The sequence below is a fragment of the Providencia sp. PROV252 genome, from assembly GCF_033676005.1.
In the GTDB taxonomy this organism is placed as follows: Bacteria; Pseudomonadota; Gammaproteobacteria; order Enterobacterales; family Enterobacteriaceae; genus Providencia; species Providencia vermicola.
Map to the genome: position 1 here is coordinate 3,109,763 of NZ_CP096294.1, position 57,671 is coordinate 3,167,433.

Sequence of the window (57,671 nt, forward strand, 5' to 3'; positions counted from 1 at the left end):
TCACAGTTGTGGCAAGAAGGGCTGGAAAAATTTAGCGGCCCTTGGCTGGCTGGAAATGAATTTACAGCGGTAGATGCTTTTTATGCCCCTGTTGCATTTCGTATCCACAGTTACCAGTTGCCAGTTAATGCAGCGGCACAACAATGGGTTGCCCGTATGCTGAGTTTGCCTGCGATGCAAGAATGGCGACAAGCTGGCATTCAAGAGCCCCATATCGACCATTAAAAAAATAGCGCAGAGTCTTTTTTCTCTGCGCTATTTTCAACCGATTATTGTTCGGTAAAAAATCACCTGCACGAGCATCAAAATTAATTATTAAACAATGTGTTTAACAAACAAACGAGTTACGTGCATTTTTACGACAAACGCAATTTAAAGTGTTTCATCCCACGGATCTGCTGTCATCACATCACCTTGTGGTGTATGCAATGTCACCTGGTCATTTTTAAACCACTCCGCTAATGAAAACCCCCCTTTCGGCGTTTCCACATGAATATCGATGGGGCAATAAGGTGTATTCGCTTTGATGGCAAATTCAGCAAAATCTTCTTTTTGATGGCGCGTTGGGCAGCGCAGTACTACATCGAGGTCGCAATCGGACAGCATGCTTTGAATATCCGTTGCCAACGTATAGGCACAGCTCCCCGCTACGCCCCATTTCCACGGCCATTTGGTTTGTGAAATTAGCCATAAAACCTGTACAGGTGGCAATGCAATAAACATCGACCGTTGTAATTCAACGGAATCAGCCACCAATGATTCCACATTCATAATGTGAGTGATTGCTGATTTTTTGATTTGTGTCGTAGCACGTTGATGCGGCTTAATACCCCGTATTGCGACTGTCACATAACCGTCTTCTGCCTTATCACGGTACACCGTCAGTGGCAATTTGCTATTCCACTGTGCGCCAACCCATTCAGGGAGTGATTCTATCTCGACATCTTCATTACTGCCGACCCAAACAAAATCATGAGGATTGATTATTTGCATTTTTTTACCTTTATGATTGTTACGACTGCTCTTTGTCTATTATGCCTTTTTTGCTATATAAAAACAGAAGTTACCTCGACTTTGCTTTAGCAATAACATTTATTTCCAATCTGATAAAATACATATTCTCCCTTGTAATCCCATGATGCTTATTATTTAATTACCTTAATAATTAATAAGTTAAATATCGGTTTATGAGCGTCGTATTATGAGAACATTTCCAGCTATTCACGATGGGATAACCTTTACCAGTTGCATACTTTTCAGTGCGGCAACCGCTTTTGCAATTTTAGATGCACAAGCGGCTATGTGGGCGGCCTTCTCAACCTTATATTCCTTTAATTTATTCAATGCTGCGAAAGAATATAAAAATTATACTTATACCGCGTTTTGTTTATTGATGATCTTAGTGGCAATTTTTATTGGCGATACCCTGCGTCTTGGTACTGCTTTTTATCTTTACCTGGCAGTCTTTTCGTTCATTTATTATCAATTGTACGGCACCGATCCCGCCATGGATTTAACCATGAAATTTATGATTATCATGTCAACCATTGGGACAATTTTACCCGATATTTCTAAAAGCTTAGCGCTGGGATTTATTATTGGCAGTACAGTAACACTGATTACCTATTATGTTCTTAGCCACAAAATGACGCGCCCCAGTGTGGTCACCAGCGCCTTAGTTGAACGCAATTTATTTACCTTGCGTAAAAATATTATCCCACGGTCAATGACCTATGCACTGGGATTATTACTTGCACTTGCGATCCCACGGTTTATCGACCTCGGGCACTTTTATTGGACACTACTGACTTTTGTGTTTGTTTTGCACCCCAAATCACAAAGCATTATTAAGATTACCTTGCAGAGAGTCTTAGGCAGCCTGATTTCTGTTTTACTACTCTATTTTTTATTTAATACTCCACTCATGCCGTATATCGGGTTAATTGCGATGGTCGTTTTTGCTTTTTTAATGCCAATGAGTTTCCATCACGGGTATACCTTTATGACTTTTGTTGTAACGAGTTTGATACTCTCCGTGCTTGAACAAGTGGTGTATTGGCGCCATCCAACCTATGAATTACTGTTCGACCGCGTATTAGAAACCGCATTGGGTGGTGCAATTGCCATTGTGACGAGTATTATTTTGAAATTGTTCCGTGAGGGAAGCTCAACTGGGCAAACCGTGGAAAAAGGTTAATTTTCCACGGCGACCGCATTTACCAAGGCAGAGGGGCTTTCTCATTATTTGCGTGTTCTCCGTAATATAATGACGGTAAGAAACGCGATAAATAAGTAAATTCGTTATAACAATGGCGCATTAATTCAAGCCCGATATTGTCAGGTAATTCATTGATAGGGTCAGCTAATGAAGCGCCCAGTAAAAAACGGCTCCGCAAAACGCAGCCAAACTCGGTGTCTCGCGTAATGTGCATCATTTTGCCATCGACTGGGTAACCTTGAGCATCCATCAATACATTGTTCCCAAAACCAATTGAAGCACAAACTGCCCCCGAGATTGATTGGTTTTCAATCGCTTGTTTCAGTGCATTTGAGTCAAAAAAGTCACTGGCTTCGCGAAATTTCAATTTAGCGGCAACAGGGGGGATCTCCCCTAATGATTCAACCGCATGAATTGATGCACCAATATAACTTTCCCCTTTTTTCCACTTGTCATCCCATCCATGGTGGGCAACATGGTCATGGGGATGCCACCAGCGGATGTGCTGCGTTGTTTCAAAAAAAGTAAACCACCACTCCACCATTCGGCCTTTACAACCGTGTAAGTCCGTTCGAACTGCAACAGTAAGTAACCCATTTTCATCCCTTTCAATTCCCATCTCTAACCGTAATGGTGCAGGTAACAGTATGTCATTTACATTTTCGACGGCCCAAGCGGTATTCATTTTCATCTTTCACCTCAATTAGGAAACTTTATTTGTTTCCTAATTATATTTGAGCTAAAATACGCCTAAGTCAAGCACAAAAAATAGAGCGCCATTTATGCAAAAAGATGAACCGAGCAAATCGACACGCGGTAGACCCAGTGTTCCTGAAGCTGAATTAAAAGAAAAAATTATTCAGGCCACAGCGCAATCTCTCCTTGAGGAAGGTTACTTATCCACCACCATTGATACGGTGGCAAAACGAGCAGGTGTGGCGAAAAAGACTATCTACCGCTTTGTTGATAACCGCGAAACGTTAATTGAGATGGTGATTTTGAGTTGGACAGACAGCTTTGTTCCCCTGTTTGAGCAAGAAGCACAATCAACCGATAACTTTTTTGCCTTGCTTACCCAAAACCTCAATGCAATTGCACAAAAAGTATTGTCTTATGAAGCCGTTGGGCTCTTTCGTTTATTGCAAACCGATTTCAAACAAAAACACATTTTGCTCGATAAATACCAAAAAAGTGGCATCGAACGCAGCCGCCAACTGTTGACGCAGTGGTTAGTTCGCCATAAAGAAAAGCAGCTTATCAAACAAGCGGATTTTGTGGTGCTCAGCGATTTAATCTTATCCATGGCCATCGCCGAACCATTGAGGCAGATTTCCTTAGGGCTCTCCCCTGCGGGGTTAACACCCACAATTGAAGCAAGAACAGAACAAGTCGTTGCCCTTTGTAAACACGTATTGCACCCATAAAAACTGGCGAATGATATCAAGAAAATGCATTAAGTACATTCCGCAGAAGATAAATCTGCCCTATACTTTAATGAGATGATATTTACAAAATCAATCAAACAACAGTGTGTCACACACTAGGGGTTCCGTATGAAAATATCGATCATTGGTGCGACCGGTTTTGTGGGAAAAGCATTAGTTGCAGAAGCGCTGCGACGCCATCACCAAGTGACTGCCATTTCTCGCCATAGCAACACCCTGCCGCAACATGCTCATTTGATAACAGAATCTGGGGATATTACCGATGTGGCTTGGCTAACGTCTCGCCTTAAAGGCCAAGATGTGGTGATCAGTGCATTTAACGGTGGCTGGCAAAATCCGAACTTGTACCAAGACACGGTTACAGGGAACAACGCCATTTTGCAGGCGGTACAAAAAGCCGCGGTAAAACGCTTTATTGTGGTAGGCGGTGCAGGCAGTTTAAAAATCGCGCCTAATTTGGATTTAATCGACTCCCCTGATTTCCCAGCTGAAATTAAACCTGGCGCACAAGCCATGCGTGAGTTTAAAAGCCAATTGCAAACCATCGATACCCTTGACTGGACTTATGTGTCCCCCGCAGCCATGTTAGAACCTGGTGAACGTACAGAAACGTTCCGTTTGGGTGGTACTGAATTGTTGATGAACGGTAATGTGCCTGCGAAAATTTCGGTCGAAGACTTTGCCGTTGCTGTCCTTGATGAAGTCAATAATGCCCAATTTGTTCGCCAACAGTTTACAGCGGCTTATTAATCACAGATAAAAAAGCCGGTAAATAATTTACCGGCAAAATAGATAACAGATTTGGTGCTTATACTCTAAATCATTCGAGTTGCATGTAGGCGGCTATCTGAGTGTAGCCAACCCCCATGCAGCACGAAGGATAACGAGCATACAACTTTATTTCACTTTATTCACAACTACTGGTAACAACTTACTGCCCTTTGTGCTTGGCGGCATACACATCACTATTGACCCAATTATGGTCTTTTTCCCATGTGAATAACCACTTACGTGTTGGCCCTGCCATCACATTTAAATAGTAGTTATCGTAGCCTGCCATGGTTGCCATTGGGTGATATCCTTTTGGCACCATAACCACATCTTTGTTATACACCGCCATACACTCGTCTAACTCACGGTCGTCAGTGTAAACACGCTGCATACAGAAACCTTGTGATGGGTTCAATCGGTGATAATAGGTTTCTTCTAAATAAGTTTCATTGGGTTCATTATCGGTATCATGTTTATGGCTTGGGTACGAGCTGGTACACCCTTCATCCGTAAATACTTCCACGACTAATAAACTATCTGCCGCTTTATCGTCTGGTAAAATATTGTGGACATAACGTTTGTTATAACCATGGCCACGTTGCTCAGCACCAATATCATCGGGCCCAATTAAACGGGTTGGATAAGTCCCTTTGCCTTTCGCACTACAAACAGCAAGCTCCAATGCTGTTTCGGCTTTAACTTCTGCAAATTCTTGCGCTGTTACATACACTGCATAGGGTTTTTTACGCTCAAATGGATCCATGCGGTCGCCGATATTTTCAAACGCTTGATTTGGCGTTTTGATCGTCGCCTTACCTGCCACTAAGACTAAACACATTTCATTTTCAGAGGCAGGCAAGAAAATGGATTCACCTTGTTTCAGTTCATACACATCAAAGTGTACATATCCCCAGTTGGCAATCTGCGGCGTGATATGCTGAGTACGCTTATGTGCATCTGGAGCATGGTATTTCGACAATAATTTTGACATAACTTTCCTCTAGCTTTTTCAAGTTGCCTGCTAATACTCGCAACCTGTTTAATGAAATTTTTAACGTTCAGCTTTTCAACCCCCATACGTGAAGTCGTTCAGTCTGTGGCACAAGTATATGAACTGTGTGGTCGAGTGCAGACACCAACACCACGGACTGAATATAAAGCTGAGTTAGATTAAACCAGCCTCTTTAGCCAACTTAGATAAATTATTGTACCCAAGTGTTGCATATGTCAGTGGGTGTGCAATTGCTGGGTCTTGCTCCGCTTCTACCACTAACCAACCATTTTCATATTGGCTATTTTTCAATACTTTGAAAACTTCTGGGTAGTTAACACAGCCATCGCCAGGTACTGTAAAGACCCCTGCCAGTACCGCATCTAAGAAGCTTGTTTTACGGTTTTTCACATCGTTAAGTACGTCAGCACGAACGTCTTTACAATGTACATGGTTAATACGTTTAGCCCAACGTTTCGCCACTTCAACAGGGTCTGCCCCTGCAAACGTTAAGTGACCCGTATCAAGCAATAAACCGACTTCATCACCCGTATATTTCATTAGGTTATCCACATCTTCGGCTGATTCAATCACGGTACCCATATGGTGATGATAGGCAATTTTAACGCCTTGGGATAACGTATATTTCGCAAATTCCGTCAGTTTCTTACCGTATTCTTCCCATTTGTCCGCAGGGAACAGTGGGCGCATATGCACAGGCTTATTTTGATCCCCATGAATACAATGGGTAACCTCAGCGAATACCATCACTTTCGCACCAAGATCGCGTAGTAGCGCTAAATGGCCTTGGACGGCTTCAATTTCTTCTTCTACACTGCGGGTTAATAGCTCACCCGAATACCAGCCTGAAACTAATTGTAAATCGTGTTGTTTTAAAATTGGCCCTAAAACGTCGGCTTTACGGGGAAATTTATTTCCCAGTTCAAAGCCTGCAAACCCTGCCTGACGGCCTTCTGTCAAACAAGTTTCCAGTGACGTTTCCGCCCCCAGAGTGGGTAAATCATCATTGGTCCATGTTAAAGGGTTGATACCAAGTTGGATTGCCATGATGAAGCTCCTGTGTAGGTAAGAGGGATATTATTTACGCTGACGCCATAGGGCTATCAGGTTTAAATAGTTTGTTTTAATTTTCTGCACTAGCTCGTCATCATTTAGCTCGCCTTTCATCCATTCTAAGGAGGGTTTACCAAACAATGTGCGACCTACTGCGAATCCTTTAACAATTGGTTTTCCTGCTGCGGCATTAAAACCTGCTTGTAGCTCATCTTGCGGTGCATCTAACCCTAATAACACCACGCCGCGGCAATACGGGTCACGCTCTTGAATTAAAGCATCCACCGCATCCCAATTTTCCGCTTTCAGCGGTGGCAGCTTCCACCAATCAGGCTTAATACCTAGGTTATAGAAGCGTTTGATGGCGCGTAAATACAGCTCGTCAGTGCGTTCCATATCTGCAGGTAAAATCACTTCAAGCAATAATTCATGGCCAGATTGGCAACATGCGCTATACACTTCTTGCACCGTTTTTTCTTGTTCTAAACGCAGAGGGTGGTTATCTTCTGGGTGGAAGAACACCAAACATTTCACGATATGCTCTTTCGGCCAGCTAATCAGTTGTGAGCCAATATTGCCATGCTCTAAACATAATGGCCTTGATGCTGGTAATTCGATTGGGCGACCAATCCACCAGCCACGACCTGTCACATCATTGAGTACATCTTGCCCAAAGGTACTGTCACACAGTAAACCAGCTTTACCTTGTAAATTCGCTTCTTGCGACACTTCAAGGCTGGCGCGGAAAATCAGTTTTTTCAGATGAGGGATGCAGGAAATATCTGCTCCAGCAACACGTGCCATATCCACAAACTGAATACGATGGTCAAATGCCATCACACAAAGTTCATTCCACTGTGTGCTGCGTGTGGTGACTCGGTGTAGATGATTTAATATTGGATCAAGATCTGGGCGCGGCACTGCGGCAGCTCGCTGAAGATAGTTATCCAACTCAACCTTTGTTGGCATTGCTGGCGCACAGCCGTGGCGTGAAACCACCAGCGCACCACAAGCATTCGCATAGGCACAGGCTTTTTCCCAACCATCACCATTTAGGTAGCCCCGCAGCAAGCCTGACATAAACGCATCTCCCGCACCTAACACATTAAGTACGTCAACTCGAACACCGTGAACCGTAATGCCTTCGTCCAAAGTCTCTGGGATAGCGCCACTGAATACCGAACAACCTAATGAACCGCGTTTACACACTAATTCAGCATCCGTTAGTCTACGGATATTTTTCAGTGCTTGAATGGTGTCGGTTGTTCCCCCTGCAATGTGAAACTCTTCTTCTGTTCCCACAATTAGGTCAAACATCGATAACACATCTTGCAGTTGCTGCGTCACACTTTCTGAGGCAATAAAGCGGGTTTCGCCATCACCCAAAGAGGTTAACCCCCACAACACTGGCCGATAATCGATATCAATCGCAGTCTTCACATTATTGTGCTTCGCATATTCCAACGCTTTCAAAACTGCTGCGCGAGTTTTTGGGTTCGATAAATGCGTACCTGTGATCGCTAAACAACGGGAAGAGGCGATATATTCCTCAGTAAAATCATCTGGCGTAATAGCCATATCCGCACAATTATCACGATAGAAAATCAGCGGAAACGTATCTTGGTCTTTGATCCCTAAGATCACTAATGCCGTTAGTCTGTCTTTATCCGTGATCAAATGGCTCGTATCGCACCCTACGCGTTGCAGTTCCTCACGTAGAAAGCGCCCCATATGTTCATCCCCCACACGGGCTAACATCGATGATTTCAAACCTTGTATTGCTGTACCAAATGCAACGTTACCTGATGAGCCGCCTAAATATTTGGCAAATGTACTCATGTCTTCTAAACGAGAACCTATCTGTTGTCCGTACAGGTCAACGGCAATACGGCCCATACAGATAACATCTAACTTCTTCTGCTTATCCATTAATCACCCCTTAACTACAACAGAATTAATTGATTTCTTTTACTTTGACCCAGCGCTGCTCTTCATAAGAACGCGCGATGGCATCTAAAATACGCGACACTTTCCAACCTTCTTCAAAGTCTGGCCACAGGGCTTTGCCTGTCGCTACACCATCAATTAAATCGCGCACTTCAACTGTTTTTTGATCGTTAAACCCGATTCCATGACCTGCCCCTCCGCAAAATGGCGCATAGTCTGGGTGCTCAGGCCCAACTAAAATTGTTTTGAACCCTTGACGGTTCGATGGCTCATCGTGGCGATATAGTTTTAATTCTGCCATTCGCTCTTGGGTAAATGACAACGTACCTTTGGTGCCCGTCACCACATAGGTCAGCCCCATTTTGCGGCCAGATGCGATGCGGGAAGTCTCGATCACCCCCATGGCACCGCCTGCAAAACGCACCATTGCATGTGCTTGGTCTTCATTTTCTACCGCAACCATCACTGAAGAACCTGCCTTTTCAGGGCGTTCTTTAATGACAATTTCCATATCGCCACACACCGTTTCAATATCGCCCACTAAATATTGCGCCATGTTGATAATGTGAGCGCTAAGATCCCCCAGCGCACCCAGTCCCGCCTTTTCTTTAAAGCAGTGCCAATGAATCGGCGCCGTTGGATCCGCCATATAATCTTCGTTATGGGTGCCGTAGAAATGGATCACTTCCCCGATTTCACCATTTTCGATGATCTCTTTTGCCAATTGCGCCGTTGGGTTCTTCATATAGTTAAACCCCACCAAGGTTTTTACTCCTGCTTTTTCAGCTGCGGCAACCATCTCTTTTGCATCGTGGGAATTAAGGGCTAGTGGCTTTTCGCAATAAACATGTTTGCCATGTTTAATGGCTTCCATCGCCATCTCTTTGTGTAAAAAGTTAGGGGAACAAATATCCACCACATCAATATTTGGATCCGCTACGAGTTTGCGCCAATCATCCGTTGAACGATTAAAGCCCATTTCCTGTGCACGGGTTTGTGCAAGCTCTGGTGTGACTTCCGCAATCATTTCGCGAACTAACGTTCCTTTTAGAGGGAAGACCGTTGATGCTTGTGCATAAGCAATCGCATGAGCGCGCCCAATGTAGCCTGTTCCAATCATACCAATACGGATTTCTTTCATTTGTTCTCTCCCTCGCACATTCTGTATGGCGCAATGGCTGTCCCAATGCTTTATTGAGTACTTCTGATTTGATAATACTGTTATACGGAATATTTATTTCATTTTCAATAAAATTAGAAATATTAATTTCATTATGTGATCTGGCATAGATTTTTCTGTAATTAGCTAATTTATAAAGAATTAAAAGTTCATAGTTTCTATTTAACCAAATAAGCAGAGAGGGAAAGTCAAATAAAAAGACACTAAATGAAATGAAAAATGAAATAAAAGGGGATGTGATTGGTATTGTATGAATTTAAATTACACTTATAGATTAATTGAATCTATAGCTTCATTTAACTCCTGAGTATCATTATTTCTCTTTTACTGTAATGTTCATGGAGGGTAACAATGTTTAAAATTAAAATTCATGAAGATGCATTATTGCAGGAATTAAAAGCTCTGCCAGCCTCATTACAAGGGAAAATGGTTCGCCAGATAAACAAACTATCTGAATTCGGTACCTTACTGAAAGAACCTGATGCTAAAGCTATCACAAATGGTTTTTTTGAACTTAGAGCAAAAGCAGGCAATATCGGTCGGGCGATTTACGTTTACCGCTATGGAAAAAAATCTACATTTTAAAGATTTTTGCTAAAAGTACGGCTAAATTACCATCAGCTATTTTAACTTCAGCAGCAAAGCGACTAGAGGAGATGCTAAACGATGAGTAAAAAATCAATTGCTTGGGAAGATGCTCTGCTGGGCTAACGAGTTCTCAAGTTGCAGCACAATTAGGCATTTCCCCTTCAGCCGTATCGAGAACCGAAAGGCATGCGGAAAAAGCAACAATCGAAACACTCGCTCGCTATGCCGCCGCATGCGGTATAAAAAAACCTAAAATTATGCTGTAAACTCGGAATATTACACCCACCATGTAAGTCAGTATCACCATGGTGGGCGCATTTATGTGCTAAAACATTAACGATGAAGGATACTCAAAAATTCCTCTTTGCTTGAGGTGAGTGATAGCGCATTCGCAATAAATTCATCACTAAAGATCAACGCAATTTCTCTGAGCACATCAATATGCTCCCTTGATTTTGCGATAACACCAATGGCGATGAACATCACATTTGTTCGGTCCCAAATTACCCCATCGGGAAATTGGAAAATCTCTACACCACTGTGCAAAATAATGTCATTCGCCGATTTGGGTAGATGCGGTAAGGTAATACCATTACCTAAAAAGGTCGAAATTTGCTGCTCTCGCTCTGTTAAAAAGTGGACGCAGTCCCTATCGACATAGCCTTTTCGTTTAAATTCAGCGCCAACCATTTGCAATACTTCGGCTTTATTTCTTGCTTGGCAACCTAAATGTAAGCTTTGTGTGGTTAGTTGTTCAATCATATTCCACCCTATTGTAAATTCATTATGTGCATTCACTAGATGAATGCACTGTAATTACATTGATGACAATTCTTCTTCCAGCTGTTCCAGAGATTTGTTTGATGTTTCAGGCAATAATTTCACCACAAACACAATAGCAAGATAGTTTATCACCGCGAAAATCAAGAATACTGGGCCTAATCCTAGCTCTGCCTGCAATACAGGGAACAGATAACTGACAACCGCGTTCATGATCCACATAAAGAAAACAGAGATCCCCATGGATAGCCCACGAATTTTCAGCGGGAAGAGCTCTGCCAATACCACCCAAGTTAGGAAGCCCATAGTCCCTTGCATTACTCCGACAAACACCGCACCCAACAACCAAATTAAGGTCGCTTTCACATCTCCAGTTAAGAAGTAATCCGTTGCAGCGATTAATAAGTGCAATGAGGCCATCAAGGCAAACCCCCCCACAATCAGGGTTTTACGTTTGAAACGATCAACTAAGAAAAGTACTCCGATAACCATACCACCGACAGAGAATACTCCGTTAAGTACGTTGAAAACTAACGATGTTTGCTCAGAAAAACCTGCTGTTTTTAGGATTTCGGTCCCGTAGTACATAATCACGTTCACACCCGTGGTTTGCTGCAATGCTGCCCACACCATACCGATGAGAACTAACTTTAAAATCCACGGTGTATTGAGGATAAGGGCTAAATTTCGCTTGTTAGCATCTGGATTTTTCTTCGCTTCTGCCGCTTCAACGTCTAACAGCGTCACGATGTCTTCGTACTCTTGTATTGCACGTTTTTCAGGGCGAATTTGCTTTAGAATTTTCAATGCTTCTTCACGGCGATTTTTGCTCATTAACCAACGTGGGCTTTCAGGTGCTTTCCACATACCAAATAATAAGCACAATGCAGGAACAGCTTGAACAAGCAACATATAGCGCCAAACGTCGGGTAAATGCCCCCAAATAGAGCCAATAATGGCATTAATCGCAAATGCTGCTAGTTGACCAATAACAATAGCAACTTCGTTGAGCCCTGTGAGTTTTCCCCGCATTTCTGTCGGGGCCACTTCCGAAATAAAGGTTGGTGCTGTAACAGAGGCACCACCAACAGCAAAACCAAGAATAAACCTTGCCACTAATAAAACTTCGATATTTGGTGCAGCCGCGGATAAAAATGCCCCAAATAAGAATAAAAAGGAAAGGTAAAGTAGGTAAGTTCGTCGCCCCACATAGTCAGCGACACGCCCACCACAAACACTACCGAGCGCTGCGCCCACTAACAGAACGCTCATCACTAAGCCTTCAGTCGTTGGCGTGAGCCCCATATTTTCTTTCAGTGATGAAAATGCACCGTTGATAACACCGGTGTCATACCCGAAAAGTAATCCACCAAAAGTGGCAACCAGTGTAATTTGGTGCAACCTTTTTCGCTGTTGTTCATTGAGATTCATTATTAATGACATATTATTACCTTATTATTTGAATCATTATGTCAGTCAAAAAATACCTTTTCAGTATTTAAGTAAATGCTTTAATTTTAGGTTTAAATAATGAAAATATTTTTTAACACGCTGAATTGAATCACTATTTAATTAACTTCATTATGTTTTCAAACTAGCTCCACAGAGGGAATTAAAATCAATAAATACAACAAGTTAATTAAATAGAGCAAAAATAAGATTGTAAAAATCCCTCAATCTATATCGGAATATAAAAAGTCTGAAGAGTTTTTTATTAAGTATAAAATCCATTGTTTTTATATTTGATTGATGCGTGGACATCATTAAATACATTTAGGATTTTACTGCGGACGAAATTATTTTTCGCCCGCAAATTTGTAATCGAATTTAAAACATGTTCAAAGAAACAAATTACAACTTAACTTCTTTACCTGATTTTAATGACTCAAGTGCTTTATCCGCTAAGTACAGCGCTAACTCACCATCTGTTCCTGTCGTTTCTGATTGCGCGCGACCAGCTAAAATGTCCACGAAATGTTCCCATTCCGCCTTATAAGCTTCATGGTAACGTTGCAAAAAGAAATATTCAGGTTTCGCAGATAATGCCCCTGCTTCACTTAACAATGAAACACTGTTTTCCTTAATGTTCCCTGCGGTTAATAAGCCTTTTTCACCATGTAATTCGATGCGCTGGTCATAGCCATAACCTGAACGGCGGCTATTGGAAATGGTTGCCATCGCTCCTGATGGGAATTTCAATATAATAAATGCGGTATCGATATCACCAGCTTGGCCAATGGCAGGGTCAACGACATTGCTACCCTGAGCAAAAACTGAGCATGGTTCTTCGCCTATCATAAAACGCGCCATATCAAAGTCATGGATAGTCATGTCTCTGAACATGCCGCCAGATACTTTGACATATTCTGCTGGTGGAGGTGACGGGTCACGAGAAGTAATAATTAAAGATTCCGCTTTACCAATTGCGCCTTGTTGGAATAAATTTTTCAGGTGGCGAAACTGTGGGTCGTAACGGCGGTTAAAACCGATAAATAAGGGTACATTATGTTCTTTAACGCTTTTGATACACTGTTTAACACGTTCTAGGTCAAGGTGAACTGGCTTTTCACAGAAAATGACTTTTTTATGTTTAGCAGCAAGTTCGATTAAATCAGCGTGGGTATCTGTCGCAGAAGCAATCAAAACACCGTGAACATTCGGGTCTTGCATCGCTTCTTCTGTCGTTTGCACTTTTGCTTGGTATTTCTCAGCCAAGGCAACCGCGTTGGGTTGATAAGGGTCGATAACAGAATAAAGTGCGGTTTCTTTATGGCCGGCAATATTAACAGCATGAACCTGTCCGATACGTCCTGCGCCGAATAGTGCTATATTGAACATTCAAATGCTCCTTGATACTTTAAATCCACTATTTGGATAGTATGAAATATACCAAACAAAACGTTCATTTCAATTTATAATTTTTTGGAAATTATGTTTTTGGGCTCTAGGTAACAAATGTTACATTAAAGTGGATTTTTAGTGTTATTTAGATCACAAAATAATAATGCAAGCTATCAGCATCTGACAATAAAGTCTGCGCGCTATATCCCTTTTTTATTTCATTGTCTCCTTCATCAACTTACCAAAGTGATATTTTAAAACATTCATTCCATTTTATTTATTTTTAAATTATTAAAACCATAAAAAAACCCAGCAAAAGCTGGGCTAAAATGAAAGTAAGCTAACGCGCACGTTAACCTCAGAGAATATAGAATAAAAAGCAATCCTTGCTAAATTTCCAATAACGACCCTACCTGACGATGTTAACGCTATAGGCATGACACACAGAAGCGCTCCTCGGCGGTTAACAACCGCCGATTCCATTCAATGAGTCACTAGACATTCATTAATAAAGACGAACGTTGTTCTCAACCATCTGTTTAATATTTTCTGCCGCTGCAACGATTTCTGGTTTCTCAGAGACTTGAGCCGTACCTGTACGCCACCATGCCTCATAGCCATTTGTCATTGTTTTTGGCAATACCTTAATATCAATCAATACACAACCTGAATGTTCTTTAGCACCCTTAAGTGCTTCCAAGAGCTGTGTTTCATCATGTACTCGATAACTTTTACATCCATAACTTTCTGCGTTTTTCGCAAAGTCCACTTTCACTAATGGCCCATCCATTAAGCCTGTTTGTGGGTTTCGATAGCGATTTTCTGTGCCAAAACTGCCCATACCTTGGCTCATCTGTAAGTTATTAATGCAACCAAACCCTGCGTTATCAAACAATAAAATCGTGATTTTAATGTTCTCTTGAATGGCGGTTTGTAACTCACTATGCAACATTAGGTAAGAACCATCGCCAACCATCGCATACACAGGTTGCTTCGGTGCGGCAATTTTAGCACCGACTGCTGCCGCAATTTCATATCCCATGCAGGAATAGCCGTATTCTAAATGGTAGGTATCGCGTTGTTTTGGTAACCAAATACGCTGTAAGTCACCAGGTAATGAGCCCGCTGCTCCCACAATAATGGCGTTATCTTCCAGATGTTGCTGCATCAGCCCCAGTACGCGGGTTTGCGCCAATTCGGTACCTAGAACTTTACAATATTCTTCAAGTTTATCATCGAGATGACCGGCAATTTCAGGAACAAAATCTAACGGCTGGTACTGAATACTAAACAAGCGGTCGAGTTCCGCTTTCCACTGTGATTTCGCTTGTTTAATTTCATCACCCCATTGCCCTTGGTAGCCCGTCACTTTCATTTTAGCATCAAGTGCTTGCAGTCCTTCTCTTGCATCTGCCACCACTTTTAATGCATCCAATTTACTTGCATCAAACTCAGCGACATTAATGTTCAAGAATTCAACTTGGGGATGACTAAATAAAGATTTAGAAGCTGTTGTAAAATCGGTAAATCGGGTGCCGACACCAATAATAAGATCAGCTTCTTTCGCTAATAAATTCGCCGCTAATCCCCCTGTCGTGCCGATCCCCCCCATGTTAAGTGGATGACTCGCAACAATAGCACTTTTCCCTGCTTGGGTTTCACCAAATGGAATGTGGTAATCTTCTGCAAACTGGATAAATGCATCATGTGCTTCAGAATAACGCACCCCTCCACCGCAGACTAACAGTGGCTTTTTCTTACTTTGAATCAGGGCAACCGCCTCTTCAATACTCACCGTTGTTGCAGGGCGCCGCTCGATACGATGAACTCGTTTTTCAAAGAAGTAATCAGGGTAATCCCACGCTTCACCTTGCACATCTTGTGGTAAGCAAATGGTTACCGCCCCTGTATCCGCAGGGTCAGTTAATACCCTCATGGCATTAACCATAGCAGCCATCAATTGTTCTGGCCGTGAAATTCTATCCCAGTAGCGGGAAACAGGACGAAAGCAATCGTTGGTGCTGATAGTTCCATCACCGTATTGTTCAACTTGCTGTAAAACAGGGTCTGGCTGACGCGTTGCAAACGTGTCACCAGGTAATAACAACAATGGGATACGGTTTGCCGTGGCGGTCGCAGCAGCGGTGATCATATTCGCTGCACCAGGCCCCACTGAAGAGGTAACCGCAAAAATCTGCTTACGTTTTTTTTGCTTAGCAAAACCTGTCGCAATATGCGCCATGCCTTGCTCGTTACACCCTTGATAAACACGCAGGTGACCAGGCGCCTCTTCAAGCGCCTGACCTAAACCTACAACGTTACCATGGCCAAAAATCGTAAATACTCCCTGAATAAACGGATACTGCTCACCATCGACATCAACATATTGTTGGTTAAGAAACTTTACCAATGCTTGAGCTGTGGTCATTTTCTGCTTATTCATCTGGGTCTCCATTTATTCCATGGTTGGCATTGTGAAACTACTTTCGTGATGCTCTAAACGCACACTGGCTGGCCAACGGCTTGTCACCGTTTTCATGCGAGTATAGAAGCGTACACCATCATTTCCATGCACATTTAAGGGGCCAAAAATTGAACGTTTCCATCCACCAAAGCTGTGGAATGCCATTGGAACAGGAATGGGAATATTGATACCAACCATACCCGCTTGAACATTCTCTTGGAATTCACGCGCCGTTTCGCCATCACGGGTAAAAATCGCGGTTCCATTACCATATTCGTGTTGATTAATCAGTTTCAACCCCGTTTCAAAATCTGGTACACGGACAACGGCAAGCACGGGTCCAAAAATCTCTTCTTTATAAATGTCCATTTCAGGAGTGACATTATCAAATAATGTTGGCCCAACGAAATAGCCATTTTCAAACCCCGTCACTTTAAAATCTCGACCGTCAACTAACAGAGTCGCGCCTTGTTTTTCACCACTGGTAATATAGTCACAAATTTTGGCTTTATGTTGCGCAGAGATAACTGGCCCCATATCATTTTCTTTACCTTCTGTGATACCAGGGCCAACTGTCATTTTAGCGATTTGCCCTTTCAGGTTCGCAATCAACGCATCTGCGGTTTCATCACCAACTGCTAACACCACAGATAGAGCCATACAACGCTCACCCGCGGCGCCAAAACCTGCACCCATAATGGCATTTGCAGCCTGACCCATGTCGGCATCAGGCATTAAGATACAATGGTTCTTCGCACCGCCTAATGCTTGGCAACGCTTGCCATGAGCAGATGCTGTTGTGTAAATATATTCTGCAATTGGTGTTGAACCGACAAAACTGACCGCTTGGACTTCTGGCGCGGTTAATAAGACATCAACAGACTCTTTATCCCCTTGTACAACGTTAAACACGCCATCTGGTAATCCCGCTTCTTTCAGCAGTTTTGCTAGTTCCAATGCTAAGGATGGATCTTTTTCAGAAGGTTTTAAAACAAAGGTATTTCCCGTTGCAATCGCTACTGGAAACATCCACATTGGCACCATTGCAGGGAAGTTAAACGGCGTAATCCCAGCACACACGCCTAAAGGTTGCATTAATGAATGGCTGTCTACGCCCGTTGCCACATTGGCTGAGTGCTCACCTTTTTGTAAATGCGGAATCCCACAAGCAAATTCAACAACTTCCAATCCACGGGTCAACTCCCCCACTGCATCGGAAAAAACTTTACCGTGTTCTTTTGAAATTAGGCGAGCCAAATCATCCATGTTGTCTTCGAGTAATGCTTTAAATTTAAAAAGGATGCGAGAACGTTTTAACGGTGATAATTTTGCCCATTTAGGGAATGCGTTATGTGCAACTTCTATGGCTTTTTTCGTTTCATCAGCGCTGCTAAGCCCCACTTGTGCAATTTGCGTTCCTGTTGCAGGGTTAAATACTGGCGCAAATCGCCCACTTTGACTGGATACGATTTCACCACCAATAAAATTATGAATCTGTTCCATGCTGCCTCTCTTTAGCTGATAGAGTTACCTTGTGTTATTTAATGTATATGAAATATTCATTTCATTTTCAACCAAATTTGAAATAACATTCAATTTATGTGATCCAGCCAAAGTTTTTATGAAATTTTCTATTCACTTTAAAGACACTCGTTTCAAAAACTGTATTTAGCCATTAACTCCCCCAAGAACAATCAAACTTATCGGGTTAAATGCGGCGGTTCTAGTGTATTCAATAAAAGAAGAACATGAGATAACCCATTCAATTTGTTGAATGAAAACTACATAGTTTAAGATAGACGATGAGAAAAGGCTTGGTCGTATGAACTGATTGTTTCAAAAAGATTCGACTAACGGCACAAAACAACTACAATTAGAGCCAAATCATGGAGGTTATATGTCAAGTGCAGCAAATTTAAATGAGTTTCAAGAGCAAGTTCGTGCACGTTATGACGAACTCAGTAAACGCTTACAACAGGTAGCGAGGTATGTGCTCGATAATACTAACAGCGTTGCCTTCGATACCGTTGCCGTTATTGCTAAAGAAGCCGATGTTCCCCCATCAACACTGATCCGCTTCGCCAATGCTTTCGATTTCAGTGGCTTCAATGAAATGAAACAACTATTTCGAATGAATTTGGTTGAGGAAACCGCTAGCTATACAGATAGAGCAAGACTCTTTCGTGAAATGGATAGTGAGCAGGAGCTAAGCGATGATCCAGCTCAAATTTTAAAAGAATTTGCGCATTCAAACGCACAAGCATTGCAGCAAATGGCAGCAAGAACGCCTGCTGAAGATATGGAAAAAGCTGTATCATTATTGGCAGGAGCACAAAATGTCTACATTATTGGCTTACGCCGTTCCTTTAGCGTTGCAACTTATCTCAGTTACGCACTGAGTCATTTAGAATGCCGCCCAATTTTAATTGATGGGCTGGGTGGAATGTTTAAAGAGCAAATCAGCCGAATTAGCGAAAATGATGTTGTTATATCGATCAGTTTCACACCTTATGCCTCAGAAACTGTGATGGTAAGTGAAAAAGCGGCTCAAACAGGGGCAAAACAAATTGTTATCACAGATAGTCAAATCAGCCCATTGGCCAGTTTTAGTGATGTCTGCTTTGTGATTAAAGAAGCCCAAGTTGATGCTTTTCGTTCACAGTCTGCTACATTATGTTTAGCCCAATCACTTACTGTAGCCTTAGCCTATCGCCAAGGCAGCAAGCTCATATAAGCATAATTGCTCTTAACTCACTCCTCCATGGGTTAAGAGCCTTCTATTTAGCTGCTCTATATTAGCCATTCTTCCTCTCCCACACTTTTGTTCGACTCGACAATTTAAATGTGATTTTTCGACATTATTTTCTGTAAATTGTGAGTTACATCAGAAAATACAAATTCCAACAAAACATTAAAATGAAATTATTATTTCACCCTGTTATGTTGAGATTATGTGAATTTCCGATAGGCAGCAAAAATAGGGGTAAAACATGGTAAACACACACTTTCTGTATTTACTAGGTCACCTTCGTTTACTTGAAGAGCAACATTCCGTCACGTCCCTAGAGCGTACTGGCGTTGGTTTAATCGGAACGTACAACCAAAATTTACCGTATATTCAAGCAGTCAAATTGAGCGCACATCATTGTGAGCTCAAAGCAATTTGTGATATTGAACCATCGTTACCATCAATGAGCTATTATATGTGCCAAAAGCGCAAAATCGAGGAACTGATAAATAATGATGATGTGAACTCCATCATCATGACATCAGTGTGCAGTGATGAATTACTCAAATTCACGATAGAACGCACTATCGATGCAGGAAAAGATCTCTTGCTGAATAATATCCCCAACTATAAAGAGCCTGAGCTAACTGAGTTATTTAAACAAGCAAAACGTAACGGCGTTTGCATTTATTACAACCCAGTGCTTTCTTTTGAAGATACATTTAATCAACTCAAAACGTCTTTAGCTGTCAAAAATAAATCCGAAACAGGGTTATTACGACTTTCTTCCCATCGAATGATCGAGCCTGAAAATAGACTCCCTTTCAATACATTACGCAGTGCATTGACGCAAAAAGTTGAATTACTTTTATCGTTATTACCTGACTTATCCCTAACCGAAACTTCAGTTCAATACTCACACCCTTTCGCAAAAATGGAAAATGGTGATGTTCTCATTATTAACCTTCGCCATAAAGGCGGGCTGCTCGTTTCAATTGAGCTATTTTTTAATACTGGAAATATTACCGATAAAATTTCACTTAAACAGTGTAATCACAGCTATGAAGCTGAGAGTAAATTTATTATTAATAAAGAAAATCAAAGCATTAACGAGAAAACATCTATCGTTAAGCAACTTGACCAATTTATCCTAAAATTACATAACGACGAAAAATTATTGCAAAAGAATCACTGGTTACAAGCGAACAAACTTACTGACGAAATAATAAACCATCTAACTAATAATGGTTTTATTTAGTGTAACTCCATTTTTGAATACCTGATGAAGTAAAAAGCAATTCGCTTTCGTATTTCATAACATATTGAATTTATATAATGTATATTCAAAATGACAATTCACAAAAGACATCTTATAGAAGCTAGTCTGATGACTGACATTACAAATTAACTAATGCAATGTACTGCGCACTCCACTATTCGTGTTAACAACGCCATATAAAAAAGTGGTTGGCTCTAAATTAAATAAATAAGCAAATTGAAATAATGAATCAACATCAATACAGCTATCACCGTTCTCAAAACGACTCATTTCATCCTCCGAAACGCCAATTAAAGTCGCTGTTTGTTTTATTGTCATTTTATGACTCTCTCGTTGCATTCTAATTTTTAAGCCTAACATTTTAGCGATATTATCTTTACTCATAAATCCCCCAAATAGATTTAATAACATTACAATTAATCGAGGCGTAAATTACCATTCCCATTAAGTGTATAAATTGATTCATAATAATAAAACCTCAGTTAAACACATCAAAATAAGACTATTTCTTTATAAATAAAACCAAAAAATAGAAACATCCATTTGAAAACAAACGTTTTTTTAAGATTACATCGTTACACTTTAAAGTTGAATTAGATCACAAATTAATTCCCCAAAAAACAAAATGGATTTTCTTTTTAAGAATAATCCAATAATGTTATTCTAGTTTTGTAATTTACTTTTTAATTAAGTTAAAATTCTAGCTTATTTTCCCAATCTTATAAAATCAATCTGAGCTATTTATTGTTATTTCCTTAGAATTAACGTGACAATTTGTTTTCAACCGTATCAATAAGTTTCCATCACCAAGGATTAGTCAATAAAAACAAACTCAAAACTAATTTTCAACCTTCAAATCATAAAAAATTCAGATATCTATAAAAATATTCAAATAACTTATCCCCCCCATAAAATAAAGACAAGATTATCTGCTGCATACAATTCTTTTTTTAATAATCATTAAAATACCATCTAATATTGACGTATCATAAGTGATAATCTTCTACCTTATTTGACACCTTATTTTTATATATTAATTTAATACTAAAATTAAGTTTATAAAAATTGAGTTTTATCTTTTTATTAGGCAATAATTTAAGTTAACACCGAATAGGCGTATTGCGTTGATTTTTATTTAAATCATACAATTGCAAAACTTACTTAACTTCACATCTTTTTAATTAAATTGTCAGTAGACATGCTATCCTTATTTAGAGGACTCATGAATACTCACCTAACATTGGCTCCTGCTATTGATAGTTTTGCATTCTGTTGATCTTAAGTAAAAAGCGAATTGAAAGGATTATCATGCTACAAGAAAGCGTTATCAGAGAAATCATTCTTTGGATTGAACAAAATTTAGAATCTCGCCTATCCCTTGATACAGTTGCCGATAGGTCTGGATATACTAAATGGCACTTTCAGCGTCTATTTAAAAACCAGACGGGCTTAGCATTAGGCTCTTATATTCGTGCTAGGCGTCTATCTTGTTCCGCTGTTGCGTTGCGATTAACCAATGATAGCATTATGGATATTTCTCTTCGTTATCGCTTTGATTCTCAGCAAACATTTTGCAGGGCCTTCAAAAAGCAGTTTAACCTGACACCATCTGAATACCGAAAACGTGAAGGCTGGAAAGTTGACGGATTCTGCCTCCCAATTCGAGATAGCAAAGAATTACAAGTGCAAGTTAGATTAACCCAATTAACTGCAACCAATTTATTGGGTGTCCAACACCGTTATACACAAGATATCAATGAATGGAACCTTAAGACTGAAGAGCTCAGACGTCATTATTGGAAATTATTCCTTGATAATAACCAATATGTTACCCAACATTTATATGCTATTCATGGTGTTGATTTAAATGCTACCGAAGAAGGCCGTTTCTTATATACCACGGCTTTAGATGAAAAAGATGTAGATATCGTTCCTGCACAAGCAAAAAACTTACAAGTCCCCGCAGGAAATTATTTAGAAATCAAATTCGATGGCAGTCTGCAAGGGATTGATTATAACGATATCATTTACACAGCATATGGCAAAGTACTCGCAGAAATGGACATTATGCGTGGGGATGGCTCCGATGTTGAGCTCTACATATTGAAGTCTAAGCCAACTTATCATGATTTTATTAATGACCCACATAACTATATTCAAGAACTCAATTATTATATACCCGTCATAATTTAAAAAATTTCTTAGTAACCCGCTAATAAATAGCGGGTTATTCTCATATTATAAATTAAAATGTCACGTTTACTTTAGCCCAAAACGTTCTACCAGGTTCATTCACTGGCATATTAGATGAATAACCAAATCCGCTATTACCCGCTAAATTTAAGTGCTCACTGTAGGTTTTATCAAACAGATTATCGACCCCTGCGCTTAATTTCACATTTTCATTCACTTTATATGCAGTATTTAGTGAGAAAATGGTAAAGCCCGCGCTTTTGCTAAAGTCTTTTCCCACCACATTGCCGTCATTGATAGCCACACGGTTTTGGCGACTCACAACACGAACTAAGCCCGTTGTTGTCCAGTCCCCTTTTTCCCATGACAAACCAAAGCGACTTTCAAGAGGTGGCATCTGAGGAAGCGCTTTACCGTCTGTTCTGTTTTCTCCCCATGCATAAGCAAGGCTAGCATCAGCTTTCCACTCGTCACTAAGTTTTTGTGCTACGCCTAGCTCTCCCCCCATAATCATAGCATTCACATTTTCAACTTGACTCATCCGTGGATTGCTAGCGCTATAACGGAAAAGAATGAAATCATCAACACGGCCAATATAGGCAGAAACCCACGCATTGGTATTTTCATGGCTATACTTTGCCCCAATATCAAGTTGAGTTGTTTTTTCTGTTTTTAGGCGGTCAAAAACATTGTGGGTACCATCCGGCCCCATTTTCGGTGAAAATAATTCCCAATAATCTGGAAAACGTTCGGTGTAACCGACACCGGCATACAGCATAACAGGGGTATTTTCGAGGGAATGCTCATAACGAGCAAAACCTGCTGGCATAACGGTGTTACGACCTGATGAACCGATTTCTTTATTATTTTCAACAAGTACACGATCCAAACGTGCCCCGCTGACAACCTTTCCTTGTGTGGTAGCTTGCCATGTTAACTCACTAAATAGGCCGTAATCTTGGAATTGTGCATCTTTCATCCAACCACTTGTACTTTTGCTGCGGTGCTTATTGGTTTGCATATCTGCCCCCGCTCGCAGCTCATAGTCCGTCCAGAGCCATATTCCCATCACACGGCCGCCCATCGTTTCACGGTCAACACGCATTTTCATTGGCATATTCATCATACCGTGACCGCCATGCCCCATCCCCATATGTCCGCCCATTCCGCCACCTGATGGTGAGCGTAGAGAATAGTTATCCATAATATGGTCAGCATAATTGTAATAAGCATTGGCTTCTATTTTGTCGAGAACATCACCGATATTGCTCTTTTCAAAACGAAGTCCATAACTTTCACGTTTAAATTGAGAGCCATCCATGCCACGCCCTGCATAACGTGCTTCACCATCACCTTTCCCAGCAGTAAGTTCTAATAACGTGTATTCATCTGGCGTCCAGCCAATTGCAATATCCGCATTCCATTTGTCCCATTTCGACGGGACTTTATCGCCATTGCCATCTTTATAGTCATTAGAACGGGATTTATTGCCAATAACACGTAAGTAACCTGTTTCGTTGCCCACGCTAACATCCGCATTCGCATCCCAACGGTTATTTGACGCGGTTAGCGCGCTTGCATTTCCTTTAATTCCACCTTCGGTGAATAACGGTTTTTCACGTTCAAAACGAATTGTCCCTGCTGAATTACCGGGTCCCCAGAGCACCGTTTGAGGCCCTTTAATCATATTAAGCACATCAAAGTTTTCAGGGGATATATAAGATGTTGGCGCATCCATCCGTGATGGGCAAGCCCCTAGCATTTCGCTGTCATTGGTTAAAATACGCAAGCGCGAACCAAACATACCACGAAAAACAGGATCGCCATTGGTTCCACCATTACGAATTTGGGAAAAACCAGGGATAGTTTTGAGGTAATCAGAGCCATCACTAGCAGGAACAGGCTGCCTTGGTGTTTTTGGCGACGTCGTGATCGTTAATGGTGAATCAACGGGAGCAGTGACAATCATGACTGAGCTTTCAGTGATTGGGCTTTGGTTAATCTCATTTTTTGCCATAACCGAGGCGGAACAAATCGCGCTGATAACCAATGTTGCCGCAGGTGCAAATTTAAATTGCAGTGTATTCATTTTTAACCTGTTTCTTATATCAATAAAAATACCACCACCTTTGCTTTAATCACAAAATCAATGCTTCCCTACAGGGATGTTTCTTGAAAATATAATCAAATTCAAGAAATTCAAGACGTACGCAATCGACCTTGCTGAATAAGGCAAAAATAGAATTAGTTTGTTGAAATATTCATGCTAAAGAAAATCAGATTATTGGTGGTGCTCTGGCTAAACGCAAAGTCCAAGGTCTAAATAACCAAAGCTGGACACTACGTTCAAATGGTAGGAACAGTGTTAGCGTTGCGAGCTGCCGAATAACGGCTGCAATCAATAAGATAAGAAACGGAAAATGAACCAACAACTGACAGTAACCGCAGGCAATATCTTCCATCGGTGACTGCCCAATCCCCGTCATTAACAGGTGATTCATTGCACTGCTATGTTCACAACCTTCAGGCATCAACATCCCTTGATGCAAATGCATCGAATGCTCTGCCATTACAGTGTTCTCTGTAACGTTATTCGTCGCTATACAATGATTCATCTGTTCCATCGATTTAGAGATCAATGGCGCAATGAACAACATAGCAACGGCTAATAACGCCAGATAGGCAGCAAGTTGTCTGATTGAGGGGCGCAGGTGCAACGTTTTTCCGTCATCTGGGTAGATATTTATAGCGCGCAATTGTATCTTATTTAGATTCTCATTGTTATTGATATTTGTGTAATATGTTAATTCAATATGAGTTTTATGAGTATTTTTAGTGATATGCGGTCAATATTCTTCAAGAATAAAATCAATCAGTTGTCTGATTAACAAACTCACTCAAGCTCCTTGAAATACCTTATCAAACTAAAAAACAAAAAATGCGGCACTCCAATAAAGTGCCGCACATGTTTTCTCTTCAGATCAAACGCAAAATAGATCAGTGTATTTATGCCAATAAATTTGCTGGGTTATCAATACAAAGACGGTTAATCATTGATTTATCAATACCTTTTTTCGCAAGTAAGGATAAGAAAACATTAGGAACAAACCCCCAACCATTTCCACCATTTTTAGCCCACATCTGCTTAAGGAACACATCATGGCTTAACACAATTTGCTGACCATAGCCCATCTCAATCAACTTACAAACCGCATCTGCAGTTTCTGTCACTGTAGGAGCAACCCCTTCTTTTGGAAATGAAATATCAAGGCCTATCATGTCAAATTCAAGCCAAACTCCTCGGTCTAACATCCGACGCTGGTAATCAAAGTCTTTCCCTGATGGGTCTGAGTGCGCCAATGAAATTTTAGCTGGGTTAACGCCCATTTCCTTAATTAAGATATCAAGGACTTCATCACCACGACGCTGCCAGCCTGGCATGTGGATATTCATAGAAACGTGGTCATTTGCCAACTGTGCAACAGAGGCCGCGCGTAAACTGTTCTTTTCACCTTCAGTAAAAAAAGGTGAAACACCGATTTCACCAATCATACCAGCACAGATATCGGTTCCATCAATACCAATATTCAGCTCATCATCAATCATTTTAGCCATGGCATCGATATCGTTGACGAGGCGAGAGCCTTCAAACTTTTCGATATATAAACCAGAAGAAGCGACAACATTAATGCCCGTTTCAATCGCCACTTCACGTAATTGGTGTACATCGCGACCAATCGCCTTTGAGCCTGTTGCATCGACTAATGTTCTGCCACCTAATTCTTTGAAGTTATTCACTTCATAGATAACATCTTCAATGGGTTTTTTATCCATGTTATCGCAACAGCAATACGGGTCATGTTTAAGGCCCCATTGGATGTCTGCACTCACTTTTTTATCAACCAGAACGTGCGAGAAATCATAGAATGGTTCATCGACAACCGTTGATAAATCGTTAAACAAATGTTCATGTGGTAGTGTCAGTCCCATATCTTCTTTTTTAACAGGCCCAATCACTGTTTGGATATACCCTTTCATCTTTATACTCCTGCGGCTTTTGTCGCTTTTGCTTCTCTAAACTCAGGAATGGTGGTGATAATCGCTCCCACTAAAGCAAATACAGTGCCGATGATAGTGACTAAATAAACGGTATTACCGAGAGATGGTAATAGAAGGTCAATTAATACAGAACCAAGTAACTGGCCAGCCGTTGAAGCCACACCTAACATCAACAAACCTAAACCGCGAACTAAAATAGCCATTAATGCAATCGACATAAGCCCTAATGGACCACCTAAATACATCCACCAAACGCCAGGTAAATCAAGGGTCAAATGGCCTAATGCCATACGGATCACTAACGCAATCGTTAAAACAGTAAAGCCAACAATAAAGTTCCACGTGATAGAAACCATCATAGAGCCAGTGGCTTCGGCTACTTTTGAGTTACCTGCAGGCTGCCAACCTGCTAATAAACCCGCTAAGAAAGGCAGAATAGCTAAATAAATTGCTGAGCTGGAATGCCACTGTGGCGACACCACAAATAAAGTAGCAACGACAGCAAAAACGGCGCCTAATACACGAAAAGTAGTAAACGGTTTTTTCTCATCAATACCAATGCCAAAACGGTCGCATAATAATCCTGAAAGTAATAATGCTGAAATCAGTGCTGTTTGGAAGGTAGCAATCCCTAATGCGCTGGCTGATGCCCCTTCAGAAAATACCACCATTGCGCCACATAACCCTGCAAACCAATTCCACAGTGGGATTTTTTTGTTCTTAATTAAACTCGGAATTGCTGCAAATTGTTGTCGAGTTTGTTTTTTCGCAATAATGATAAAAAACATCACAACCAAACCACTGGCAAAGGAAATAACCGCACTCGCATTACCATCTTTTAAAACATCACCGAGCTGCCCATTCACTGCAGATTGCATTGGCGATAACATACCGGCCAATACCGTTGCTATCATTAAAAACGGAGTAGAATAACTTTTAACACTCATAAAATATTCCTTTTGGATTTTGACTATGAGTCATTATTTTTTGTAATCGGCTTACAAAGTGCTGAACACAATTCAGCACTTATTTTCTTTATTGTTTGGTTTTTTACTTTTAAAGAATTAATTAACGTGCGATTTGCTTTAGAATATTTACCCACATATCTGAATAATGTTCCCAAGCCATAAACTCACGACTTCCCCAATGCGGTGAACAGTCACTCATAAAACAACCTGTTTTTCCGTTTTCATATTGGCCAAAGACCAATAATGGATCATCACCAATATTTAAAACAACTTCTGTATTTTCTCTTGGCTTAACTTTGTTATAGCCTAAGAACATCGGCCAATTACCAAATCCTTTAATTGCTTCATGCTGCATATTTTGGGGTGTTGCGAAAATACCTTCTGGCGTTTCCACACGGTCATCGCCATCTAACATTTCGACTGGTAATACATCGGCTAATAACGTATTTTTATAATTCGCTTTGGCTTCAATACCCATAAAAGATAAATAACCACCGATCATTAATAAGCCGCCACCTTGGCTAACGTATTGCTTAATTAGGCCTAATGCATTTGGTAATACTTTCATATTATAGAAAGTATCATTTTGTAATAGGAACGTATTAGCACCGATATCACTGATTACAACAACATCATATTTTTCTAATTCTTCGACAGTTTTCGGAAATGCCATTTGCACTGTGTGGGCTGGCATATAATCAATTTCTACACCTTTATTTTTTAAGCACTCTAGTAAAAATGTAGCACCTTCTTCATATTTACTTGATGTAAAGCTGTCATAACCTTTTGTGTGGATCATATGGATATGCCATGATTCACCAATAAATAAAATTTTCATTTTTTTCCTCGTTTCAGAATATTAATTTATTCAGGGGATTGAGTCACAACCTGCGAGTAGGTTGTTTGATTAATACGATGCATAACATTAATATCTTCAGGCATTTCTGAAGCGTTGCTTGTTTCAACAGCCAGGGATGAAAACGCTGATGCATAACGTAAGGCATAAGAAAATTGTTTTCCTTTTGCTAATGAAGCGGCTAGAGCCCCATTAAATGCATCACCTGCACCCGCCGTATTTTTAACAACGGCAGTGTAAGCCGGAGAATAAATGAACTTATTACCATCAAATGCAATAGAGCCTTTACTTCCGAGTGTAATGACAACCTTTTTTACGCCTTTGTTATAGATAATTTCAGCTGCTTTTTTGGCAGTTTCAATGTCCACAACATTGATGTCAGAAAGCAAGCTTGCTTCTGTTTCATTCGGTGTCAAAATATCGACCTTTCCAATTAGCTCATTTACGATGTTATTGTAAGGCGCAGGGTTTAAAATAATCGGAATTTTATATTCATTGCCAATTTCGATTATTTCCCTTAATGCTTCAATATTCGTTTCTAATTGAAGAAGAATAATATTTGAATTTACAATTTTATCTTTCTGAATTTTAACTTCATCCGCAGAGATATCCATATTTGAACCTGGATAGATAGAAATAATATTTTCCCCACTATTTTCAGAAACAAATATAGATGCCGTTCCTGTTTGGTATTTTTCTGTTTGGTATATTGTTGATGTTTTTATTTTTGATGAAGAAATAAAATTTATTGCATACTCACTAAATTGGTCTGTTCCTATTTTAGTAATAAAATGCACAGGAGAATCAGAATAACTTGCAGCTAATGCTTGATTACACCCCTTTCCACCTGGTGAAAAAATAAATTTATTCGATAATAATGATTCACCCGCTTCAGGAAGTCGAGGTAAATAACTAATCATATCAACGTTAAATGAACCTAATACACATACTTTACCTAACACGGCATCATCCTTATCTGTTCTTTCATTAAAACTTTCATTGCACTCAAGAAATTGAATAATTTCTTTTTTAGCAACTTTGTCTAGGGTTTCAAATTCAATATATGCGCCACCATGGCAACGGCTAATAATTCCTTTTTTTGCTAAAGAATTTAAATCCGCCCTAATGGTTTCTTTCGTGACATTAAGTTCTTTCGATAAAACAGAAACTTTTGCTGCGCCTGTATTTTTTAAAATACTAATTATTTTCTTATGTCGTTCTGCTTTCATGCCATTTTTACCTCATGGCATTTACTCTAATTTATACCTTGTTGCGTTAATGTGACTATACTCATACCTTCCTATTCAAAAGCAAAAAAAAGCAAAAAGCATAAAAATAAAAACAAAAAAAACCAAAAAAGAACAACCAAAGTAAAATACCCTATTATTATCAATATAATATTAGAATTGATTAATTAATTTAATTGAATTTCAACTAATCACTTTAAAGATAAGAAAATATTAACTCTCATTTTATTCGTTATTTAATTTTCAAATAAATAGTTTGTTTATTATTTTAAAGTTAAATTATCAATCTGTTATGCGATACTGGTTTAATTTTATTGTAATAAATATATTTATTCATCGCTATAATCTATCAATAAAGAAGAAGTGTCTATTTGTGATGATATTCACAATTCAATAAATTAAAAAAAATCTAAAATAGGAACACGCTTAATTTGATAAATAGGGCAAAGGTAAGCTAAGTGGAATTGGGATGATCTGATAGAAACGTTCCCCCTTAAAGCAAAAAGTTGTTCGCTGAAGGCGCTAACGTGACCTGAATGAATTTGAAACTATAAAAACAAAACGGGGGCTTACGCCCCCGTTTAGATCATATTGAGCAAAATCGATACTACTTATCAGCTGACGAGCCTTTCTTTTCATGCACCATCATCAGTGCTTGCTCCACGCTGCGCTCAATAATCACTCGGCGCTGGTCATTCTCGGGCAACAGTTTTAGCATCATTTGCCATGCTGAAATTGCCTCTGCATAACGTTCTTGTTCAAATGCATTGAAGGCAAAAATACTTAACGCTTTTACATTCGTGCGGTCTTCTGCAATCAGCTTTTTCAGTAACTCTGCACCTTGACGGTTATCTTCAGGATCAGAAGAACGCGTTAACACTTCTGCATAACCTATCACTACATTTTCATCTTTCGGCGAAAGACGATACGCGCGGCCATAAGCATCAGTTGCCATAGTTGCATTACCAAGCACCATACCAATGCGCCCTAGCATCACCCATGCTTCTAAATTTTGCGGATCTTCTTGTAAGCGAGTACGCAAGCCTAATGCTAAATGCTCCATTTCTGCATTATTCAGCGGTGGCTCAGAAGGGTCTAAGGCTCTATCCAGCAAAGCAGGTGCTTGTTGATAAGCATTGTTCCAATCAGTCACCTTTTCATAACTACCCACTTGGTAATATGCCCCCGCCGCAACACCTAGTGCAATCAATACGCCTGGTAAATAGACCCAATTACTTGCCCGTGAAGCTTCAGGAACTTCATCTTCTTCACCGTTTTCCACCTGCTTGATACGCACACGTTTTTTCGAGCGGGCAAAAATAATCCAGCCACCAATGATGATAGCGACAAATGGCAGCCCCCATAACATCATTGTTAATGGCGTTAAGGGTGGGTTATAAGTAACAAAGTAACCATAACGCGCCACCATATAATCGACGATTTCATCACGGTTTTTGCCTTCTTTCATCAACTCATACACTTTTTGGCGTAAATCCAGCGCAATCATCGAGTTAGAGTCGGCAATACTGTTATTTTGGCACTTAGGACAACGCAGCTCTTCTGTTAATTTACGAAATTGCTGCTCTTGTTGTTCGTTATCAAACGTAAATACTTCCGTAGAGGCATACGTGATTGTTGCACTGAGTGCAAGCATCAATAGACCGAGTAAATACCTCATTGGTTCGCCTCCTGGTTATAGCGCTCCCAAAGGGGTTTAAATTCTTTTTCCCAAATACGTTCATCCATTGCCCCTGCGTGGCGGTAACGAATAATCCCATTGCCATCAATAAGGAAGGTTTCTGGTGCACCATAAACCCCGAGATCGAGCGCTAACATACCTTCACCATCAAATAGGCTTAATGCGTAAGGGTTACCCAGCTGACGCAACCATACAATTGCTTTATCGCGTTTGTCTTTATAATTTAAGCCAACCACACGAACACCTTGCGCTGATAACGAGTTGAGGTACTGGTGCTCCGCACGGCAAGTGACGCACCATGTTGCCCAAACATTCAATAAGATAGGCTGACCTTGCGTTAACACCTCTGACTCGTAATGCTTTCCAGGGTTTTCTAACGATTCCAAGCGAAAAACAGGTACGGGCTTACCAATTAATGCAGACTCTAATAAACGTGGGTCATCGCCTTCTGCATTACGCATTAACTGCCACAGCAACACCGCGGCTATCCCTGCGAAGATAATAAAAGGGATTAAAAAGACTTTGCGGTTCATGCCGTTTCCCCTTGTAATTTACGACGACGATAACGTGGGTCAAACAGGCAGAATAATGCGCCAATTGCCATTAACACACCACCAGACCAGATCCAGCGAACAAATGGCTTATAATACAAACGCATAGTCCACGTATTTTTATCGACTTCCTCACCAAGGGCGGCGTATAAATCGCGGGTAATACCACCATCAATCGCGGCTTCCGTCATGACAGCACGGCTCACGCTATAAAAGCGTTTTTCAGGCATTAAGATACTCACCACTTTGTCGTTTTTGGTGACAGAAATACTGCCGATAACCCCTTGATAGTTCGGGCCATCTGCTTCACGTACACCATTAAAGGTGAAGGTGTAACCGTGAATAGCAATGTTATCCCCTGGTTTCATTTTCACATCACGCTCAATGCTGTAGTTTTGGCTAAAGGCAATCCCTACAATCGTTACCGCTAAGCCTAAATGAGCACATACCATACCCCAGTAGCTTGGCGTCAGTTTGATTTTTTTGCTGATGCGCACTTTCATTTCAGCGAACGCTAAAATGGCAATCCATATCGCCATCATCAAACCAACAACGGTCAATGCCTCAACGCGGTCTTCCATTAGCATTGGTAATGCGAATGACAGAATGAGCGTCATCACTGTCGCAATAATCAGCATTTTTTTAATCGCTGCAGGACGGTCTCGTCCCCAACGAACCAATGGTCCAATCCCTAATAACAAAGCAAATGGCACCATCAATGCAATAAACATGGTATTAAAGAACGGCTCACCGATAGAAATGGTGCCTAACCCAATTTGTTTATGAACTAACGGCAGTAATGTGCCAAGCAGCACGACGAGCATCGCCGCAGTTAAAATCACGTTATTACCCAATAACATGGATTCACGCGACCACAGCGCATTGTTAACGCGTGAACGTACTTTATGGCCTCGCAGTGCAAACACGAGCAGCGAACCGCCGATCACCAGCACCATAAATGCTAGGATGAAAAGCCCACGGGATGGGTCAGAGGCGAACGCATGCACAGAAACTAACACGCCCGAACGCACCAAGAATGTGCCGAGTAAACATAATGAGAAGGCAAATATCGATAAGAGCAATGACCACGCTTTAAATGTCGCTCGTTGTTCCGTCACCGATAAAGAGTGAATCAATGCCGTTCCCACTAGCCATGGCATAAAGGAGGCATTTTCTACTGGATCCCAGAACCACCAGCCGCCCCAGCCAAGTTCATAATAGGCCCATGCGGAACCTAACATGATCCCAAGCGTTAAGAAAAACCATGCAGCCATCGTCCAAGGACGGGCAAAACGGGTAAAGGAGCTGTCTAATCGCCCACTGAGCAAGGCCGCAATCGCAAAGGCAAATGCCACTGAGAAACCCACATAGCCCATATACAATAAAGGTGGGTGGAAAATAAGACCGGGGTCTTGTAACAATGGGTTCAGGTCGCGCCCTTCAATTGGGAACGACGGTAATGTGCGTGAAAATGGGTTTGAGGTAAAAATGATAAACAGTAAAAAGCCAACACTCACCATCCCCATCACCGCAAGCACACGAGCTACGATGTCTAATGGCATGCGATAGCTAAACAGCGCGACCGCAAATGTCCAGCCACTCATCAACAAGACCCATAACAACAATGAACCTTCGTGAGCGCCCCACGTTGCGGCAACGCGATACCAAATCGGTAGTTGAGTATTCGAGTTGTTCGCCACATAAGTGACAGAAAAATCATTTACGACAAACGCATTGACGAGAACAAGAAATGCCCCCGTCACACAAAGAAACAGTAACCACGCCAACGGACGCGATGAGGCCATTAAACGCGTATCGTTACGCGCCACTCCCCACAGTGGGTAGATAGACAGCAAAACGGCAAGGCCGAGTGCCAAGCACAGTAAAATGCTACCAATTTCTGGGATCATGACGCATTTTCCTTATAGGCTGCGGCTGGTCTCCGATGGTTTTCTTGCATTGCTTTTTCCACTTCTGGCGGCGTGTAATTTTCATCATGTTTGGCTAACACTTCTTTCGCTAGAACATGATTATTTTCTTGTAATTCACCTTGTACGACCACACCTTGCCCTTCTTTAAATAAGTCTGGCAAAATTCCGTCATAACTGACATCAATTTCTGCTTCTGCATCATAAACGGTGAAGGTGATTTTTAATGATTTTGGATCAGCATCACGCACAACGCTGCCTGGCATGACCATACCACCCACACGTAAACGCTGCCCAACTTCAGGCATCTGCTGAGTTTCACGTTTACCGTAAATGATTTCACCGGGTGTATAAAAGAGATCAATACTTGAGCGCAGTGCGTAGAGGATCAGCGCTAGCGTTAAGCCAACACCAATAAGTATGGAACAAATTAACCAAAGTCGGTTACGACGACGAATATTCACATCTCCTCCCTACGCGCTCTTGCGGTTTTTTGTCTTTGTTCGCGAGCTTGCTGTTGAATAATGGCATTAATGATCATTTTTCGTTGGATAACGGTATGCACACAGAGTAGCAATATAGGGATTAAGGTCAGCGCCACCGCCAACCAGACATAAAACCCATAGCCTCCCATCGCAAAGAAATCGCTCCAAGATGCAAATGCGCTGGTCATTTAAGGCGCCCTCCTTTTTTCACAATATCGAGCACCCAAGGGCGGTTACGTTCGAGGATCAATAACTGATTACGTAAGCGAATGAGTGTTAAAGAGATAAATAAGAATAGATACCCAAGGATAGCTAGGCGCAGTGGTGTGCGCATCGCTGGGTTGATACTTTCTTGCATGCGTGTCGACGGCTGATGCAGTGTTTGCCACCATTCAACAGAGTAATGAATGATAGGTAAGTTAATCACGCCAATTAATACTAAAATCGCCGCAGCTTTGCCCGCTGTACGGCGGTCATCAAAGGCATGCCATAACGCAATAACGCCCACATACAGAAAAAATAGAATTAATTCAGAGGTTAAACGTGCATCCCACACCCACCAAGCGCCCCACATCGGCTTACCCCATGTCGCGCCAGTGACTAATGCAATAAAAGTAAAGACCGCGCCAACGGGTGCCATTGCGGCAATCGCCAGCTCCGACACTTTCATCTGCCACACTAGCCCAATAAAGGCAGTGATCGCCATCGTGGCATAAATCCCCATTGACCACATCGCAGCAGGTACGTGAATATACATAATACGGTAACTATCGCTTTGCACTTTATCGGTTGGTGCAAAACCAAAACCCCAGACCCAACCTACCGCTAAACAAATCACACTTAATATAATAAACCACGGTACTAGACGCCCACATAACCGGTAAAGGTTAACGGGGATGGCAAGTTGATGAAGCTTTTTCCACATAGTTTAATTACCCTGATTTATTATATTGTTAGTAAATGCTGAGTGACAGCATCATACAATACACATTAAAAAAGCAAAGATATTGATTTAACACAAATATAACTTAGGCTGATTATACTCTTATGCATAATCAGCCTATTTCGTGATCATCACTTATAATTCATTGAGATAACCAATCATAAAACGATAACTCCAGATTAAAAGCCTGGTTCAACTTCACGCATATCAGGAAGCTTATGTGCAATCCCTTTATGGCAGTCTATACAGGTTTTACCCTCCGTAACGGCTTGGTCATGCATTTTGGCAGCCACCCCTTTTTGGGCAGTGAAGTCCATATACTCAAAGTTGTGGCAGTTACGGCACTCCTGCGAGTCATTGTTTTTCATTCGCCGCCACTCACTTTGCGCCATCGCTAAACGGTGATCTTCAAATTTTTGCGGCGTATCGATAATGCCAAAAATTTTCCCGTATAATTCTTTACTGGCTTGGATTTTACGCACCATTTTAGGACCAAATTCGTGAGGTACGTGACAATCTGGACAGGTTGCACGAACACCACTACGGTTAGTATAGTGAATCGTATCCATATATTCTTCATAGACATTTTCACGCATTTCGTGACAGCTAATACAAAACTCTTCTGTATTCGCCATCTCCATACCTGTGTTAAAGCCACCCCAGAAGATCACGCCACTGACAAAACCAATCAGCAATAACGTGCCTAATGCTAAGCGGCTAGGTCTACGCCACCATTGCCATATACGTCCAATCAGCCCAAACAAGCCTTTTTTCTTCGGCTTTTCACCTGTTGTTGGTTTTTCGTTATTATTTGCCATAATTCCCCCTTATTTCCCAAAACCTTTGGATGGGGTAAATGTGTTATCAATGATTGCCGGAGTATCCGATTGTGGTACATGGCACTGTAAACAGAAATAACGGTTTGGTGCGACTTCCCCCAATACTTTCCCAGTTGCATCCATAAAGTGTGTTGGGCTAACACGTGGAGCACCTGTGGTACGGTAGTTTTCAACGCCGTGGCATTGTAAACAACGGTTCGTGTTGGTGGTAATTTGGTAACCCTCAACGCTATGTGGGATCATCGGCGGCTGGTTCACATAGTTTAGTGCCATTCTTTCTTGCTCTTTAGGAATATGAATACTTCCCTCAGTCGTACCAGACACTTCTGGCGATTGCGTCAAATCGACACCATTAGCAGCCCAAACTAGACCACTGACAACAAAGACCATACCTGCGATTGCGCGGCTTAGCGTCTTTTTCAGGACTGAATTTTTCATGATTTAGCTCCCGAGCTCCATCGTAGTGTTATTTTAAAAACATCCTCAGAACAGACATCGATACAACGACCGCAAGTAATACAGTCTTTATCAGAAATCAGTGCTGGGGCTTGTTTATCGAGGACCGGCGCACGCAACACTTGCGGCTCCGGGCAAACGTGGAAACAATCCATACAGCGGCTACAGTCTTTTTTATTCACCGCCGTGACGACCAGTGCGCCCTTACAACCTGCGACACCATACAGTGCGCCTAATGGGCAAAGGTGACCGCACCAGCCATGTTCCACTACCAATAAATCGAATAAAAACAGCGCAACTAAAACCAATGCACCACTTCCAAAACCGAAAATTAAACTACGCCCCATTAATGAAACTGGATTTAGCCATTCCCACAGTAAAGTACCTGTCACCGCTGACCCCACTAAAATCACCACCAGCAACACATAACGAATGTAGCGTGGAATGGTGGCGGATTGGTTCAAGTCAAACTTACGGCGCAGCCATGCTGCAGCATCAGTTATCGGATTAACAGGGCAAACCCAACTGCAAAAAATACGTTTACCTAATAGCGCATATACACCGAATACAATAGCGGCACCGATCAGCGCAGAGATCCCTGGTAAGTAACCACTTGCTAAGCTCTCTAATGTAATCAGTGGGTCGGTCAATGGAACTGTGCCTAACAATAAGCTACTGCTATAGTTTCCGTGTAAGATCCACACACCAAGCCATGGACCACTCAAAAACATCGCTAGCACCAATAATTGGCTGACACGCCTTAACACCAACCATTTGTGGCTTTGCCACCACCCTTTTTTTGCCTGAGCTTCACGTCCGGCGTCGCGTTTACGATTTGCCATTGTTTCCCTCCAGCCAACCAAAACGGTAATGATGGCCTAATTCACCTTTCGCCAAGTCTCTTGGCAACACTTTGATAGCCGCTTCTTCCAGCACACAAGCTTGCTCGCACTTACCGCAACCCGTGCAGTAATTGCTGTTTACCGTTGGTAAGAAACGCGCGTGTTTACCTGTTCGATGATTCTGCTCAAGCTCCAATGTGATCGCTTCGTCAATAAGCGGACAAACGCGGTAACACACATCACAACGCAACCCTTGGAAGTTCAGACAGTTTTCTTGGTCAAGTAACACAGCCAAGCCCATACGCGCATCATTGATAGACTCAATGTCTTTATCCAGCGCACCACTTGGGCACACTTTTGCACATGGAATGTCTTCACACATTTCACACGGGTTTTCACGGGCGATAAAATACGGTGTTCCCGCTGCCAGACCCGATGCCAATGTCGCTAATTTCAACATGTCATAAGGGCAGGCTTGAACGCATTGACCGCAGCGCACACAGGCACTCGCAAATGCAGCTTCATTTAGCGCACCCGGCGGGCGAAGTCTCACACCGCTCGCTCGGGAGGTTTGTTGCTGAAGCCCCAGTACCACACCAACAGCCACTAACCCACCCGCAGCACGCCCTACATCACGCAAAAAGCGACGGCGACTGTTCTGAGACTTAACCTTGTTAGGATGCGTTTTCTGGGGCATTAGCAATTACACCTTTTCCAGTTTAACGGCACATTTTTTGTAGTCCGTTTCTTTCGAAAGTGGGTCAGTCGCATCCAGTGTTAAATTGTTCACTAATTGCGCTGCATCAAAGAATGCCATGTACACCAAACCTTTTGGAGGTCTATTACGGCCGCGAGTTTCAACAATCGTTGTCACATCACCACGGCGAGAAACCACTTTGACTTTGTCGCCACGACGTAATCCACGATCTTTCGCATCAAGTGGGTGCATAAACACTAATGATTCAGGGAAAGCGCGGTGAAGCTCAGGCACACGACGCGTCATACTGCCAGTATGCCAATGTTCAAGAACACGCCCTGTTGATAACCACAAATCGTATTCTTTATCTGGCGCTTCTGCAGCGGGTTCAAACGGCAGTGCAAAAATAACCGCTTTGCCATCAGGTTTACCGTAGAATTGATAACCTTCACCCGCTTTAACGTAAGGGTCATTTCCTTCGCTATAACGCCACTGGGTTTCTTTGCCATCCACTACTGGCCAACGAATACCGCGAGCTTTGTGGTAAGCATCAAAGTCTGCTAAGTCATGACCATGTCCACGACCAAAACCTGCATATTCTTCAAATAAGCCTTTTTGTAAATAAAAGCCTAACTCACGGGATTCATCGTTTAATTGGTCTTCTGCTAACTCTGTCACTGGGAATTTAGTGACAGCTTCGTTGGCAAATAACACGTCATACAAGGTTTTACCGCGTAGTTCTGGTTTTTTCGCCAGTAACTCTTCAGGCCACACTTCATCCGTTTTAAAGCGTTTAGAAAATAACACCATCTGCATTAAATCAGATTTTGCTTCACCTGGCGCTTGAACTTGTTGACGCCAAAACTGGGTACGACGCTCTGCGTTGCCGTAAGCCCCTTCTTTCTCTACCCACATCGCGGTAGGTAAGATTAAGTCAGCGGACAATGCACTGACAGTTGGGTATGGGTCAGATACCACGATAAAGTTACGCGGATCGCGCCATCCCGGCATACGCTCTTGATTGATATTTGGGCCCGCTTGCATGTTGTTATTACACATGACCCAGTAGAAATTTAGCTTCCCGTCTTTTAAGGCGCGGTCTTGTGCAACGGCGTGTAAACCAACTTTTTCTGGGATGGTGCCCGCAGGTAATCCCCAAACACCTTCCACTTTTTCACGGTGTTTTTCGTTAGTGACCACCATGTCCGCAGGTAAGCGGTGTGAGAACGTCCCCACTTCACGCGCGGTACCACAGGCTGATGGCTGGCCTGTTAAGGAGAAAGGACCACAGCCTGGTTGAGAAATTTTGCCCGTTAATAAATGCAGATTGTACGCAAGATTATTTGCCCAAACTCCGCGGGTGTGCTGGTTAAAGCCCATAGTCCAGTAAGAAACTACTTTGGTTTTCGGGTCTGCATACAGCTTCGCTAACTCTTCTAACTGGTCTTTTGGTACCCCAGTCATTTCCGCAGTTTTATCTAAGGTATATTCCGCAACAAAGGCTTTATATTCGTCCCATGTCATTGGTTCAGAGGCATCAGAACCTGCATTTTTCGCGCTTTTTTCTAATGGGTGAGTTGGGCGTAAGCCATAACCGATATCTGTTGCACCGCGGCGTAGGTTAACGTGTTTATCCAGGAAGTCCTGATTAACTGCATTATTTTGAATAATATAATTCGCAATATAGTTCAGGATCACCAAATCAGACTGCGGCGTAAATACAATGCCGTTATCGGCAAGTTCAAAGCTACGGTGTTTAAACGTAGACAACACTGCAACACGTACATCTGGGTTAGATAAACGGCGGTTAGTAATGCGAGACCACAAAATAGGGTGCATTTCAGCCATGTTTGAACCCCACAGAACAAAAGCATCTGCGTGCTCAATATCATCATAACAACCCATCGGTTCATCCATACCAAAAGTACGCATAAAACCCACTACTGCTGACGCCATACAGTGACGCGCGTTCGGATCTAAGTTGTTAGAACGAAAACCACCTTTAAACAGTTTAGAAGCTGCATAACCTTCCCAAACAGTCCATTGGCCTGAACCGAACATGCCGATCCCTTCTGGCCCTTTTTCTTTTAAAGTGGTTTTGACTTTTTCTTCCATGACATCAAACGCTTGTTCCCACGTGATCGGTGTGAACTCACCATTTTTGTCATATTCGCCATCTTTCATGCGCAACATTGGCTGCGTTAAACGGTCTTTTCCGTACATGATTTTCGGTAAAAAATAGCCTTTGATGCAGTTCAGGCCACGGTTTACAGGGGCTTCAGGATCACCTTGGCTCGCAACAATACGGCCATTTTGAGTGCCAACAAGAACGCCACAACCTGTACCACAAAAACGGCAAGGGGCTTTGTCCCATTTAATACTTTCTTGTTGACCGACAACCGCTTTGGCAATACTGGGAGTGCCAATACCTGCCGCCGCAGCAGCGGCCGCTATCGCATTGGCTTTCATAAAGCTACGACGACTGAGTTTCATAATCTTCCTCACCTTGCTCATCCTGCTGGTGATACACCAGCGAAACATCTAGCACGCCTTCGATATCGCGTACTAAATCAATAGTATCTAACAACGTTTTACTGCCTTGCCCTTCAACAACGACAATCAGTTTTCCATTTTCAGGGGCGCTAATCGCCACTTCACAGTTCGGAAACTGATTTATTTTTTCGGTCACAGCAGACATTCGTTCGCTTTTTATTTGTACAATCAAACTGCACACTTGATATTTACTGTGCATGTTCATGCTCCACGGTAATGGCTGATACAGGGCAGCCTGCAACACAGGCACCACAGCCTGTACAGCCTTGTGTTTCTATTTTTGGCTGGTAAATACCTGCCAGTGACGGACGAAAAGAGATAACTTCAGGCTCACAACTGTCTTGGCAACGGCGACATTCAATAGATTTAAACGCAAGGCAGTTCTGACCGATAGAAACGGTGATATCCCAAGGTTGGGTTTGTTGTGGCAGAAAAATAGGTTCAGGGCAGGCGGTCGCACACGCGTAGCAAAAGGTGCATTCGCCACGTTTAAAATCGACAACAGGGTACCCACCTGCGCCAGCGTATAAAATTGTTGTTTCACAACTTTCTACACAAGCATTGCAGCGGGTACACTTTTCAATAAAGTGCGCTTCACTACCACTCCATGGCGGTCGAACCACTGGAGCGGCATTACGCCACGCACCAGTTAATACTCCCCGACGGGTGAGATCAACCATGTTGATTTCCTTTACATTGCCAACAAAATCGTAAAAAAGTACTGATAAACCGCAGTTTTTATATGTGTATTATTTATGAGAAATATTAACGATAGAGGTTAGAAAAATACATACTACCAAGTAGGTAAAAGGAGTAATAACACCACTTACAACGGAAAATCACCGCATTCGAATTCTTGATAACTTTTGAACATCAGAATGACTCAAAACAGGGAATACCGACAGTTTTTTAATTATTTTTTAACAATCATTCAATATAGATATTTAATTTAATCGTGAGTTTTAATGTTGCAAGTTTAAATTAACACCAAGAACTACCACTAAAGTGGTAGATACAATGTCATTTTAGAAAAAAATAATTGCAAGTTTTTTGATATTACGCACGATTTATTTCTTATTTTAATTTACGAAATATAAAAAGGATTACACCTAAAAATATTATTCTTAAAAATCAAATAACTAAATAAAACAAATTGTGTTGGTAAAAATAAGAATCATTACTAAATTATTATCCTAAGTGATCAGTTTAAAACCAGTCATTAATAACTATAGCAGTTTCTTTAATACTCCGTATTTATTATTTATCTGCATTCTATTTCTTTAATCCAAATTATCTTTTGATCAAAAACAATATTTTTTGTGTGGTTTTTTGTTACACATATAAGTTGGCAATGTCTTGATAGCATCCATCTGCTTGCTATCAAACCTATATAACAAAAAATACCCAAAATCGTTCGAGCTGATATACCCCCCTAAAATAGTCGCTCGAAAAATGAAGGGATGGTTGGCTCACATTACTCGAGGCCCTTTTTATGGCAAACATAAGAAATAATGTACTGTGCTTACTGAGTCTAGTGGCAGGAATATTTCTCTTTACCTCTGTTCATGCACAAACCCCTACTCCGACTAAGGATGGTACCTCCACAATAAATACACGAAATGAAACTTTCGAAGCCGCTCATCCAGACCAATATCACTCTTGGCGAGCAACTTCTGAACAAGCGAACCGCGAAGATGCCCTCGCAGAAGACCCGCGTTTAGTCGTTCTTTGGGCGGGATACCCATTCTCCCGTGACTATAACAAACCGCGGGGTCATGCGTATGCCATCATTGATGTACGCGAAACATTGCGCACAGGTGCACCAAAAGATGCACAAGATGGCCCATTACCAATGGCTTGCTGGAGCTGTAAAAGCCCCGATGTTGCAAGGCTTATCCAAGAACATGGTGAAGATGGCTATTTTGAAGGCAAATGGGCAAAAGGTGGCCCAGAAGTCGTTAACGTTCTCGGTTGCGGTGACTGCCACAAAACTGATTCCCCTGACTTTGCGAAAGGAAAACCCGAGCTAACTCTGACACGCCCTTATGCAGAGCGCGCGATGGAAACCATAGGCAAGCCTTTCGATAAAGCCAGTCGTTTCGACCAACAATCCATGGTGTGTGGTCAATGCCACGTTGAGTACTATTTCTCTGGCGATAAAAAAGCCGTTAAATTCCCATGGGATAACGGAACCAAAGTCGAAGAGATGGAAGTGTACTATGACAACATTGGTTTTTCTGATTGGACAAACACACTATCCAAAGCACCAATGTTAAAGGCACAGCACCCTGAATATGAAACCTGGAGTGCAGGTATTCATGGCAAAAATAATGTGACCTGTATTGATTGCCACATGCCGAAACTACAAAACGAAAAAGGCGAACTGTATACCAGTCATAAAATTGGTAATCCGTTCGATAATTTCGAGCAAACCTGTAGTAACTGCCACACACAAAGCAAACAACAGCTGCAAGATGTCGTCGCAGAGCGTAAACACGCTATCCAAGAAATGAAAATCAAAGTGGAAGATCAGTTAGTTCGTGCTCACTTTGAGGCGAAAGCCGCATGGGATGCAGGTGCAACCGAAGACGAAATGAAACCAATCTTAACCGACATTCGTCATGCACAATGGCGCTGGGACTTAGCGATTGCGTCTCACGGTATCCATATGCATGCGCCTGATGAAGGTTTGCGTATGTTAGGTGGCGCAATGGATAAAGCCGCTGATGCGCGTACCAAACTTGCTCGTTTGCTCGGTTCGAAAGGCATCACCCATGAAATTGCCATCCCAGACATTTCCACCAAAGAAAAAGCGCAACAAGCCATTGGTTTAGATATGCAAAAAATCAATGCTGAGAAACAAGAGTTCTTAAAAACTGTTGTACCTCAATGGGATGAACAAGCTCGTAAAAATGACCTATTAGCCAAATAACCGTCATTTGCCCCGATGATAAGGGGCAATACAACCAATGGAGTAATTATGAGCGTACTACGTTCGTTATTCACTGCTGGGGTGCTGGCAACAGGCTTATTATGGGCAACTGCCGCCTCCGCTACACCTCAACTTGCTGAGGAAAATGCTAATGGCCGTTGGGTTGTCACACAGCAACGCAGCGCTGATGGCGCATGCTTGGATTGCCACAAACCAGACAAAGAAGGCATGCACGGCACGCACTCAGAAGTGGTCAATCCAAACAATAACTTACCAGTGACTTGCACCAACTGCCACGGTAATCCTGGGCCTGATCACCGCGAAGGCGTAAAAGATGTTATGCGCTTCAACAACCCAATGTACACCGTGGAACAACAAAACAGCGTCTGTTTATCCTGTCACTTACCAGAGCAACTGCAAAAAGCGTTCTGGCCCCATGATGTCCACGTGACAAAAGTGGCCTGTGCCAGTTGCCATGACCTCCATCCAAAACAAGATACGATGAAGGTCCTGACCGATAAAGGCAAGGTGAAGATTTGTGTTGATTGCCACTCTGAGCAGCGCGATAACCCTGCTTTCAACCCAGCAGCGGTGAAATTGCGTAAGGAGCAGCCATGAGTTGTTCTCGTCGTCAATTCATTATTTATTCAGGAGCACTGGCGGCGGTAGGAGGAATAGCTGGCCAAACTCTAGCGAATACCATGAAAATAGACGGCGTTCGCTACGGCATGATCCACGATGAAAATTTGTGTATCGGCTGTACGGCATGCATGGATGCGTGCCGTGAGGTTAACCAAGTCCCAGAGGGAGTTTCACGGTTAACCATTATTCGTAGTGAACCCATCGGACAGTTCCCAGATATCAAATATCGCTTCTTTCGCCATTCATGCCAACACTGCGAAAGTGCACCTTGTGTTGACGTCTGCCCAACAGGTGCTTCTTTTATCGATAAAACGACAGGCATTGTTGATGTCAATCCTGACTTATGCGTGGGCTGCCAATACTGTATCGCGGCATGCCCTTACCGTGTGCGGTTTATTCATCCTGTCAATAAAACAGCGGATAAATGCGATTTTTGTCGAAAAACCAATCTAAAAAATGGCAAGCAACCTGCTTGTGTTGAATCTTGCCCAACCAAAGCACTTACATTTGGTAATTTAGATGATCCTAAGAGTGATATTTCCTTGATGCTAAAGGAAAAACCCACTTATCGATTCAAAATCGCACTCGGTACTCACCCCAAAATGTACCGAGTCCCATTCAAATATGGGGAGGTTAGCCAATGACAACCGCTTCTGCTTTCCATTTTGAATCACTGGTTTGGGACTGGCCTATTGCGGTATACCTATTTTTAATCGGTATTTCTGCAGGTCTAGTTGTATTGGCCGTGTTACTGCGCCAGTACTACCCTAACGCTGCTGGTAGTAACAGTACTCTAATGCGTACTACGCTAATTTTAGCACCAACCACCATTGTACTGGGCTTGTTAATTTTGATTTTCCATTTAACACGTCCATGGACGTTTTGGAAATTGATGTTTCATTACAGTCCAACTTCCGTCATGTCGATGGGGGTAATGCTATTCCAAGTATATATGGCGGTCTTAGTGGTATGGCTGGCTAAAATCTATGAGACAGAACTGATTAGCCTGCAACAAAAATGGCTACCGAAACTCAGCATAATTCCTCGTGTACTCGCGATGCTTACTCAAGCTATGCGCTTTCTCGATATTATCATGCTGGTTTTAGCAGTATTACTGGGCGCCTATACGGGGTTCTTACTGTCTGCCTTAAAGTCCTATCCATTCTTAAACAATCCATTATTACCCGCTTTATTCCTATTTTCTGGAATATCGTCAGGAATTGCCGTGTCATTAATAGCATTAGCGTTACGCTACCGCAAAAATATTCATAATCCAGAATCAACCTTTTTACACCGTGTAGAAGGGTTTGTGATTTGGTTAGAGATATTCCTACTGGCGGCCTTTTTTGTCGGCTTAGCCTTAGGTGATGACGGTAAAATTCGTTCATTAATTGCTGCACTAGGCGGTGGTTTCTGGACATGGTGGTTCTGGATTGGTGTGGTTGGCTTCGGCTTTATTATCCCATTAGGCTTAAAAAAATGGGTAGATAAAAGCCATCGTGCAACAAGAATTTTGCTGGTCAGTGGTTCGAGTTTATTCGGCGTATTTTGCCTGCGTTTCTTTGTGCTATACGCAGGGCAATTAACGGTTGCATAATTTATTCAAGATTAAAGGTGATAATTGGAACTAATACTCCCAGAAGTGGGTTTCATCTGCCTTGTGCTGGCTCTGGGTCTCACCAGTTTTCAAGCACTATTTGGGTTTATTGGTCACTTCAGACACGTTCCGAGGCAAATGCCTCAGAACGTGTTTTGGACATCTTTGCAGTTTATCCTATTACTCAGTGCATATATTTGTTTAACCATCAGTTTTGTTAACAGTGATTTTTCGGTGGTTTATGTTGCTCAACATAGCCACCGACTCTCTCCGTTATCCATTAAAATTGCCGCCGTTTGGGGCGGGCACGAAGGGTCATTATTCCTCTGGTTATTGTTTATCTCAGCTTGGAGCACCTTATTTGCGTGGCGCTATCGCCAGCAAAAACACCCATTATTTTCATTAACACTCACCCTAATTGCGGTCATTAATGCGGCTTTATTGCTGTTTATCGTCCTGTACTCCGACCCTTTTGCTCGTATTTTTCCACCTGCAATTGAAGGGCGAGATCTCAACCCAATGCTGCAACATTGGGGGTTAATCTTGCATCCTCCGCTGCTTTATTTAGGTTATAGCGGTTTAATTATTGTTTGTGCTTTAGTCATTGGCTCACTGTTATCAGATGCATTTAATACAACAACAGCTTGGTTGTGCTGGCGCTTTCTAGTACCAAGTTGGTGCATACTCACTCTCGGTATCATTCTAGGTTCTTGGTGGGCTTATAGCGAATTAGGCTGGGGCGGGTGGTGGTTTTGGGACCCAGTCGAAAATGCTTCTTTACTACCGTGGCTCAGTGCCACCGCACTGCTTCATAGCTTAGCTGCATCACGAAAAAATGGGCTTTATCGCCACTGGTCTATGTTATTGGCAATAGCCACATTTATTCTCTCTTTATTAGGAACCCTGATTGTTCGTTCTGGTATTTTAATGTCTGTACATGCCTTCGCATTAGATAATGTGAGAGCCGTCCCCCTCTTTATATTATTCAGTTTTTTAAGCCTAACCTGCTTACTTATCTACGGATGGAAAGCCAAAACTACTGACAATGCAACACAAAGCAAAACACAGCGTGACGTTTATTTATTACTCACATTAATCCTATTTGTCGCTGTGTTATTTATTGTGCTTACAGGCACATTGTACCCGATGATTTATACGTTATTTGGTTGGGGGAAAATTTCGGTTGGTGCTCCTTACTTCAACCAGACCTTGTTGCCCTTTGGCATTTTAATGTTGCTGGTAATTACATTAAGTGCATTTAATCCAAATCCAAAAAAACGTCGTATTCTTTATATTGCATTTTTCGGCTTACTACTTGGCCTAGTTTTAGCGGCACATGGTATTATTATTGCTACGGCGTGTAGTTTATTAACTGTTGTTTTATTGGTTTTATGGTTAAAACCTTTCTACATTATCCGACAACAACTCCCTGCTTTATTAGCACATACTGGCGTAGTTATTTTTGCTGCGGGTATTGCATTTTCAATCGGTAGCCGCCAAGAAACTAGTGTTAATCTGGCGGTTGGACAAACTATCACATTAGCAGGCTATCAATTCAAATTTGCCGATTTACAACTCGCGGCACAGCCTAATTACACCACTGAAAAAGCTATTATTCACATTACTCAAGAGAGCCAATTTCAACATAATTTAATTACTGAACGCCGTTTTTATCTTGCTCGTCAGCAATTAATGATTGAACCAGGCATTAACTGGGGATGGTTACGTAATTGGTATGTGGTGCTTGGTGAAAAGACCGGTGATCAACATTATGCAATGCGCTTTTATGTGCAAGATGGCATTCAATGGATATGGGGCGGCGGCATATTAATGTGCCTAGGACTCTTATTTGGCTGGATACGAGGGCGAAAAAAATATGCTTAATCTCTTACGTGCCCTATTTTTATTATGTATTTCAACCGTAGCGAATGCACAAATTGTCGATACATGGCAATTTAACAGTGCTGAAGAACAAGAGTATTCTTTACAGATTGCTGCACAACTACGCTGCCCTCAGTGTCAAAATCAAAACCTATTAGAGTCTAACGCCCCTACCGCCGTCAGTATGCGCCATCAAGTCTATAAAATGGTATCCGAAGGGAAAAACCAACCCCAAATAGTGCAATATATGAGGGAACGTTATGGCGATTTTGTTCTGTACAACCCACCCGTCAATTTTACTACCGCCATTCTTTGGTTATTGCCTTTTTTTGCATTTTGTCTGACTTCTTACTACCTAATACGCGCTCTCCGCACACAGAGAAAACAGGCGTCGACACAATCATCAATAACCCCATCAGAACAATTACTGACGATGCCTAAAATAAACCCAAACCTTAATACATGGAATCGTAAGCTCAATGCTTTACTCATCGTATTGGTCGTAGGGATCACCGCAAGCTATTTTTTATTACCCCGTTTTCAATTAGCTTATAATGAATATCAACGCATTTCAGATCCCATAAATGCCTTCACGCCATTAGAACAAGAACAAAGTGACCTATTACGCTTACAAAATGATATTCGCCAATCACCTAAAAACGGTGAACTTTGGGCCGTACTTGGGGAGTATTATTTATACCAGAATAGTTATGACAATTCGTTAATTGCCTACCAGAGAGCACTAAAATACACGGGGGAAAATGCACAACTGTACTCCGCTATCGCCACTGTTTTATATTATCAAGCGGGCCAGCACCTCACTGATGAGACATTAGCCGTTATCAACAAGGCACTTAGCCTTGATAATAATGAAGTCACTGCGTTGATGTTAATTGCTTCCGATGCGTTTATGAATGCAAACTATGATAAAGCTATTCAAATTTGGCAAACTCTACTCGATAGTAATAGTCCACGAATTAATCGAGCACAACTTATTGAAGCAATTCAAATGGCAAATATCATGAATAATAAACAATAATAAATTTATTCTAATATTACTAACGCTAGGTATTAATACATGGTAATCTATCACTAAGTAAAATTGTCACTAGCAAAATAATGACAATCTATTTAAATATGTAATTTTTCGTTTCTTATTGATTGTCATTATTTCCTTTCTATATTACTTAAAAAAAATTTATGCTAGATTTAATAAAATCAGCATTTCTTAATACACATACGTACAAAACCGTAATTAATATAGTCATATAGCTACATATACTGCTTATATGCATTTTCCTGTTTGTGTGTTTATTAAGGATAATTAAAATAACTACATATAGAAATAAATACTATGAGAAATAAAATATTTTCATTTTTAGTCGTAGGCCTTATTGCTGGCGTCTCCTTTATTGGCGGCGTTGCGAGTAATTATACTCCTGATTTAGATATTGTCTCTAAATCACAAAAAGCAGTAGAGGACTTTTTAGCATTCCCGAAGACAGCAAAGTATAAAAACGTTAAATATCATGAAATAAGAGAAACACTAGATCATGGCATGCTCGGGTATGTTTGTGGTGAAGTTCTTATCTTCACGACCCAAAACTCATACAGTTTTAAGCGATTTATTGTCAAAACATACCTACATCAAGATGGACGTAATGTCGTTTCTATTCCATTAATCGATAGTGATGAAAAAGAATTTCCAAACGATGAATTTAATATCATTTGGAATAAATACTGCAATAGTTAACAAAACGTAAATATCTAATTCTATTTATTATAAATTTAACTTAAAAGAAAAAATGAAATAGATATAAATTAAATATAGGATTTATATCTAATGTCAATAACTGCACTTCATTTATATGATAGTTGATAACAAATTAGAGTCCCATATTTTCATATGGGCTTTTTATTGGTCAGCTTAACGGTTGAGCAACAACAAGAAGACGAGCCATTAATTTCGGCCTCTTGGATCGGTGGACATTTAACTGAACCATAAGAGCAAAAAACACAACAATCCCCTTTTAATGGCTTCAATAAAACACCACAGTGCTTGCATTCATAAAACCATTGGCATGCATTTGTTGGCATTTCTTCCGCTTCAGATTTCCTACACTCAGGGCACGTGATCACTGATATTAATTCTATCTGTTTATGACTCATTTTAGCTCCATAACATCCGCGTTTTATTTTCATAAGAATAGCCCTTCTTCATTACAAATTCCTTGAGCTAAGAACAGATCAAGCTAAAAACTACTATTCTGATAGTAATTCTAATCTGCTTGATATAAAGTCTTCCCCCTTTTTTTCTTTGGTCACTTAATTTTTGGAGATGAGATGTTTATTGGTTTTGATTATGGAACATCCAACTGCGCTGTCGCGATAATGGAAAATGGCGTACCTAAATTGCTGCCTTTAGAAGGTGAGCAGGCTTATATTCCATCGACTCTTTGCGCGCCAACGAGAGAGTCCGTTTCTGAACATTTATTTCGCCATTGCAAGATTGCACCTTCCGATGGTATTGGACAACAAATTTTAAGAAGATCAATGGCATTTAACCAAGAAGAAGGTGTTGAGTTAGTACCTGAAGACATTGTATTCGGTCAAGCTGCGTTAGATTTATATTTACGGGATCCTCGTGATGTCTATTACGTCAAATCACCAAAGTCATTTTTAGGAGCTTCTGGTTTACATGAAACACAAATAAGTTTTTTTGAAGATCTTGTCTGCGCCATGATGCGCAATATAAAAGACACCGCCGAAATAAGTACACACAATCCAATTACAGATACCGTTATTGGACGCCCTATTAACTTCCATGGCCGTGGTGGTGAAACAGCCAATCAACAAGCAGAAGCCATTTTATACCGCGCGGCAAAACGTGCAGGTTTTCATAATATTGCTTTTCAATTCGAACCCGTTGCGGCAGGTTTAGAATATGAGTCAACGTTAAATAATGACCAAATAATCTTAGTCGTTGATATCGGTGGCGGAACAACAGATTGCTCATTAATTCAAATGGGGCCAAGTTACCGTGGTTCAGAAGACAGAACCCAATCATTATTAGCTCACAGTGGCCAACGTGTCGGTGGGAATGATCTCGATATCTACCTCGCTTTAAAACAACTTATGCCGCTTTTTGGCATGGAGAGCCAATCATCATCCGGGTTAAAAATGCCATTTTTGCAATTTTGGAATCCCATAGCCATTAATAATGTCGAAGCACAAAAAGAATTTTATTCAAGACCGAACTTATTGGCACTTACGCGTTTAAAGCAAGATGCGAAAGAACCTGAAAAAATTGCGCGCTTGCTCGAAGTCTATAACCAAACATTGGGCTATAGCCTTGTTCGTAAAGCTGAAGAAGCCAAAATTGCCTTATCAAATAGCCCTGAGTATTTGGCTCAAATAGCCTTAATGAATGAAGCGTTAGAAGTGAATATTCAGCAAGATCAGATGGTTGAATCTATTGAATCACCAAAAAGTAAAATGATTGAACTAGTCAAAGAAGCCGTAATTCAAGGTGGCGTACAACCAAATGCTGTTTTTGTCACCGGAGGAAGTGCTCGTTCACCGATACTACACCAAGCTATTGCTCAGGAACTGCCAAATATCCCTATTGTAAAAGGTGACGATTTTGGCTCTGTCACGGCAGGATTAGCACGTTGGGCAGAAACCTGTTTTAAATAAAAAACGATAACTTGCCTAAAATTAATGCCGCATTAAGCGGCATTAATTAGAAACTATTTTTTTACTTTATGGACAATATCAAAGTACTTATCTTTGCTATCTTGTTCAGGGTAAATACGGTAAGTATATTCTTCTGGTGTTACTGTGACGTTTTCAACAACACGGGTAAATAATACTTCACCTTTATCATTTTTCGCCGTTAATGAGCGAGTTTTTCCATTTTCATCAAATGACCAATCCCCTTTCATTTTCGGTTTGCCATCGAAAGTGGTCATATTAAATGTGCCATCAGGGTAATACTCAGCTAAGCCAAAGAAATTAGCGACTTGCTTATCATCAGCACTTACTGCTTTTTTGTCTTGATCCAACGCTTCCGTGGTTGTCCAAACTTTACCGACCATTATTTCTTCATAAGCATTTAATTTATGCTCCGCACTCTGAGCTTGGCTCACAGCTTGAGTTGTAGCGGCATGAATACCAAATGACATAGTAGATACAACAGCAAATAATGTAGGTACTAATAATTTTTTCATTTTCTTCCTCTCAATTAACGCTAACAACAGAACTTGTTTTATTTAGGTTAACGACATGAGTCTTATTATCAAAATAGTATTACGTTTATTTACATGAAAACATTTTGTTACATACAATATTTAGTTTTTTAATCTAAAAATGACATAAAAATCCCACAATAACAAAACTAAAAAATATTTATTTAAACCTTTTCCTCAAGTAGCTTATTGATTAACCAATAGCCTGCTTTTCCAGGTGGCGTATTTTTAGACCAAACTAAATCAACATCGATTTTTCGTGGCCACAAATCATAATTAAGGCTAACTAACACATCATGGCCAAATTGTTTAACTAACCATGTGGGTAAAATAGCCCAGCCAATACCTTGCTCCGCCATTTCCAATAACAATAAATAGTTAGGTGCTAACCAGTTTTTCTCGCTATTAATAATAATTTGACTACTGCTACTCAAACGTAACTGACGAGTCATCGTTAAATGTTGGTAAGTCACCTTTTTTACTAGCGCTAAAGGATGTGTTTTTAATACATATAATCCGAGCTCACCTTGAATAGGTAACCGTGAATATGAAATATCCGCGGGGTATTCAGTTCTTGATTCTATCATTCCAACATGGGCCTGCTGATTTTGGATCATCTCAATAACCGCATTATTTTCTGCAATTAGAAATTCAAATTCGATATGCGGAAATTGTCTATTGAGTGTTGTGAGAATATGCTCAGCATGAGGTGGCTGATAAATATCCGAAAAAGCACAACTTAATTGTGGCTCAATATCTGGAGATAACTCGACTTTTAATGCTTGCAAGCGCTCATCAGCTGATAATATATCTTCAACCAAGCTCAGCACTTTTTTCCCGGCCAACGTTAACGTCGATTCACGCCCTTGACGGTCAAATAATACAAAGCCCATATCATCCTCAAAACCACTGATTGTGCTACTAATCGTGGACTGACTTTTATTGAGCTTCCTTGCCGCCGCAGAAAATGATTTTAACGATGCCGCTTCTACAAAGGTACGTAATGTTTCAATGGAATAATTCATAAGGTATCGGTTTTATCGATGGCTGCCATTTTGTATATATAGTAAAAATCACCAATAATTGCACCTGTTTTTTTACTAATACATTATTTTGCTATAAGTTTGAGGTTGTTATGAGCAAGCATACAAAAACATTAACTGAACGAGTTTTTCACGCAGTTTCATTCGAAGTCATTGCAATAGCAATAACTGCACCGGTCAGTGCGTGGGTTTTAGGACGCTCAATTTTCCAAATGGGAACAGTGGCTATCGTACTTTCCACACTCGCCATGTTATTAAACCTATTTTATAACATGCTGTTTGACCATTTTTGGCCTTTATCAAAAGGACCAAGATCTACAAAAGTACGTATTGGCCACGCCGTTGGTTTTGAACTTAGTTTCGTTATCTTAGGTGTCCCAATGTTGGCTTTATTATTAAACATGACCCTATGGGATGCCTTTATTTTAGAAGTTGGCTTTTTTACTTTTTTCTTATTTTATACGTATGCATTTAATCTGGTATATGATGTTTTACGCGTACGTTGGTTTGAACATCAAGAAAAACACGCCAAAGCTGCTAATCCTATCGTAAAACGTACTTAATTCGCCCAGTAACACCGGATATCGATATATTCGGTGTTACCTGTGTTTTCTCTTCTATTTCCCCAAACTATCCATCTCTATAATTGCAAAAAAATTCCGTTTATTAATTAATAGATGCGTTTTTTGCATTCAACATTTGCAGAAATGTCAATTTTCCCTTTGCTTTTCATCACTTATATTTAGCGCATTAAAGAAACAAACACTTAAAGTCACAAGCCAATATTAGCTGGCTAAACTGTTTAAAGGTATTTAAATGAAAAAAATATTTATCTCATCAGCATTTTTTTTAATTTTTCACATGAGCGCACAAGCCGATATCCGCGCACATGAAAATGCAATTGTATCATTAAGCTTTAATGAAAATAACACATCTTATGCAAATGAAGCGGCAATCGCGGCCCATGCAAAGGCCGCAAATTTACCTAAAAGTGGCATCAATGGAGTGGCTAAGCCTTTTTCACAAATGAACATTCATGAAAAAGCCATAACCACATTAAATTCCACTGAAAATAATACGTCGCCCGCTATTTTGCATATTATCGAGTCGCATATTAAAGCAAACCAACTACCTTCTAATAAAATTTCAGGGGTTAGCAAATCTCTTTCAGACATGGATTCCCATGAAAAAGCAGCTGTTGCATTAAGTTTTACCCACAACAACCAGTCCCCTTCAATGATTTATGCAATGGAACAACACTTAATCCGGAGCCAAACAAAATAAGAAAATTCGTTATTAACACACTATTTCGATTTATCACACACTAATCATGCTCAAGGCTTAGGAACTATTCTGAGCCTTTTTAGTTACCCCGCATCTCAAAAAACCTATTAGCCGATTAGCCTCACGAAAATTTTGGCACAATCATTTATACTGAATATTGAATTTAATTAATTTTAAAAATAAAACTCATTCCCATTAAACTTAATAATTACAAGCCAACTCACGAATAATAAATTCAATTAGAAACTTATGTTAAAATAATGAAAATATTTTTCATTAGATAAATCACATCATATAAATAAAGATAACTATTTTTTTCATCCACAGATAAAATATTTCTCTATTTCGCATTCAAGAATTAAAAATAGAGAAACATTTTTCATCTATCAGTTATTATTAACAAAATAATCGTACTCCCCCAACCAAGATTCAATTAAAATCATTTATTATCAATAGATTGGAAACTTAATATTTTTTAATGAAAATTAATTATTATCAATAAGTTACCAACCAATAAAATATTAATTCATTGATATGACGCAACAAATCATCTTAATCAAATAGTAAGATGATTTCCTGAAAACCATATATTTAGTATGGTCATAAAGGTCATCACAATGAAGATAAAAAATAAATTATTAAATAGCCCTATTTCAAGACGTAATGTCGTGAAATCAGGAGCTGCAAGCGGACTATTTGCAGCTGTGGGTGGTTTGTCTCTTCCTTTTAATGCAAAAGCAATGAATGCCTCCTCTTCAACAAACTTCTCTGAGGATAAAGTCGTTTGGAGTTCATGTACTGTAAACTGTGGAAGCCGCTGCTTACTTCGTTTACATGTCAAAGATGACGAAGTGTTTTGGGTTGAGTCTGATAACACGGGTAACGACGAATATGGTAACCATCAAGTACGTGCTTGTTTACGTGGCCGTTCAATTCGCCGTCGTATGAATCACCCTGACAGATTGAAATACCCAATGAAACGAGTGGGTAAAAGAGGTGAGGGTAAATTTACCCGAATTTCATGGGAAGAAGCACTCGATATCGTTGGCGATAGCTTACGTAACACATTGAAAAATTATGGTAATGAGGCTGTACACGTTTTATATGGAACGGGTGTTGATGGTGGCAACATCACCAACTCTAATGTCCCTTATCGCTTAATGAATTCATGTGGTGGTTTTTTAAGCCGCTATGGTAGTTATAGTACCGCTCAAATCCGTGCAGGTATGAACTACCTATATGGTTCTCAGGAAGCCAATAGCCCCGATGACATCGCAAATACTAAACTTGTCGTGATGTTTGGCAACAACCCAGCCGAAACTAGAATGAGTGGCGGCGGAGTTACCTATTATGTCGAGCAAGCTCGTGAGCGCTCAAATGCACGAATGATTGTTATTGATCCTCGTTATAACGACACCGCCGCAGGTCGTGAAGACGAGTGGTTACCAATACGTCCAGGTACTGACGGTGCTTTAGCAGCAGCATTAGCCTATGTCATTATCACAGAAGACATGGTTGACCAGGATTTTGTTGATAAATATTGCGTAGGCTACGATGAAAAAACATTGCCAGCTTCCGCTCCACGTAATGGTCATTATAAAGCCTATATTTTAGGTGATGGTGCTGATGGCATAGCTAAAACACCACAGTGGGCCTCGACTATTACAGGGATCCCCGCTGATAAAATTATCAAACTCGCACGTGAAATTGGGCAAGCCAAACCCGCTTATATCGTTCAAGGTTGGGGGCCTCAGCGCCATTCAAATGGAGAGCAAACTGTACGAGCCATTGCAATGCTCGCCATTATTACAGGTAATGTAGGGATTAGCGGAGGAAATTCAGGTTGCCGTGAAGGCACTTATGATTCAGGCGTTGAATGGTTCCCTATGCTTGATAATCCTGTAAAAACGCAAATTTCGGTGTTTACATGGACCGATGCGATTGAACGTGGAACTGAAATGACCGCCACTCGCGATGGCATTAAAGGAAAAGATAAACTGGATGTACCGATTAAATTCTTATGGTGCTATGCCAGTAATACGTTAATTAACCAACATAGCGAAATTGCACGCACTCATGAAATTTTACAAGATGACAGTAAATGCGAAATGATTGTCGGCATCGACCATTTTATGACCGCATCGGCAAAATATTGCGATATTTTATTGCCTGATTTAATGCCAACTGAACAAGAAGATTTAATTCCGAGTGAATCAGCTGGGAATATGTCCTATATGATTTTAGGGCAACCCGCCACCAGTGCTAAATTTGAGCGCAAACCAATTTATGAAATTTTATCTGAAATTGCAAAACGCTTAGGTCCAGATGTTGAAAAAACCTTTACAGAAGGTCGCACTCAGCATGAATGGGTTAAATACCTCTGCGAAAAAAGCCGCGAACGCTTCCCTGATATGCCAACTTATGAAGAGATGAAAACAGTGGGTATTTTCAAACACAAATGCCCTGATGAACATGTCATTGGTTTTAAAGAATTTCGTGATAACCCACAGGCCAACCCACTGAAAACGCCATCAGGAAAGATCGAGGTCTACTCGGAAGCTCTTGCTGAAATTTCAAAGAATTGGGAGCTATCCCCAGATGATATTATCGACCCATTGCCAATTTATGCCAAAGGGTTTGAAGGGCATCAAGATAAATTAAGCGAGAAATATCCACTCCAAATGACAGGTTTCCACTACAAAGCTAGAACACACTCAAGCTACGGTAATATTGATATTTTAAAACAAGCTTGTCGCCAAGAAATCTGGATTAACCCTATCGATGCTAAAGCTCGGGGCATTGAACAAGGTGATATTGTTAAAGTTTTTAATGACCGAGGGGAAGTGCATATTCCTGCCAAAGTCACACCGCGGATTATGCCTGGCGTAACTGCGATGGGGCAAGGTGCATGGTTAGATGCTGACATGTTTGGTGCAAAAGTCGACCAAGGCGGATGTATTAATGTTCTAACAACGCAGCGCCCATCACCGCTTGCGAAAGGAAATCCGCAACATACTAACTTAGTCGAAATCGCAAAACTGTAAGGAGCCCGATATGTCACAACAATATGGTTTTTATATTGATACACAACGATGTACGGGCTGTAAAACCTGTGAACTCGCTTGTAAAGACTTCAAAAATTTATCAACGGATGTTCACTTTCGCCGTATTTATGAGTATGCCGGTGGGGATTGGACTGAACAAAATGGTGCTTGGCAACAAAACGTTTTTTCCTACTATCTGTCCATCTCTTGTAATCATTGCGATGATCCTGCCTGCGCTAAAGTATGCCCAAGTGGCGCAATGCATAAACGTGAAGATGGTTTTGTTGTTGTCGATGAAAGTGTTTGTATTGGCTGCCGTTATTGCCATATGGCATGTCCATACGGTGCACCTCAATTTGATGCAGAAAAAGGTCACATG

General features: G+C 41.0%; 55 protein-coding genes (2 of these 55 running past the window's edge). 21 read left to right on the top strand and 34 right to left on the bottom strand.

Translation table 11 applies throughout. The features are described 5' to 3' along the window. Positions 1 to 225 carry the 3' portion of a glutathione S-transferase family protein gene (locus M1F05_RS14330; protein WP_206082740.1) on the top strand. The gene continues 405 nt to the left of window position 1, outside the view, so 225 of the gene's 630 nt are visible here — the last part of the coding sequence; the start codon falls outside the window, past its left edge; it ends in the stop codon at positions 223 to 225. Between the two features lie 147 nt (positions 226 to 372). Here M1F05_RS14330 and M1F05_RS14335 read toward each other — a convergent pair whose 3' ends face one another. Beyond that, positions 373 to 993, bottom strand: a complete 621-nt coding sequence (locus tag M1F05_RS14335) for a malonate decarboxylase holo-ACP synthase (protein ID WP_206082741.1) — start codon at positions 991 to 993, stop codon at positions 373 to 375. A gap of 208 nt (positions 994 to 1,201) precedes the next feature. On the opposite strand from M1F05_RS14335, the gene M1F05_RS14340 reads away from it, so the two are divergent. After that, complete coding sequence (locus M1F05_RS14340) at positions 1,202 to 2,197, top strand: FUSC family protein (protein WP_206082742.1); 996 nt, start codon at positions 1,202 to 1,204, stop codon at positions 2,195 to 2,197. Positions 2,198 to 2,216: 19 nt separating this feature from the next. Here M1F05_RS14340 and M1F05_RS14345 read toward each other — a convergent pair whose 3' ends face one another. Beyond that, a complete protein-coding gene (locus M1F05_RS14345) occupies positions 2,217 to 2,909 on the bottom strand; it encodes a DAPG hydrolase family protein (RefSeq protein ID WP_206082743.1) in 693 nt (230 codons plus the stop codon). Between the two features lie 91 nt (positions 2,910 to 3,000). Here M1F05_RS14345 and M1F05_RS14350 point away from each other — a divergent pair, with 91 nt between their 5' ends. Both M1F05_RS14350 and M1F05_RS14355 read left to right on the top strand, forming a co-directional pair. Next, positions 3,001 to 3,642 (top strand): TetR/AcrR family transcriptional regulator, encoded by a 642-nt coding sequence (locus tag M1F05_RS14350; protein WP_206082744.1) that lies wholly within the window; start codon positions 3,001 to 3,003, stop codon positions 3,640 to 3,642. 129 nt (positions 3,643 to 3,771) lie between these two features. Further along, positions 3,772 to 4,413 carry an NAD(P)-dependent oxidoreductase gene (locus tag M1F05_RS14355; RefSeq protein WP_206082745.1) on the top strand — a complete coding sequence of 214 codons (642 nt, stop codon included), beginning with the start codon at positions 3,772 to 3,774 and terminating at the stop codon, positions 4,411 to 4,413. Between the two features lie 181 nt (positions 4,414 to 4,594). Here M1F05_RS14355 and iolB read toward each other — a convergent pair whose 3' ends face one another. From iolB to M1F05_RS14375, 4 genes are all read right to left on the bottom strand, one after another. Continuing rightward, positions 4,595 to 5,425, bottom strand: a complete 831-nt coding sequence (gene iolB, locus M1F05_RS14360) for a 5-deoxy-glucuronate isomerase (protein WP_206082746.1) — start codon at positions 5,423 to 5,425, stop codon at positions 4,595 to 4,597. 174 nt (positions 5,426 to 5,599) lie between these two features. Next, on the bottom strand, positions 5,600 to 6,493 hold the full coding sequence (iolE, locus tag M1F05_RS14365; RefSeq protein WP_206082747.1) for a myo-inosose-2 dehydratase: 894 nt from the start codon (positions 6,491 to 6,493) through the stop codon (positions 5,600 to 5,602). 30 nt (positions 6,494 to 6,523) lie between these two features. Beyond that, positions 6,524 to 8,428, bottom strand: coding sequence for a bifunctional 5-dehydro-2-deoxygluconokinase/5-dehydro-2-deoxyphosphogluconate aldolase (locus M1F05_RS14370; protein WP_206082748.1), 1,905 nt, complete (start codon positions 8,426 to 8,428; stop codon positions 6,524 to 6,526). A gap of 25 nt (positions 8,429 to 8,453) precedes the next feature. Next, positions 8,454 to 9,587, bottom strand: a complete 1,134-nt coding sequence (locus M1F05_RS14375) for a Gfo/Idh/MocA family protein (protein ID WP_206082749.1) — start codon at positions 9,585 to 9,587, stop codon at positions 8,454 to 8,456. A 390-nt stretch (positions 9,588 to 9,977) separates the two neighbouring features. Between M1F05_RS14375 and M1F05_RS14380 the strand changes: the two genes are divergently transcribed. After that, positions 9,978 to 10,211, top strand: a complete 234-nt coding sequence (locus M1F05_RS14380; RefSeq protein WP_241016781.1) for a type II toxin-antitoxin system RelE/ParE family toxin — start codon at positions 9,978 to 9,980, stop codon at positions 10,209 to 10,211. Positions 10,212 to 10,312: 101 nt separating this feature from the next. After that, positions 10,313 to 10,480 (top strand): helix-turn-helix domain-containing protein, encoded by a 168-nt coding sequence (locus M1F05_RS14385; RefSeq protein WP_241016782.1) that lies wholly within the window; start codon positions 10,313 to 10,315, stop codon positions 10,478 to 10,480. A 67-nt stretch (positions 10,481 to 10,547) separates the two neighbouring features. Here the strand turns inward: M1F05_RS14385 and M1F05_RS14390 are convergent, their stop codons facing one another. The 5 genes from M1F05_RS14390 to M1F05_RS14410 all read right to left on the bottom strand — a co-directional run bounded on the left by M1F05_RS14390 (position 10,548) and on the right by M1F05_RS14410 (position 17,802). Beyond that, positions 10,548 to 10,976: a PTS sugar transporter subunit IIA gene (locus M1F05_RS14390; RefSeq protein WP_206082750.1), complete on the bottom strand. Its 429-nt coding sequence runs from the start codon at positions 10,974 to 10,976 to the stop codon at positions 10,548 to 10,550. A gap of 54 nt (positions 10,977 to 11,030) precedes the next feature. After that, positions 11,031 to 12,437, bottom strand: coding sequence for a sugar porter family MFS transporter (locus M1F05_RS14395; RefSeq protein ID WP_206082751.1), 1,407 nt, complete (start codon positions 12,435 to 12,437; stop codon positions 11,031 to 11,033). A 408-nt stretch (positions 12,438 to 12,845) separates the two neighbouring features. Further along, on the bottom strand, positions 12,846 to 13,832 hold the full coding sequence (gene iolG, locus M1F05_RS14400) for an inositol 2-dehydrogenase (RefSeq protein WP_206082752.1): 987 nt from the start codon (positions 13,830 to 13,832) through the stop codon (positions 12,846 to 12,848). A gap of 508 nt (positions 13,833 to 14,340) precedes the next feature. Continuing rightward, positions 14,341 to 16,278: a 3D-(3,5/4)-trihydroxycyclohexane-1,2-dione acylhydrolase (decyclizing) gene (gene iolD / locus M1F05_RS14405; protein WP_206082753.1), complete on the bottom strand. Its 1,938-nt coding sequence runs from the start codon at positions 16,276 to 16,278 to the stop codon at positions 14,341 to 14,343. Between the two features lie 12 nt (positions 16,279 to 16,290). Beyond that, positions 16,291 to 17,802 carry a CoA-acylating methylmalonate-semialdehyde dehydrogenase gene (locus M1F05_RS14410; protein ID WP_206082754.1) on the bottom strand — a complete coding sequence of 504 codons (1,512 nt, stop codon included), beginning with the start codon at positions 17,800 to 17,802 and terminating at the stop codon, positions 16,291 to 16,293. A gap of 394 nt (positions 17,803 to 18,196) precedes the next feature. On the opposite strand from M1F05_RS14410, the gene M1F05_RS14415 reads away from it, so the two are divergent. Together M1F05_RS14415 and M1F05_RS14420 are read left to right on the top strand one after the other, a co-directional pair. After that, a complete protein-coding gene (locus tag M1F05_RS14415) occupies positions 18,197 to 19,033 on the top strand; it encodes a MurR/RpiR family transcriptional regulator (protein ID WP_206082755.1) in 837 nt (278 codons plus the stop codon). Between the two features lie 256 nt (positions 19,034 to 19,289). Then, positions 19,290 to 20,285, top strand: a complete 996-nt coding sequence (locus M1F05_RS14420) for a hypothetical protein (RefSeq protein WP_241016783.1) — start codon at positions 19,290 to 19,292, stop codon at positions 20,283 to 20,285. Positions 20,286 to 20,435: 150 nt separating this feature from the next. On the opposite strand, the gene M1F05_RS14425 is transcribed toward M1F05_RS14420, so the two are convergent. Next, positions 20,436 to 20,690, bottom strand: coding sequence for a helix-turn-helix domain-containing protein (locus M1F05_RS14425; RefSeq protein ID WP_206082756.1), 255 nt, complete (start codon positions 20,688 to 20,690; stop codon positions 20,436 to 20,438). 924 nt (positions 20,691 to 21,614) lie between these two features. Between M1F05_RS14425 and M1F05_RS14430 the strand changes: the two genes are divergently transcribed. Continuing rightward, the gene (locus tag M1F05_RS14430) at positions 21,615 to 22,499 is read left to right on the top strand and encodes a helix-turn-helix domain-containing protein (RefSeq protein ID WP_206082757.1); all 885 of its coding nucleotides are present in this window, start codon (positions 21,615 to 21,617) and stop codon (positions 22,497 to 22,499) included. Positions 22,500 to 22,551: 52 nt separating this feature from the next. Here M1F05_RS14430 and M1F05_RS14435 read toward each other — a convergent pair whose 3' ends face one another. The 19 genes from M1F05_RS14435 to napF all read right to left on the bottom strand — a co-directional run bounded on the left by M1F05_RS14435 (position 22,552) and on the right by napF (position 41,302). Further along, positions 22,552 to 24,588, bottom strand: coding sequence for a TonB-dependent copper receptor (locus M1F05_RS14435; RefSeq protein ID WP_206082758.1), 2,037 nt, complete (start codon positions 24,586 to 24,588; stop codon positions 22,552 to 22,554). Positions 24,589 to 24,775: 187 nt separating this feature from the next. Continuing rightward, the gene (locus tag M1F05_RS14440) at positions 24,776 to 25,255 is read right to left on the bottom strand and encodes a DUF2946 domain-containing protein (RefSeq protein ID WP_241016784.1); all 480 of its coding nucleotides are present in this window, start codon (positions 25,253 to 25,255) and stop codon (positions 24,776 to 24,778) included. 250 nt (positions 25,256 to 25,505) lie between these two features. Beyond that, entirely contained in the window at positions 25,506 to 26,537 is a 1,032-nt protein-coding gene (locus tag M1F05_RS14445) for a phosphotriesterase (RefSeq protein ID WP_206082759.1), read from the bottom strand. Positions 26,538 to 26,539: 2 nt separating this feature from the next. Next, the gene (locus M1F05_RS14450) at positions 26,540 to 27,505 is read right to left on the bottom strand and encodes a DMT family transporter (RefSeq protein WP_206082760.1); all 966 of its coding nucleotides are present in this window, start codon (positions 27,503 to 27,505) and stop codon (positions 26,540 to 26,542) included. Positions 27,506 to 27,626: 121 nt separating this feature from the next. Further along, complete coding sequence (locus M1F05_RS14455) at positions 27,627 to 28,364, bottom strand: glutamine amidotransferase (RefSeq protein WP_206082761.1); 738 nt, start codon at positions 28,362 to 28,364, stop codon at positions 27,627 to 27,629. Positions 28,365 to 28,390: 26 nt separating this feature from the next. Continuing rightward, positions 28,391 to 29,611, bottom strand: coding sequence for a PfkB family carbohydrate kinase (locus tag M1F05_RS14460; RefSeq protein WP_206082762.1), 1,221 nt, complete (start codon positions 29,609 to 29,611; stop codon positions 28,391 to 28,393). Positions 29,612 to 30,236: 625 nt separating this feature from the next. Further along, on the bottom strand, positions 30,237 to 31,307 hold the full coding sequence (locus M1F05_RS14465; protein ID WP_206082763.1) for a cytochrome c-type biogenesis protein CcmH: 1,071 nt from the start codon (positions 31,305 to 31,307) through the stop codon (positions 30,237 to 30,239). Then, positions 31,304 to 31,861: a DsbE family thiol:disulfide interchange protein gene (locus tag M1F05_RS14470; RefSeq protein WP_206082764.1), complete on the bottom strand. Its 558-nt coding sequence runs from the start codon at positions 31,859 to 31,861 to the stop codon at positions 31,304 to 31,306. Before M1F05_RS14470 ends, M1F05_RS14465 begins: the two co-directional genes overlap by 4 nt. Further along, complete coding sequence (locus tag M1F05_RS14475; protein ID WP_206082765.1) at positions 31,858 to 33,789, bottom strand: heme lyase CcmF/NrfE family subunit; 1,932 nt, start codon at positions 33,787 to 33,789, stop codon at positions 31,858 to 31,860. The genes M1F05_RS14470 and M1F05_RS14475 overlap by 4 nt, the downstream gene beginning before the upstream one ends. After that, positions 33,786 to 34,271: a cytochrome c maturation protein CcmE gene (ccmE, locus tag M1F05_RS14480; RefSeq protein WP_206082766.1), complete on the bottom strand. Its 486-nt coding sequence runs from the start codon at positions 34,269 to 34,271 to the stop codon at positions 33,786 to 33,788. Before ccmE ends, M1F05_RS14475 begins: the two co-directional genes overlap by 4 nt. Then, a complete protein-coding gene (gene ccmD, locus M1F05_RS14485; RefSeq protein ID WP_206082767.1) occupies positions 34,268 to 34,480 on the bottom strand; it encodes a heme exporter protein CcmD in 213 nt (70 codons plus the stop codon). The genes ccmE and ccmD overlap by 4 nt, the downstream gene beginning before the upstream one ends. Beyond that, positions 34,477 to 35,217, bottom strand: a complete 741-nt coding sequence (locus M1F05_RS14490) for a heme ABC transporter permease (protein WP_206082768.1) — start codon at positions 35,215 to 35,217, stop codon at positions 34,477 to 34,479. The genes ccmD and M1F05_RS14490 overlap by 4 nt, the downstream gene beginning before the upstream one ends. 197 nt (positions 35,218 to 35,414) lie before the next feature. Continuing rightward, positions 35,415 to 36,053 carry a cytochrome c-type protein NapC gene (napC, locus tag M1F05_RS14495; protein ID WP_206082769.1) on the bottom strand — a complete coding sequence of 213 codons (639 nt, stop codon included), beginning with the start codon at positions 36,051 to 36,053 and terminating at the stop codon, positions 35,415 to 35,417. Between the two features lie 9 nt (positions 36,054 to 36,062). Then, positions 36,063 to 36,512 carry a nitrate reductase cytochrome c-type subunit gene (gene napB / locus M1F05_RS14500; protein ID WP_206082770.1) on the bottom strand — a complete coding sequence of 150 codons (450 nt, stop codon included), beginning with the start codon at positions 36,510 to 36,512 and terminating at the stop codon, positions 36,063 to 36,065. Further along, positions 36,509 to 37,372, bottom strand: a complete 864-nt coding sequence (gene napH / locus M1F05_RS14505; RefSeq protein WP_206082771.1) for a quinol dehydrogenase ferredoxin subunit NapH — start codon at positions 37,370 to 37,372, stop codon at positions 36,509 to 36,511. The genes napB and napH overlap by 4 nt, the downstream gene beginning before the upstream one ends. Continuing rightward, positions 37,359 to 38,069, bottom strand: a complete 711-nt coding sequence (gene napG / locus M1F05_RS14510; protein ID WP_206082772.1) for a ferredoxin-type protein NapG — start codon at positions 38,067 to 38,069, stop codon at positions 37,359 to 37,361. The genes napH and napG overlap by 14 nt, the downstream gene beginning before the upstream one ends. 6 nt (positions 38,070 to 38,075) lie before the next feature. After that, positions 38,076 to 40,562 carry a nitrate reductase catalytic subunit NapA gene (gene napA, locus M1F05_RS14515; protein WP_206082773.1) on the bottom strand — a complete coding sequence of 829 codons (2,487 nt, stop codon included), beginning with the start codon at positions 40,560 to 40,562 and terminating at the stop codon, positions 38,076 to 38,078. Beyond that, positions 40,543 to 40,821 (bottom strand): chaperone NapD, encoded by a 279-nt coding sequence (napD, locus tag M1F05_RS14520; protein ID WP_206082774.1) that lies wholly within the window; start codon positions 40,819 to 40,821, stop codon positions 40,543 to 40,545. Before napD ends, napA begins: the two co-directional genes overlap by 20 nt. Continuing rightward, positions 40,811 to 41,302 carry a ferredoxin-type protein NapF gene (gene napF, locus M1F05_RS14525; RefSeq protein WP_206082775.1) on the bottom strand — a complete coding sequence of 164 codons (492 nt, stop codon included), beginning with the start codon at positions 41,300 to 41,302 and terminating at the stop codon, positions 40,811 to 40,813. Before napF ends, napD begins: the two co-directional genes overlap by 11 nt. Positions 41,303 to 42,114: 812 nt before the next feature. Between napF and nrfA the strand changes: the two genes are divergently transcribed. From nrfA to M1F05_RS14560, 7 genes are all read left to right on the top strand, one after another. Continuing rightward, positions 42,115 to 43,554: an ammonia-forming nitrite reductase cytochrome c552 subunit gene (gene nrfA / locus M1F05_RS14530; protein WP_206082776.1), complete on the top strand. Its 1,440-nt coding sequence runs from the start codon at positions 42,115 to 42,117 to the stop codon at positions 43,552 to 43,554. A gap of 48 nt (positions 43,555 to 43,602) precedes the next feature. Next, positions 43,603 to 44,172 (top strand): cytochrome c nitrite reductase pentaheme subunit, encoded by a 570-nt coding sequence (nrfB, locus tag M1F05_RS14535; protein ID WP_206082777.1) that lies wholly within the window; start codon positions 43,603 to 43,605, stop codon positions 44,170 to 44,172. Further along, the gene (nrfC, locus tag M1F05_RS14540) at positions 44,169 to 44,840 is read left to right on the top strand and encodes a cytochrome c nitrite reductase Fe-S protein (protein ID WP_206082778.1); all 672 of its coding nucleotides are present in this window, start codon (positions 44,169 to 44,171) and stop codon (positions 44,838 to 44,840) included. The genes nrfB and nrfC overlap by 4 nt, the downstream gene beginning before the upstream one ends. Beyond that, the gene (nrfD, locus tag M1F05_RS14545; protein WP_206082779.1) at positions 44,837 to 45,793 is read left to right on the top strand and encodes a cytochrome c nitrite reductase subunit NrfD; all 957 of its coding nucleotides are present in this window, start codon (positions 44,837 to 44,839) and stop codon (positions 45,791 to 45,793) included. Before nrfC ends, nrfD begins: the two co-directional genes overlap by 4 nt. Before the next feature lie 24 nt (positions 45,794 to 45,817). Next, entirely contained in the window at positions 45,818 to 47,677 is a 1,860-nt protein-coding gene (locus tag M1F05_RS14550; RefSeq protein WP_206082780.1) for a heme lyase CcmF/NrfE family subunit, read from the top strand. After that, positions 47,670 to 48,713, top strand: a complete 1,044-nt coding sequence (gene nrfF, locus M1F05_RS14555; protein WP_206082781.1) for a heme lyase NrfEFG subunit NrfF — start codon at positions 47,670 to 47,672, stop codon at positions 48,711 to 48,713. The genes M1F05_RS14550 and nrfF overlap by 8 nt, the downstream gene beginning before the upstream one ends. A gap of 315 nt (positions 48,714 to 49,028) precedes the next feature. After that, complete coding sequence (locus M1F05_RS14560; RefSeq protein ID WP_206082782.1) at positions 49,029 to 49,427, top strand: hypothetical protein; 399 nt, start codon at positions 49,029 to 49,031, stop codon at positions 49,425 to 49,427. Positions 49,428 to 49,576: 149 nt separating this feature from the next. Here the strand turns inward: M1F05_RS14560 and M1F05_RS14565 are convergent, their stop codons facing one another. After that, entirely contained in the window at positions 49,577 to 49,843 is a 267-nt protein-coding gene (locus tag M1F05_RS14565; protein WP_206082783.1) for a GDCCVxC domain-containing (seleno)protein, read from the bottom strand. Positions 49,844 to 50,017: 174 nt separating this feature from the next. Between M1F05_RS14565 and yegD the strand changes: the two genes are divergently transcribed. Next, positions 50,018 to 51,370, top strand: coding sequence for a molecular chaperone (gene yegD / locus M1F05_RS14570; RefSeq protein ID WP_206082784.1), 1,353 nt, complete (start codon positions 50,018 to 50,020; stop codon positions 51,368 to 51,370). 53 nt (positions 51,371 to 51,423) lie between these two features. Here the strand turns inward: yegD and M1F05_RS14575 are convergent, their stop codons facing one another. Both M1F05_RS14575 and M1F05_RS14580 read right to left on the bottom strand, forming a co-directional pair. After that, the gene (locus M1F05_RS14575; protein ID WP_206082785.1) at positions 51,424 to 51,903 is read right to left on the bottom strand and encodes a DUF4822 domain-containing protein; all 480 of its coding nucleotides are present in this window, start codon (positions 51,901 to 51,903) and stop codon (positions 51,424 to 51,426) included. 182 nt (positions 51,904 to 52,085) lie between these two features. After that, entirely contained in the window at positions 52,086 to 52,946 is an 861-nt protein-coding gene (locus M1F05_RS14580; protein ID WP_206082786.1) for a LysR family transcriptional regulator, read from the bottom strand. Positions 52,947 to 53,056: 110 nt separating this feature from the next. Here M1F05_RS14580 and M1F05_RS14585 point away from each other — a divergent pair, with 110 nt between their 5' ends. From M1F05_RS14585 to M1F05_RS14600, 4 genes are all read left to right on the top strand, one after another. Beyond that, positions 53,057 to 53,527: a multidrug/biocide efflux PACE transporter gene (locus M1F05_RS14585; protein WP_206082787.1), complete on the top strand. Its 471-nt coding sequence runs from the start codon at positions 53,057 to 53,059 to the stop codon at positions 53,525 to 53,527. Between the two features lie 253 nt (positions 53,528 to 53,780). Beyond that, a complete protein-coding gene (locus tag M1F05_RS14590) occupies positions 53,781 to 54,248 on the top strand; it encodes a hypothetical protein (RefSeq protein ID WP_206082788.1) in 468 nt (155 codons plus the stop codon). Positions 54,249 to 54,865: 617 nt separating this feature from the next. Beyond that, on the top strand, positions 54,866 to 57,292 hold the full coding sequence (ynfF, locus tag M1F05_RS14595; protein ID WP_206082789.1) for a selenate/tellurate reductase subunit YnfF: 2,427 nt from the start codon (positions 54,866 to 54,868) through the stop codon (positions 57,290 to 57,292). A gap of 10 nt (positions 57,293 to 57,302) precedes the next feature. After that, positions 57,303 to 57,671 carry the 5' portion of a DMSO/selenate family reductase complex B subunit gene (locus tag M1F05_RS14600; protein WP_206082790.1) on the top strand. 249 nt of this gene lie beyond the right edge of the window, so only the first 369 of its 618 coding nucleotides appear in the window; the start codon lies at positions 57,303 to 57,305; its stop codon lies off the right edge, out of view.

Coding starts and splice junctions, on each gene's coding strand:
- M1F05_RS14455 (WP_206082761.1), bottom strand. CDS start 28,364: ATGAAAATTTTATTTATTGGTGAATCATGGCATATCCATATGATCCAC.
- M1F05_RS14390 (WP_206082750.1), bottom strand. CDS start 10,976: ATGATTGAACAACTAACCACACAAAGCTTACATTTAGGTTGCCAAGCA.
- iolD (WP_206082753.1), bottom strand. CDS start 16,278: ATGAATAAGCAGAAAATGACCACAGCTCAAGCATTGGTAAAGTTTCTT.
- M1F05_RS14470 (WP_206082764.1), bottom strand. CDS start 31,861: ATGAACCGCAAAGTCTTTTTAATCCCTTTTATTATCTTCGCAGGGATA.
- M1F05_RS14345 (WP_206082743.1), bottom strand. CDS start 2,909: ATGAAAATGAATACCGCTTGGGCCGTCGAAAATGTAAATGACATACTG.
- nrfC (WP_206082778.1), top strand. CDS start 44,169: ATGAGTTGTTCTCGTCGTCAATTCATTATTTATTCAGGAGCACTGGCG.
- M1F05_RS14435 (WP_206082758.1), bottom strand. CDS start 24,588: ATGAATACACTGCAATTTAAATTTGCACCTGCGGCAACATTGGTTATC.
- M1F05_RS14425 (WP_206082756.1), bottom strand. CDS start 20,690: ATGAGTAAAGATAATATCGCTAAAATGTTAGGCTTAAAAATTAGAATG.
- M1F05_RS14370 (WP_206082748.1), bottom strand. CDS start 8,428: ATGGATAAGCAGAAGAAGTTAGATGTTATCTGTATGGGCCGTATTGCC.
- M1F05_RS14445 (WP_206082759.1), bottom strand. CDS start 26,537: ATGAAAGGGTATATCCAAACAGTGATTGGGCCTGTTAAAAAAGAAGAT.
- M1F05_RS14410 (WP_206082754.1), bottom strand. CDS start 17,802: ATGGAACAGATTCATAATTTTATTGGTGGTGAAATCGTATCCAGTCAA.
- napB (WP_206082770.1), bottom strand. CDS start 36,512: ATGAAAAATTCAGTCCTGAAAAAGACGCTAAGCCGCGCAATCGCAGGT.
- M1F05_RS14590 (WP_206082788.1), top strand. CDS start 53,781: ATGAAAAAAATATTTATCTCATCAGCATTTTTTTTAATTTTTCACATG.
- M1F05_RS14420 (WP_241016783.1), top strand. CDS start 19,290: ATGGTAAACACACACTTTCTGTATTTACTAGGTCACCTTCGTTTACTT.
- yegD (WP_206082784.1), top strand. CDS start 50,018: ATGTTTATTGGTTTTGATTATGGAACATCCAACTGCGCTGTCGCGATA.
- M1F05_RS14335 (WP_206082741.1), bottom strand. CDS start 993: ATGCAAATAATCAATCCTCATGATTTTGTTTGGGTCGGCAGTAATGAA.
- napG (WP_206082772.1), bottom strand. CDS start 38,069: ATGCCCCAGAAAACGCATCCTAACAAGGTTAAGTCTCAGAACAGTCGC.
- M1F05_RS14585 (WP_206082787.1), top strand. CDS start 53,057: ATGAGCAAGCATACAAAAACATTAACTGAACGAGTTTTTCACGCAGTT.
- M1F05_RS14350 (WP_206082744.1), top strand. CDS start 3,001: ATGCAAAAAGATGAACCGAGCAAATCGACACGCGGTAGACCCAGTGTT.
- napH (WP_206082771.1), bottom strand. CDS start 37,372: ATGGCAAATCGTAAACGCGACGCCGGACGTGAAGCTCAGGCAAAAAAA.
- M1F05_RS14380 (WP_241016781.1), top strand. CDS start 9,978: ATGTTTAAAATTAAAATTCATGAAGATGCATTATTGCAGGAATTAAAA.
- nrfA (WP_206082776.1), top strand. CDS start 42,115: ATGGCAAACATAAGAAATAATGTACTGTGCTTACTGAGTCTAGTGGCA.
- nrfD (WP_206082779.1), top strand. CDS start 44,837: ATGACAACCGCTTCTGCTTTCCATTTTGAATCACTGGTTTGGGACTGG.
- M1F05_RS14375 (WP_206082749.1), bottom strand. CDS start 9,587: ATGAAAGAAATCCGTATTGGTATGATTGGAACAGGCTACATTGGGCGC.
- M1F05_RS14340 (WP_206082742.1), top strand. CDS start 1,202: ATGAGAACATTTCCAGCTATTCACGATGGGATAACCTTTACCAGTTGC.
- M1F05_RS14415 (WP_206082755.1), top strand. CDS start 18,197: ATGTCAAGTGCAGCAAATTTAAATGAGTTTCAAGAGCAAGTTCGTGCA.
- M1F05_RS14450 (WP_206082760.1), bottom strand. CDS start 27,505: ATGAGTGTTAAAAGTTATTCTACTCCGTTTTTAATGATAGCAACGGTA.
- ynfF (WP_206082789.1), top strand. CDS start 54,866: ATGAAGATAAAAAATAAATTATTAAATAGCCCTATTTCAAGACGTAAT.
- ccmD (WP_206082767.1), bottom strand. CDS start 34,480: ATGACCAGCGCATTTGCATCTTGGAGCGATTTCTTTGCGATGGGAGGC.
- napA (WP_206082773.1), bottom strand. CDS start 40,562: ATGAAACTCAGTCGTCGTAGCTTTATGAAAGCCAATGCGATAGCGGCC.
- napD (WP_206082774.1), bottom strand. CDS start 40,821: ATGCACAGTAAATATCAAGTGTGCAGTTTGATTGTACAAATAAAAAGC.
- M1F05_RS14460 (WP_206082762.1), bottom strand. CDS start 29,611: ATGAAAGCAGAACGACATAAGAAAATAATTAGTATTTTAAAAAATACA.
- M1F05_RS14565 (WP_206082783.1), bottom strand. CDS start 49,843: ATGAGTCATAAACAGATAGAATTAATATCAGTGATCACGTGCCCTGAG.
- nrfF (WP_206082781.1), top strand. CDS start 47,670: ATGCTTAATCTCTTACGTGCCCTATTTTTATTATGTATTTCAACCGTA.
- M1F05_RS14580 (WP_206082786.1), bottom strand. CDS start 52,946: ATGAATTATTCCATTGAAACATTACGTACCTTTGTAGAAGCGGCATCG.
- iolE (WP_206082747.1), bottom strand. CDS start 6,493: ATGGCAATCCAACTTGGTATCAACCCTTTAACATGGACCAATGATGAT.
- nrfB (WP_206082777.1), top strand. CDS start 43,603: ATGAGCGTACTACGTTCGTTATTCACTGCTGGGGTGCTGGCAACAGGC.
- M1F05_RS14490 (WP_206082768.1), bottom strand. CDS start 35,217: ATGTGGAAAAAGCTTCATCAACTTGCCATCCCCGTTAACCTTTACCGG.
- iolB (WP_206082746.1), bottom strand. CDS start 5,425: ATGTCAAAATTATTGTCGAAATACCATGCTCCAGATGCACATAAGCGT.
- M1F05_RS14395 (WP_206082751.1), bottom strand. CDS start 12,437: ATGTCATTAATAATGAATCTCAATGAACAACAGCGAAAAAGGTTGCAC.
- M1F05_RS14465 (WP_206082763.1), bottom strand. CDS start 31,307: ATGAGGTATTTACTCGGTCTATTGATGCTTGCACTCAGTGCAACAATC.
- napF (WP_206082775.1), bottom strand. CDS start 41,302: ATGGTTGATCTCACCCGTCGGGGAGTATTAACTGGTGCGTGGCGTAAT.
- napC (WP_206082769.1), bottom strand. CDS start 36,053: ATGGCAAATAATAACGAAAAACCAACAACAGGTGAAAAGCCGAAGAAA.
- M1F05_RS14355 (WP_206082745.1), top strand. CDS start 3,772: ATGAAAATATCGATCATTGGTGCGACCGGTTTTGTGGGAAAAGCATTA.
- M1F05_RS14560 (WP_206082782.1), top strand. CDS start 49,029: ATGAGAAATAAAATATTTTCATTTTTAGTCGTAGGCCTTATTGCTGGC.
- M1F05_RS14430 (WP_206082757.1), top strand. CDS start 21,615: ATGCTACAAGAAAGCGTTATCAGAGAAATCATTCTTTGGATTGAACAA.
- M1F05_RS14575 (WP_206082785.1), bottom strand. CDS start 51,903: ATGAAAAAATTATTAGTACCTACATTATTTGCTGTTGTATCTACTATG.
- M1F05_RS14475 (WP_206082765.1), bottom strand. CDS start 33,789: ATGATCCCAGAAATTGGTAGCATTTTACTGTGCTTGGCACTCGGCCTT.
- iolG (WP_206082752.1), bottom strand. CDS start 13,832: ATGTTCAATATAGCACTATTCGGCGCAGGACGTATCGGACAGGTTCAT.